Below are 47477 nucleotides of genomic sequence, written 5' to 3' on the forward strand. Positions count from 1 at the left end.
CGGAGTGTGAGCGAGATACGGCTTTATGCCGGGCGAGCGTTGGAAAAAAATGACACGGACGTCATTTTTTTCGTAACTTATCTGTAACCTTTATTCATGCCATTCGTTATGTAAGTACAAACACCCTATAGTAACAAGGAGACACAAAATGAGAAAAGTTATTTCAGTTTTAACAGTGGCTATAATGGTTATGGCAGCAGGACAGGCTTTTGCAGGCAAAGGCAGCATGGGAGGACACGGAGGCGGTCACGGTCACGGCAGTTCGTCTTCTTCAGGCGGATCATCTTCAAGTGGTTCTTCTTCAGGTGGTTCTTCTTCAGGCGGTTCTTCCTCCGGCGGAACAGGTTCCTCATCCGGAGCAGGAGCATCCGGCGGTCACGGTTCACAGGCTGGCGGGCACGGCGACGGCACAGGTTCACACCCCGCAGACGGAACAGGAATGGGCAACAAATACAACTATGACGTGAACCACCCCGCAACTGACACTACGACTGACACTACGACTGACACTACTACAGATACAACAACTGAAACAGATCCCTCATTCTCAATGTAAGAAACATTTGGCGGGGGCTTAAGCCCCCGCTATAATAGAGACATATGAAACACAACACAGCACTGACGGCTTTTTTTGAGCAGAACAGGCAGAAACTTTTTGCCTATCTGATAAGACTTTCGGGAAACACTCACGAAGCTGAGGACGTTTTTCAGGATACCTTTATCAGATATGCGCAAACCTATCCTGATCAGCAAAATCCGGCATTGTTATACACTGTGGCAAAGAACATCTTTCTGGACGGACGGCGGAAAAACAGATTTTCCGATATGCCGGAAGGATATGAACCCGCAGACGAAAAAAGCCCTGAAAGCATACTTATATGCAGACAGGCGCAGGACAGACTTAAAACAGCCATGGACAAGCTGCCGCAGGACGAACGAAGCCTGCTCGCCATGGCAGGTGCGGAAGGGCTTAAATACGAAGAGATAGCACAGGCGGCGGGACTTTCCGTTGCCAATGTGAAAGTAAAGATACACAGAGCCAGACAAAGACTGAGGGCTTTACTGGAGGTTTCAGATGGATAACAGAGATATTCTTATCAGCCAGTACATTGACGACGAACTGAGTCTTGAGGAAAAAGCGGAGTTCGTCAAAGAGATAAACAGGGACGACTTTTTCTGCACAGAAACACTCTCAATGCTGGACACGGAGATGCTTATGGCGGGAATGACGCCTCAGGCACCGCCTGTTCCTGAGATAAAGGCGGAGCGCAGACAGATTTTCACCCCCGCTTCCGTGATGTCTTTTGCGGCACTGGCGGCATCTCTGATTGTCGCTTTAAAAGTGTTTATGTTTGCCCCTATGCCGGAACAGCATAAGGGAGAATACAGATTCGTCGTGCACATGCCTGATGCCGGACACGTCGCACTGGCGGGCAGTTTCTCCGACTGGCAGAGCATAGACATGAAACCTGTGGGCAACGGATACTGGCAGGTGAGCGTACCACTTGAAAAAGGTGAATATACATACACCTATATACTTGACGGAAAGATAAAAATAGCCGATCCTGCATCACCTGCAAAACAGGTGGACGACTTCGGCGGGGAAAACTCCGTAATAACCATCGGGAGCGATATCTGAGGATATTAACGGCACTGCTTCTGACTTTTCTTGCAGGCTGCGCGGCAGTGGAATTTAAAACGGAAAATTCTGTAATGAAAGGATATTTCCGTGTTAAAGACGCGAATAGCGTAGCTTTCTATTCGTCCTCGGACGGATTTACGAAAAACGAAGCGGTGAAACAGGGAAAAATATGGACGGTAACTATACCTGAAAGCAGGGAGTTTACCTATTACCTCGAAAAAGACGGCGAAATATACCTGCCCGAATGCGAGATGAAACAGCAGGACGATTTCGGCGGCACCGTCTGCGTGTACCAGGAGGACTGAGATGAGGTTTTTTGCATTGCTGATTTTGCTGCTGACAGCCGTTCCGGCTTTGGCTGATATATACGATAATCTTGGACGGACGGCTGAAAAGAACGGCGTGGAAAAGTCACTCGCTGCGAAACTCACAGAGCGTACCAGAACTGCGGGATACGTCAGCGAAGCCGTGAGCGCCATTGAAAACGCGCTGAACGCACAGATAGGCATGTCCGCAACACGGGTCAGCGAAAAGGTTCTGGAGGGAATTGCCAAAAGGGTTCAGCAGCAGGCGGTGGCAAACGCAGCCCTGAAAGTTAAGGCCAGATACGAAACGGCATACGCTGTTGCTAAACAGGCGGGGCTGAAAGGAAAACAGGCTGAAAACACTGCGGATATCGCAGCGGATGCGCTGGCTGCGGGGGCAAACGAAGCCTCCATGGCAAAAACGGCAAAAAGGCTTGCCTCCATGCAGCAGGACAGAGAAAAATACGCCGTGGCAGTGATGGCTTTCTACAGAGACATGCTGAGATACGGCGTCAAGGAAACAAGCGCGGCGGGCATTGCCGACGAATCGCTGAATAAACTATCCGCGGAAGAGATAACAGAATACAGACATCACTTTATGAAGAACGCAGGCACAAACGCTCAGAGCATGGCGGAAACCATGCACAGCCACATTGAACACGGTAACTCCGCATCGTCCATGGGGTCGTCGGGCGGACATGGCGGAAGTGAAGGTCACGGATCCGGCGGAAGCTCCGGAGGGGGTTCCGGAGGCGGGCACGGCGGCGGCGGGCATGGCGGCAGCGGCGGGCATGGCGGCAAATCCAAATAATACATAAGGGGTACGCAGAAGCGTGCCCTTTTTTGTTTCCATTCAAAATATCTATTGCGCTAATTCTATTATAGAATATACTGACTGACTACTCAGTCAGTGGGGTGCATTTTGACCAAAAGACAAAAGATTCTGCGCGAAGCGGCAAGACTCTTTGCGGAAAAGGGGTTCATCGAAACCAGTACGCAGGAGATAGCCGAGGCGGCTGAAACCGCAACAGGAACAATCTTTTACCATTTCGCCACCAAAGAGGGGATACTCAAGGAGATATACGTCAGCCTTATCAACGAGTACCTCGAAGCCATGGCGCAGACCGCAGGATCTGCCGGAACGGGACTTGGCGCAGTTGAAAAGATTCTGCGGATGCATTTTGCCTTCGCAAGGGACTATCGCTCGGAATTTACCGTGTGTCACAGGGACATGCCGGCTCAGATAGTATTCGACGACACCCGCCGCGACACAATGCGCAGAAACACCGACAGAAGCATAGCCATCATCAGGGATGCAATAGAAAGGGGCATAGCCGACGGCTCCGTCCGCCCCGACGCGGATCCTGTGAACGATGCGAAGCTGATTAAGGCGATGCTCCTTGGAACAGCCAGAATGACCCACCTTTCAGTGACAGAGTTTGACGACGCAGAGAAAACAACATGCGATTTCTGCATGTCTGCGCTCAAAAACAGAGGTATAGAATGATACGTTTTATTTTATTCATGCTATTTGCATTTCCGGCACTGTGCTTCGCCGGAACCCTCACCCTGCGGGATGCCATCGCCACAGGGCTTCAAAACAGCTACTCCGTCATGATCCAGAAGAGCGCCGCAGACGCGGTGCATGGCAACGTGACCGCTGAGGATGCGAAGTTCGATCCCGTTGCTGGCGCTTCCGTGTCAGCGGGCGGTTCTAATACGCCCACATCATACGCCCCCTATAACATGGACTATCTTAAACAGAGGAACCTCACTGCCGCCGCCGAGCTGGAAAAACTCCACAGAAGCGGTATGACCGGAAAATTCTCCCTTGAAACATCGAAACTCGGCACTAACGATCCTTACGAGGAGCTTGACCCTCAGTACAGAACAGTTTTTTTAATGAACATAACCCAGCCGCTCCTAAAAAACTACGGCAGGGATATCAACGCCACAGGGCTGAAAAACGCCGAGCTTTCATTCAAACAGGCACAGTTTGACCTCTACGCCAGAATGACAGAAACCGCCGCGCAGATTGAAACAGCTTACTACGCCCTCGTGCGTGCACAGGACGTTCTTACGCTGTCGAAAAAATCGGAAGAACTGGCGAAAAACCTTCTGGATTCAGACAGAAAACGCTTCAACGCAGGGATAATTCCCATAACCGAGGTGCAGGAGGCGGAAACGGCACTTGCAGGAAGACGCGAACAGACGGTCAACGCTCAGTCTGCTGTGAAAACGGCTGAGATAGCCCTCGAAAACCTCATCAACGCTCCTCTTAACGGTCAGACAGAGGATATCCGACCGACATTTATAAACCCCGACGAGGATGGATTCTATAAAACCGCCCTCACTGTCAGCCCCGAAATAGAGAAGCAGCGCACAGAGCTTGAAAAAAGGGACATCACCATAAAATATCTCAAAAATCAGGAACTTCCCGAACTGGATGCAACGGCTGCCCTTGGAGTCATAGGGCTTTCCGGCAACCCGACGGCTTCGAACCATTTTGACGGCACCTATCATGATTCGCTGTCCGATATGACAGAAGGGGACGGTTTCGAATGGCAGCTCGGACTGAGTGTGTCATACCCGCTGGGAGCAAGGGGTGCAAAAGCCCGCACAGCGTCAGCAGCCGCAGAGAAGATGCGCGCGGTATACACGCTGAAAAAGCTGGAGCAGGACACCAGAGCACAGATACGCACCGCCTCGACAGCTATGAAGAGCGGGCACGACAGATACGACATTGCACAGGATTTCGTACGGCTTGCCGACGTGACCCTTACGCAGGAGATGAAAAAACTCGGCGAAGGGCTTTCGGACACCTTCCGCGTCCTGAAATTTCAGGAAGACCTCACCGATGCCAGAATACGCGCCGTAAACGCCCTTTATGACTACAGAAAGGGCGAAGCCGAACTTTACAGATCAGCCGGAACGAGCCTTGACCGTTTCGGTTTCAAAACGGGGGAATAGATGAACGCCGAAGAATACTCTAAAAAACTCGAACAGCAGGCACAGAAACCTGCAAAAAAGAAAAAGACCATTCTCTATGCCGCGTTAACCGTAATCGCGGTACTGCTTCTGATACATTACACACCTAAACTCGTGTACGCGATGCACCACGAGACCACCGACAACGCCTTCGTAAAGGGCGATATGGTGCCCGTCTCACCTCAGATAAAAGGAAAAATATCAAAAGTTTACATCGAAGACAACATGCAGGTGAAAAAGGGGGACATCCTCTTTGAGATAGAGAGTGACGACTACTCCATAGCCCTTGCCAAAAGCCGCGAAGAACTTGCAGCGGCTCAGGCGCAGATAGCCGCCATAGACGCATCCGCGGCACAGGCGCAGGAGAACATCAATCAGGCTCAGGCACTCCGCAACAAGGCGCAGTCCGAAAGAAACTTCGCCGACAAGGAACAGCAGCGCTATGCCCGCCTGGTATCAGAAAACCTCGTGTCAAAGAACTCATACGACAGCGTTAATGCGAAAGCAGACGAAACTGCGGCTCAGTCTGCCGCGGCAGACGCATCCGTTAAGATAGCGCTGGCAAACCTCGCCACCATACAGGCGAACAGGAAAGCTGCGGAATTTAAAGCCGCATCCGCAATGCAGGCTGTGAAGGCGGCGGAGCTTGACCTTGAGCGCACCGTAATCCGCGCACCCCGCAGCGGACACATAGGACAGAACAACGTTAAGGTCGGCAGATTCGTCCAGCCCGGTCAGACAGTCATTTCACTTGTGGGTTCTGAAAAGCTCTGGATTGAGGCGAACTTCAAAGAAACACAGCTAAACCATATCCGCGTGGGTCAGAAGGTTGAGATAAAGGCTGACGCATATCCGGACATGAAGATCGAGGGGCATGTGGACAGCATCCAGCCCGGCACAGGTTCGGCATTCAGCCTGCTTCCGGCGGAGAACGCAACGGGCAACTTCGTTAAAGTCGTTCAGCGCGTTCCCGTCAAAATACTCATAGACGGTGACGCGGGACTCCTTGTCCCCGGTCTGTCCGTGGAACCCAGCGTAAAAATAAAATAATATGGCACAGTCAAACAACAGGCTAATGATAACCATAACGGTTATGACCGGAGCTATCATCAGCGCACTGGATACAAGCATAGTTAACGTCGCCCTGCCCTATATGCGCGGCAATCTGGGCGCATCCGTTGAGGAGATAGCGTGGGTTTCAACCTCCTATATCCTTGCCAACGTTATAATCATGCCCATAATAGGGCTTCTGAGCGCCAGATACGGGCGGAAAAATTTCTATCTGGTCAGCGTGGTGGTGTTCACCATTACGTCCATGCTGTGCGGTATCGCGTGGGATCTTAACTCCATGATATTTTTCAGGGTTTTACAGGGTCTCGGCGGCGGTGCACTTATCCCCGTTTCACAGGCGATACTGCGTGAGAACTATCCTCCGGAGAAACAGGGGCTTGCCATGGGCATATTCGGTCTCGGCGTGGTCATGGGTCCGGCTTTCGGTCCCACACTGGGCGGGTGGCTCACAGACCATTTCGCATGGCCGTGGATATTCTTCATAAACCTCCCTGTCGGTATAATAAACATAATGCTGACAATGAAATATGTCGAAGACCCTCCCTATCTCCAGCGTAAGAAAGAGAGATGGGACATGGCGGGACTTCTCTTCATGGTTGTCGGTCTCGGTTCGCTCCAGCTTATGCTTGAGGAGGGACAGACAAAGGACTGGTTCGCATCCGATTATATCAGGATTCTGTCTGTGACCGCCGTCGTCGGGATGGCGCTGTTCATATGGCGTGAGCTCACGGCGGAAAAACCCGCGGTGGATCTGCGGCTTCTGAAAGACAGAACCTTCTGTACGGGAACCTTCCTCGGCGGGGTGCTCGGCATAAGCCTTTTCGCGTCGCTGTTCCTTTTGCCGCTGTTTTTGCAGCAGCTTCTCGGATATCCCGCGTTCGACTCAGGGCTTGCCATGATGCCGCGAAGTGTTGCCATGGCGTTCTTTATGCCAATAGTAGGAAGGCTTTATACCATACTTGGTGCGCGGGTTCTTATAGCAGCGGGGCTTGCCATAAATGCGTTCAGTTTTTGGGAGCTTTCCACCCTTTCGCTGGACGTTGGCTACTGGGACATATTCTTTCCTCAGGTGTGGCAGGGGTTCGGGTTCGGCGCGATATTCGTTGCGCTGTCAACGGTGACCCTCTCCACAATAGATAAATCGAAAATGACCGATGCTTCGGGACTCTACAACGTCGTACGTCAGGTCTTCGGTTCGGTGGGCATCGCGCTCTCCGCAACTTTTCTCACCCGCTACGAGACAGTTTACCACAGCTTTCTTGTGGAAAAGATAACCGCAGTGAACGACGCGGCTCAGAACCTTCTTTCCGGGCTTGGCGGCATGTATTTCTCCGCGGGATATGATGCGGACAGGGCTTCAATGATGAGTATGCAGGCGGTTAACGGGCTTGTGACGAAACAGGGTGCCATGATGGCGTTCAACCACGTTTTTCTGCTGGTTGCGCTGCTGTTTCTCGTCAGCCTGCCGCTGGTGCTTCTGCTTAAAGACGAGAAGAAACCTTCCGCGTCCGGTCAGGTGCACGCGGATTAATGCTGCTTTAAAAACATCTCGTAAAGGGTGAGCAGTATTTCGAAAACTATCAATATGACTATATACCACTCAACACGCAGCGAATGGCTGTTATGCAGCAGCCCAAGCTGCGTTTCGGCGGTGGTGTTTATCAGCCTCAGCTTCTTTTCCAGCGCGTCGTTACGCTCTTTAATCTCGTATTCATCCTCAAGACGGGCATAGAATTTTTCAAGCTCGGGATGTTCCCAGAGCACTTCCGGTTTCTCGTGCACCTCAACCCGCCCTATCATGTTCTGCTGCGCCATAAGGGTTGCACCGATAGTCTTTTTCAGTGCTGCAGAATTTACCTTGCCATGTGAACCGGTCATAAGTTTCTCAGCAACAGGCTCGGTTTCGCTGAAAACCTCGGACATTACAGATTCGTATCTTTCCAGCATTACGCTCTTTGCCAGTATATCCGCCATCACCAGAACGTGCTCGCGGGTGAGCGACTGTATGCGCGCCTGCTCGATGCCGACCTCGTCGGTTCCTCCGCCTACCTCAATTGAGATATCTTCACTCTTCTGCACGGCATGTGGGTTATCCATAAACGGTTTAAGTTCGCTGAAAACATCCTGCCGTTCTCGGTCGTTCAGCCCGACGGTTGCCACGACCCCGAAACGGAACACCACAACCCACTGGTTTTCGCCCAGCCGGAACGAAAGCGGCAGGTGACTGGTGCGCTCGCCCAGCTCTATTCCTTTGGTCTTTATCTTTTCGCACAGGGAGGTTGCTATCATTGTAAGGCTCATACGCGCTTCCTTGTATATCGTATCTCTGATACAATATACTGCTTTTACAGGAAAAAATTATTAAATTTTTGTCAGGCTGTTTCCCGTGTTTTATTCAGCATCTTTTCAACGGTTATAAGCAGTTCCTTGAAATCCGCACTCTTCGCCAGCACCTGAACGTTGCTGAACTGTGCTACGACAGGTTCCAGTTCTTCGGGCAGACGCGCCGTATAAACGATGACGCGCACCTTTTCCAGATACCCTTCGCCGTTGAGACTCTGTAATATTTCAAGCCCGTTCATACCCGGCATACTGTAATCAAGGATTATTATATCAGGAACAAGTATTTTCAGACTGTGCCCCATTTCAAAGGCGTTCGCCGCCGTGTTCACCGTTATCTGGGGAAAACGCTGGAAGAGCCTTTTAAGGGAGTTGAGCATATTCGGTTCGTCGTCAACAATCAGAACCTTTATGCCGCTTGTTTTAAAAACGTCGGGCACAAACCTTCCTTCCGACATGAGATAGCTCTCTATACCTGCGGCGGATATATATGTAACCCCGTCCCTGTCCTCTGCGGTCAGAATACCAAGAGAGATAAGCTCTCTCAGCTTTGCCGCCTTGATTCCTGTAACAAGTTCAACATAAGACAGCTTAAACATTGCGCCTCCCTCATTTCCCTATGTTCCAGACATCGGTGATGATGTGCACAGTATTCCTGAGTTTTACTGCATTTAAAATGCCATAGCAGCACTGCTCAATAATTATATCGTCCACATCACCTCCGTTCTCAATAGCGCCAAGTATCCGCACCATTGCCGAATATACGGCTGATATAACCCGATTTTCATCCGAAACCATTTCCGGTCTGCCAACATAAAGCAGAATTTCCAGTATCTCGAACGGAATGTTGTAAAGATCAAGAAAACTGCATGTTATGGCGGAACTGTTGTTATTAACGTATCCCATCTCTTTTTCCGACTCTTCAAAACTGCATCCGCATCCTTCGGAAAACGCCGTGGTTCCGTAATATCTGTCCGGATGATAGCTTAACAGTATCACCTTGCCCACACAGGAGAGCACCCCCAGCGTATTGGAAATGTTTTTGTTGTATTTCTGCCCGCTGTGCACAAGGCAGTGCTCCACAGCCTTGTTCAGTATAAGCCCGTGGGAAAATATCCGCTCAAGCTCCTTCTCAATGCGCGGTCCTGCACCCAGCCCCTCGGTAAGTTTATACATCAGGACTATCTCTTTCACGGTGGTCAGACCTATCATGAGTATCGCCTGCTCAAGTGTGGCGCTGCCCTTTCCGCTGTAAAATACAGAGTTGCCTATCTGAAGTATCTTCGCCGTAAGGGATGCGTCTTTTTTAAAAATGGAAGCTATACGCTCTATGGACTCACCGCTGTTAACAGCGTCGTCCAGTTCATAATATATTTTCGGGATGCTGGGCAGCTTGTCTATGCTGCTGAAGATGTAGTTAAGTTCCTTATCTTTGACCTGTTTCATAGTCGATATTATGTGCAGAACCTTTCCGGCTATGTCATAGTCCGTCCACGGTTTCTTAAAATATGCCATAGACGTTCCCTTGCCGATGGCATAGGTCATGGCATCCGGTTCCGCATAACCGCTTATGACTGCGCGGAACATATCGGGGTACCTGTCCTTGACAGCTTCAAGCAGTTGAATTCCGTTCACATCCGGCATTCTGTAATCGCAGAGAAAAAAATCAACGCTGTTCTCCGCCAGAAGAGCCATTGCCTCATGCGCGCTGCCCGCTGTCAGCACGTTGACATCGTGACTGACAAAAAGCCTTCTGAGAGAAGAAAGAACGTTAGGTTCATCGTCAACGATAAGTATAGTCCCCTGCGTCTGCATATCACACCTCTCTGAAAAGCGGGAGCCTGAAGGTGAAAACAGTTTTACCCGGCTCGCTCTCCACATCAAAAGAACCTCTGTGCCTGTGTACGACAACGTCGTAGGAAATATTAAGCCCCAGTCCAGTGCCCTCACCAACAGGCTTTGTGGTGAAGAAGGGATCAAACACCCTCTGCATGTTTTCCTGCGGAATACCGGGACCGTCATCTGTAACGGAACAGACTGCCATCCCTTCCTCAGTCCACGTTTTAACGGTAATATGCCCTTCCGAGTCCCTCTTCTGACCTTTGATCGCCTGCACGGAATTAAGAAACAGGTTAAGAAGCACCTGATTCATCTCTCCGGGGTTAAACTCGAAATCCGGAAGATCACCTAGATTAAGCTCTATGGCGGCAACAAATTTCGCCTGTGACGAAACTATGGCTGCCGTTGTCTGTACACTTGAGTTGAGACTGGTCAGTTTAAAATTTCCGCCGTCCACCCGCGCAAAGGCAAGCAGATTGTTAACTATTTCCGAGACACGTTTGAAACCGTCGGCGGATTCCACGAATATATCTTTTGTATCATTAATGATATAATTGATTTTATATTTTGATTTCAGCTCTGCTATCTTCTGTTTCATCATTTCGTCGGCAGCGTTTTCCAACGCTTCAATATAGTTCCAGACAGAGATGCTGTATGTTCTGAGCGCTTCGAAGTTCCCTGCAACAAAGCCTATCGGGTTGTTAAGCTCATGGGCTATGCCGGAAGCAAGCTGACCAAGAGCTGCCAGCTTTTCCTGACGTATCATGACGGAACGGGAGGCATAGACGTTTTCGCAGCTTCTGCTCTCCGCATCACGAAGAAGCTCCTCCATGATACATATGCTCCGCCGTCCCTTTCTCAGCTCAGCATATGCAGCGGCGACAGATTGTGCGGCGTGCATATTTTCAGGATTGACGTACTGATTAATAAGCGATTCTGCATAGGACGTGAAATCTGCAGGAGATTCCGGTCCGGATTCAAGCATACTTATAAACTTAGCCATGTCAGACATTGCTTCGCTCCTGTCTGACAATTATAGCATATCCAGCGAATTAAGCCATATCAGTAAAAGGTTTTCTGAGATTCGGAATGTTCGTGGCATTTTCCGCAGCAGATATGTTCGATGCTCTGTTTGTCCTTGGGCTCGTCGTTATCTCCGCCACAGGAGCATTGCCTTACAAAAAGGTAGTACGTAATATAAATGACCGCTGATAAAACCAATGATATCAGTATAAGAGCATCAGCATCCATTTCTGCCTCCCTTTTCTCAAGATAGATAATGATTATCATTATCAACTATGTGTTTTAATGTCAAGTTTATTTTTTTAAGATATCTCCCGAAAGCGTCCTCTTGCTATACGGACAAAACAGGAATATGATTATTCCTCCGGAAGATGCGCCAGAACAATTTGTTCTTGTTTAAGGCGGATATATCAGGTAATTTGATGATAACAAAACCGTGCGGAAGAGCTGATGAGCTATACTGAGTTTTTCGAGTTCAAAGAACATCCATTCAGAATAACACCCGATGTTGAATACTTCTTCGCCAGTCCGAACCATATGGAAGCGCTTCAGTCGCTGAAATATTTTGTGGACTCAGACGAAGGGTTTCTGGTTATGACCGGAGAACCGGGCACTGGCAAAACCATTACTATGCGCAAGTTCATGAACGAACTGCCGGACACGGTTGAATACGCTTATGTGATGTTCCCCTCCCTCGAACCGGAGGAGATGTTCCGAGCCGTACTTGAGGATTTCGGCTTCCCCATAGGTGAAAACCAGACAAAGAACGCCCTCTTCGCCGGATTCCGCGACTTTCTTACGGAAAAGAAAAGACAGGGCAAAAAGCCGCTTCTCATAATCGACGAAGCACAGAACCTCCCCGCGCGAACACTTGAGGAACTGCGCATACTGTCAAATCTGGAAACGGAGAAAGAGAAGCTGATACGCTTTGTAATTGCCGGACAGCCGGAGCTTGACTCAAAGCTGAACTCACCTTCGCTGCGGCAGTTGCGCCAGAGAATAACCCTGCATGTAAGCCTCGACTATATGAATTTCGACGATATGTCCAAATATGTGGCGTTCAGACTTTCAAAGGGCGGATTCCACGGACAGTACCCCGAAAAGAAATTCTATAAGAAACTGTATTCATATACAGGCGGCAACCCGAGACTTGTAAACCTCGCCATGGAGCGATCACTCATGGCGGCTTACGTTGACCAGAATAAAGTGCTTTCTTGCAAACACCTTGATTCCGCCGCCGCAAGTCTTAAACTGGAAAGGAAAAAAGATAATATGAACTCAAAATTCTTCCTCTACACAGGTCTCGCGCTGATAGCCGCAATTTTTATTGCGGGCGCGCTCTTCTATTACGGCACTCTCTACGGAAAACGTCAGGCGGAGATGATGCACCCGTTGAAAGCTCCCGCGGCTGTTCCTGCCGCACCGGCTACTCCAGCGGATAAACCCGTACAGACTCCCCCAGCGGAACCGGAAAAACCTGCAGAGAAGGTTCCTCCCGTTCAAATACAGACACCGCCGGCGCCGGTCCAGCAACCGCTTGTACGCGAGATGCCGGAAACCGTTCCGACAGCCTCAAAAACGGGAATAGTCAAGGCGAATATACTCAATATGCGCGAAAAACCGGACATAACATCCGCCGTTCTTGCAAAACTGCCGCTCAACACAGAGGTGCAGATTCTGCTTGAACGCGACGGCTGGCTTAATATAAGCGTCACTGTGAGCGGAACTGAGATAACAGGATGGATATACGGACGCAACGTTGAGATCGGAAGCTGATTTTTTTATTGAAAAATTCACTAAGAATTATATTATTTCAAAAAAATAAACTCTTGAAGGTGCAATATGCCTATATACGAATATTCATGTGCAAAATGCGGTAAAGTCACAGAGAAGCTGGTGAGCTTCAGCAATGCGGACGATGCTGTTGAGTGTCCTGAATGTCACGGAGAAGCGAGAAGAATAATATCCTCCTCAGCTTTCCACCTGAAAGGCGGCGGCTGGGCTTCCCAAGGATACGGCAAACAGGCTTCTGCTCCGTCCTGCCCTGCTGCGGGCGGCGGATGCTGCGGATGCCCTTCTGCGAAATAATTAACTGTACTTAAAGATGAAAATAAGGAAAAAGCCGGATCTTTTCAGGGTCTGGCTTTTTTTGCGGCAGAGGTCAGAAAATCTCCGAGAACCTTATCGGCGCGCGAAATATGGCGGCTGAGCCAGCTTCCCATGAATCTCTGCACAAGAAGCGGAAAGGAATGATCCGCACCCTTAGCGGCGTATTCATCGGTTATCTTTGAAAGCTCCATGCGGAACTCGTCATGCTGAACCGCATGACCTTCGATATCGTGAAAGCGGTATTTTATCATGACCTTTTCTTCGGAAATAAGATGCTTTTCCGCATATTCGCCAAGAAAATCAAGGGCGAAAATAACATACTGTCTGCCTTCGCCGTTTTTCATCGCATCGGAAAGTTTATTCAGTTCAAAGATGAATTTCTTTGTACCGCTATCCATGAATGTAATGTTCGTACTGAACTCTTCTCCAAATACCGCCAATTTGAGCCTCGTGAAAATAATGATTATTCTACATCAAACGGGTTGCATTTCAATACAAAAAATGTAATTTCTTATATAAAGTACATTAAGGAAAAATGATGTCCACATTTGCAAAAAACAAGAAAGCATTCTTTGATTACGAAATACTTGAAACCTTCGAAACGGGTGTCGTTCTTGCAGGCACAGAAGTCAAATCTGTCAAAGCAGGAAAGATAAGTATTAAAGAGGCTTTCGTTAAAATACTTTCAAACGAGATATGGCTTGTGAACTCTCACGTTGCCGAATATGAACAGGCAAACAGATTCAACCATAACCCCACAAGAAGCCGCAAACTGCTCATGAAGCGCAGAGATATCGACAGGCTCATCGGCAGGATAAAAGAAGCGGGGCTTACACTCGTCCCCATATCGGTCTATCAGAAAAAGCGCCTGGTAAAAGTGGAAATAGCTCTTGCCAAAGGTAAAAAAACACACGACAAACGAAACACCATCCGCGAACGCGACCTTCAGAGAGAACTCGGCAGGGATATGAAACTGAAATAATTACAGTTACTATGTTAATTTTTAAAAACGGAAGCCGTTAAGCGGCTCTTTTTTAAGAGAAACACTGCGGAATGACCCAGAGCTATGCCTGCGATATCCGCAACAACGTCCTCCGCCGATGCAAAACGAAAAGGCAGAAAGCTCTGAACAGCCTCAATAAACACTCCATATGCTATGAGACCCGCCCAAAGAGTGAACACCCTGCGGTACGCCTTATACCCGGCAACAAACAATACGGCGAACGCAGCCGCATGGTTAATTTTATCACCCCAGTCCGTGTTCATCTGCGGCACGTCAAGGGGCGTGACTGCAAGCCACGATACCACCGCCAGAAGGCTGTAAAATAATATTCCGTATCTGTTCATTTTTACAGCATACAGCATAAACGACTATACAAAAAGCGCATTATCAAATAATATCAGTTTATGAATATAGAGAGGGTTTGAAATGAAGATTCTGCTCACCGGAACTGCCGGATTTATCGGTTTTTATACAGTTAAACAGCTCATCGCCGCCGGACATGAGGTCGTCGGACTGGACAGTATAAACGATTATTATCAGGTCAGTCTTAAATATGACAGGCTGGCGCAGGACGGTATACGCAGAGAGAACGTTCAGTACGGCAGACTCATACCTTCCGAAACGCTGCAAGGTTACAGCTTTGTTCAGATGAATCTTGAAGACAGGGAAAACCTGCACAGACTCATGGCAGAGCATAAATTCGACAAGGTATGCAATCTCGCCGCACAGGCGGGCGTGCGCTACAGCATCGAAAACCCCTACGCCTACATAGACTCAAACATTGTGGGTTTCATCAACATTCTGGAAGGATGCCGCAACTTCGGCGTTCAACATCTCATATACGCATCAAGCTCCTCGGTCTACGGAAAGAACACGGCGCAGCCCTTCTCCACGCACCACGGAGCTGACCATCCAGTAAGTCTCTATGCTGCAACCAAAAAAGCGAACGAGCTTATGGCACACACCTACAGCCACCTTTATAACCTGCCCACAACGGGACTGCGGTTCTTTACAGTCTACGGTCCGTGGGGCAGACCCGACATGGCGATGTATAAATTCGCGGAATTAATGCGATCCGGAAAACCGATCGATATCTATAACTTCGGAGATATGGAAAGGGACTTCACCTATATTGACGATATAGTTGAAGGCGTGTGCAAGGTTATCTATGCAGACCAAAAGCCGAATCCGTCATGGGACAGCGGCAATCCGTCGCCGGATTCGTCCGACGTGCCGTACAAAGTATACAACATCGGCAACAACAACCCCGCAAAACTTATGGATATGATTGAAATGCTTGAAAAAGCTCTGGGAATGACTGCGCATAAGAATATGATGCCCATGCAGCCCGGCGACGTTCACAAGACCTATGCTGACGTTGACGACCTCGTCCGCGACCACGGATACAGCCCGAAAACACCATTGAGCGAAGGCGTTGAACGCTTTGCTAAATGGTACAGGGAATACTACGGGCTTTAACCCCTGTCGTAATCATCCTCTGAGCGGATGATATCATCCTCTCCGGTGTACTCGCCAACCTGCGCTTCGATAACGATGAGCGGAATTTTCCCTTCGTTTGCAAGTCTGTGCAGTTCGCCCATCTTTATATATGTAGATTCATTCGGACGCACCATAGTGGTCTTGTCACCGACGGTAACGGTAGCCGTTCCGCTTACAACAATCCAGTGTTCGCTGCGGTGCATATGCCTTTGCAGGCTGAGTTTTTTGCCGGGTTTGACCTCAATACGTTTTATCTTATAGCCGAATGTGTTTTCAAGGACGGTATAGGTTCCCCAAGGGCGGTATGCCGTCATATGGATGTTTGCAAGCTCCGGCTTATCCCGTTTTATCTTCTGAACAACGTCCTTAACCTTCTGGCTGGATCCCTTTTTACAGATAAGAAGTGCGTCGTCCGTATCGACGACGATGGTGTCCTTCACGTCAATTGTGGCAACGTATTTATTTGATATGATGAGATTATTATTATCGTCATTTATCAGCTCCGCCGAGAGTGAGTCGAAGCTGCCAACGTCGCTCCATCCGAGATCGCTTATAACCACTTTGAGACAGTCGCATTTCTCTATCACGGAATAGTCTATGCTGTCCTCAGGGATCTTCAGCATATCCTCCAGACCGATGCGGATATACTGTGAGTTTGAGGCGTTTTCAAGAGCTGCCTTGCATCCGTCGTATATCTCCGGTGAATATTTCTGAAGCTCCTCCAGAAATCTGCCCGCCTTGAAACAGAACATTCCGCTGTTCCAGTAGTAATTTCCGTCTTCAAGATAGTCCTCCGCCGTTTTTGCGTCGGGCTTCTCCTTAAAACTTATGACATTCTCGCTGTGAGCTTCAATATAGCCATATCCAGTCTCAACATGTGTGGGTTTCACACCGAAAACAACAATATTCCCCTCTTCCGCGAGTACCGCAGCACGGGCGACAGCTTTCTCATACTCTTCGTGATTTCTGATAAGATGGTCGCTGGGGGATACCAAAACCATGTCGTCCTCTTTGAGGGTCAGACAGGCGAGAGCTATAGCGGGCGCAGTGTTTCTGCCCACAGGTTCAAGCATGTATCTGGCGTCCTTTATGGTTCTCTTGTTCAGTTCGGACGCATCCATCTGATCGTGCGCAAGGAAGAAGTGGTCAACGTTCGATATGATATAAAAATCATTGCAGAACGCACTGTTACGCTCAAGGACAAGCTGGAAAAGCGATTTATTATTAATAAGTTTAGCAAACTGTTTAGGCATGAGATTGCGGCTTAAAGGCCAGAGCCTCGTGCCGGAACCACCGCATATAACAAGATTTATCATTAACTTACCTCTGTCTTGTTATTAGAAACAGAACCCTGATTCGTTTCTTTTTATATCAGCATGAACCATCATGGTACAGAGAGCTTCAAGCGTTGTCGAAGACTGCCAGCCCAGTAGTTTTTTTGCTTTCTCAGGATTACCGATAAGCAGTTCAACCTCTGCGGGTCTGTAATATTTCGGGTCAACACGCACAACGGTTTTTCCGGTCGCTGTGTCTATCCCGACCTCATCGGCTCCGGTACCTTTGAACTCTATATCGCGCTCCACAACTGCAAACGCCATCTTTACGAAATCCCTGACAGTCACGGTACGGTTGGTGGCAAGAACGAAAGTTTCCGGTTTGTCCGCCTGAAGCATCCGCCACATACCGTCGACGTAGTCCTTTGCATAGCCCCAGTCCCGCTTCGCATCAAGATTTCCGAGGCTGACACATTCAGTCTTTCCGCTGATGATCTTTGCAACGGCGTCGGTTATTTTCCTTGTGACGAACTCAAGACCGCGCAGCGGGGATTCGTGATTGAACAGGATTCCACTGCTGCCGAAAATTCCGTACGCTTCGCGGTAGTTCACAGTCATCCAGTGTGCGTACAGCTTTGCGACCGCATAAGGGCTTCTGGGATAAAAAGGTGTGCTTTCTGACTGGGGTATCTCCTGAACCAGTCCGAACATCTCTGAAGAGGATGCCTGATAAAATTTTATTTCCGGATTAACGATGCGTACCGCCTCAAGGAGGTGTAAAACTCCGATACCGGTTATCTGCGAGGTTGTTACGGGCTGTTCGAAAGAAACGCCCACAAAACTCTGCGCGGCAAGATTATATATTTCGTCCGGCTTTTCCGCAGCAACCATACGGATGTTGTTCGGCTGGTCGGTCAGGTCGTATTCCACAAGTTTCAGCGACGGATGCCTGAGTATGCCAAGCTCCTCCAGCCGCCAGAAATTCACTGAAGATGTCCTTCTGTATGTGCCGCACACCTCGTAACCCTTGTTTATCAGAAGCTCCGCGAGATATGCCCCGTCCTGCCCGGTTATGCCGGTTATAACAGCCTTTTTCATATGTCCCCACAAATAATATAAAAACTACAGGTCTTTGATTGTACGTTAAATTCTGCGCCTTTTCAACAGCTCTTTAACACATCGCCTCCACAGAACAAAAGGGATTTTCTGTTGTCTTTTCATACAGAAGTATTAGTATATCTGTTGATGAAAGTACGCTTTCAAACCAATCGAAGGTGAAAAAATGAAAATGAATTTTATCGACCTGCAGGCTCAGTACAAGAAATACAAGGATGAGATCGATACCCAGATACATCAGGTTCTGGACACATCCGCTTACATTCTCGGCCCCAAAGTGGCGGAACTGGAAAAAAACCTCGCCGAATTCACAGGCGTTAAGCACGCCATCGCGTGTAGCAGCGGAACGGATGCACTCCTCCTTGCGCTCATGGCATACGATATCAAGGCGGGCGACGAGGTTATCACGTCTCCGTTCACGTTCATAGCCACAGCGGAAATGATCGCTTTCGTCGGCGCGACACCCGTTTTTGTGGATATCGATGAAAGAACCTACAACATTGACCCCGCTAAAATTGAAGCTGCCATCACCCCCAAAACAAAAGCCATCATGCCCGTGTCCATCTTCGGACAGACACCCGACATGGACGCCATAAACGCCATCGCAAAGAAACACAACATACCCGTTATCGAAGACGGCGCACAGAGCTTCGGTGCACTTTATAAAGGCAAACGCTCTTCCGGAATGTCCGAAATAGGCTGTACGTCTTTCTTCCCCGCAAAACCTCTCGGCTGCTACGGCGACGGCGGCGCAGTCTTCACCGATTGCGACAAACTGAACGAAAAAATGCGCATACTCCTCAACCACGGACAGACTGAACGCTATGTACACAGCCACGTCGGCATCAACGGCAGGCTGGATGCAATTCAGGCGGGCGTGCTGAACGTTAAGCTGAAATATTACAAAGAAGAGATAGAGGTCAGACAGGCTGTTGCAAAACGCTACGCAGACGGACTTAAAGACGTTGTCGTGCCCTTTGTGGACAAAGACTGCGTTTCCGTGTGGGCGCAATATTGCATCAGAGTCAAAGACCGCGACGCGATGATAAAAAAATGCGGCGACGCAGGCGTTCCCACTGCGGTTTACTACCCCATCCCGCTGCACCTGCAGAACGTATTCAAATACCTCGGATATAAAGAGGGAGACTTCCCAGTTACGGAAACCGTGTCCAAAGACATCATGGCACTGCCCATGTCTGCCTTCCTGAAAGAGGAAGAACAGAAATTCGTCATAGACACTGTAAATTCATAAAACAAAGGCGGGGTCTCAAGCCCCGCCTCTTTTATTTCAGCCTTTTATCTGTTTTCTTATCTCTTCTGCTATCTCAAGTGAAGCAAGTCCGGCATACACATCCGATGCCTGCGTCTTTTCGCCCCTGCAAAGCTTAACAAAGTCCGAAAGCTCAGCCTGCAAAGCGTCATAGAGCTTAACCTCAACCGCTTCGTCCTTCGCAGTCAGCACCGCGCCCGGCATATCCTGCCCGGCAGGTCTATGCACCTTCACCTCTTTATTCAGCAGGTTACAGTCGATGAACATGTCTTCACATGCCACGTTTATCTGACGGATACGTTTCTCCGTGATACGGCTGGAAGTGATATCTGACACTCTGCCGTTTTCATGGGTTGCAAGCGCTCTGGCATACTCGATTATACCGTTCTTTCTGTGCCCGTGGGCTGTAACCCTCGCTGCGTTGCCGTTCAGTCCCAGCGCAAGGTCAATGTCGTGTATCATAAGGTCGATGACAACGTCCACGTCTGTTATACGTCCGCTGGCAACCTTATTGGAGCGGTTGAACTCTGCGCATATCACGCTTTCGCTGTTCTGCATGACAGCTTTCAGCGTTGCCACGGCAGGATTGTATCTTTCGATGAAGCCAACCTGAATGTTAAGCCCCTTCTCCTCTGCCAGCCTGACAACCTCTTTTGCAGTTTCTGCGCTGTCTGTCAGTGGTTTTTCGACGAATATGTTTTTAACGCACGCGGCAGCACGTTTTATGTAGTCGAAATGGGTGAACGTCGGAGTGACTATTACCACACCGTCAACTGTTTTCATATCAGCATCAAGATCTTCTGAAACTTTTACGCCGTACTGCGCCGAGAGTTTCGCGCATGCATCTTTATCAACGTCGTATATGAATACCAGCTCGGCATCCTTTAAAAGCATAATGTTGCGCAGGTGGTTCTGCCCCATTCTGCCTATTCCCAGAAGCCCTATTTTGATTTTATTTGCGGACATTGTTTCCCCCGTATCAGTTTACATAATTGCTTATACTACCATTTTAGCCTCAAATCACCTCTTTTGTTCCTTTATGGACATTCGTAAACTAAAATAATACCATGTTCAACAAAACTTTATATGGTATTTATACCATATAGGAATTTTGTTACTACCATTTTTGAGAGCCAAGTGATATTATTAAATAAGTTACATGTGTGTATGACTTAGTAAAAAAATAAACAATCAGGGCAATTTAAATTATGTTATCAGACAGACAAAAAATTTCTTTTTTCCTCCCGTTACTTGATATTATTTTTTTCATATTAATAGCAATTTTCAATAGTTTTTTTACTTATAATACTTTTCATTTTATAATCGGATTATTTACTTTTATTTTTTTACTGAATATTCTGAATTTTTATAGTGACAACACCCGCGGAAGAACAAAATTTTTTCTATCATGCATGACATTTATACTGTTGTATGACACAATTATAATTCTGCTTCAATATTCTTTCTTTGACCAGTCCAACATCCAAAAATTCAGACTGCTACGGGTTGATGCCGCATTTATGGTCTACTTTTTCTTTAGATTACTTATTGTTAAAAGAATGCTCAAAAACACTGTACGATATATTTATGTCATTAAAAACGAACACAGCGCAGAGCTTGAAAACCTAATTATTGAAAAAACAAACCAACTCAAAAACTGGATTTATCAGGGAGCATCAGGTGCAAAACAAATTTGCGATACTCTGAAATCTCAAAATAGCGACAATAATATTGTGCTTATCAGCAAATTGTCTCACTATAACGAAGACGACCAGAAAATTATTCTTGAGCTAAAGATATATGGTTATTTGATTCACACATATGCCAATTTTAGCGAAATTTATCTGAATAGAATACCAGTGGAAAACATAAATGATGAATGGCTAATTCTTTCCAAAGGATTTGACAATATTTTTCAGAGTAATTACACAAGGATTAAACGTGTTTCCGACATAGTCCTTGCGGTTATCGGACTTGTGCTTTCATCCCCTTTGACTATTATGGCTGCTCTTGCCATTAAGCTGGACTCAAAAGGACCTATCATCTTTTCCCAGATACGTTCAGGTAAGAATGGAAAACCGTTTACCATCTATAAACTTCGCACCATGCGTCAGGATGCTGAAAAAGACGGTGCAAAATGGGCGGCAAAAGATGATAACAGGATTACTCCTGTGGGAGACTTTTTAAGAAAAACCAGAGTGGATGAAATCCCTCAGATGTACAATGTATTGCGCGGTGACATGAGTTTTATCGGTCCTAGACCGGAAAGACCTGAATTTGATGAAGAACTGGCAAAAGAGATACCGTATTATATGCTACGCTACCTGATAAAACCAGGTCTGACAGGCTGGGCGCAGGTGAACTATGGCTACGGTGCCAGCGTTGAAGATGCGAAGATGAAGTTAAAATACGACCTTTACTATATTAAAAATTACTCGTTTTATCTTGATATGGTTATTGTACTCAGAACGATATTAATAGTGCTTTTCAGAAAAGGGAGATAAGGGCTATTTAATTTGCTGTCTTAGTAGATTGATGACCTTTTCAGTATTGTACCCATCTGAAAAATAATGAGAAATATTTTTATCATATAGCTCAGAGGCAGGTTCTTCCAGCGCACTTGCAAAAGAACCGTAGTCGTCTGCTACTGTGGCAATTTTTTTAAAATACACAGGGATATCATGACCGGGAAGTTCATAGAGAACCAATTTACGTTTGAGATGCCCGACAAGAGCTATCATGGAAGAATAGTGACCAACAAAGATACCTGCGTTTGGTATATCATGTTTTGATAAAATAAAATTGTGATACTTATATAAGGTGTTGTCTGATCTCGGATGTAACTTAACATTGACAATTCTGTCACCAGCTGTTGCTGAAAGATTGCTGAGGAAAGATTCCATGACTCTCCTGTCGATCCGTCCATCCTCTACAAGTGTCTGTGCTATGTAGCAAACTGCATCTTTTTGAAACGGCTGAGCAAGGATAACAGGAACTCTGTTCAGCTCATGATATCCTATCGTGTGCTGTGATGCCAGAGGATACCCGAATATCTCATTATGATAATGTTTCCAGTATTCACCATATACCAGAACAAAATCAGTGTTGATTTGTTCATAAAAATCCACTGAACTTTTGTATATTTCACCCTTAACAAAGGTTGCAAAAAACTTACTAAATACATCAAAACCATTTTTATGGATAGCTGTTGCTATAACCTGCGAATAAAGAAAGTATTTAATAGTTTTAAATATCTTTTTAATAAGAAAGAAGCGCTCACGTTTTAAGAACGGTATATACATTCCATGCTGTATCATACCGGTTTTGATACCCAGTGTCTTCGCCACAGCCACGAAGGCAGTGTCGCTAAGCCTTTGGGCATTTACCATAAACAAATCAGGATTAATGGATTCCAGAAATTTTCTAACCGATGAATATGCTACAGCACTGTTTTTGATTATTTTACAATTCTTTTCTTTATAAAAATCGTACCCTTCCTGACTAAATTCATCATACAAGAGAATAACTCTGACAGTTTTGTCCTCTATCAGTCCGCATACTATATCGCCAATATATTTTTTTAAATTGAGCAGATTAATGTCGTAAAAAACTATAGTCATTTTCGCCTCGTTAATGACAATGCAATGAAACGAAATAAACGCTTACTAATTTTTAAGGCAATCAAAGCCATTGCTTTATTTTTAGCATTTTTTAATAATTTGATAATATTCACAATTGAAAAAATATTTTTGTCAATGTTTGAAATTAACTTCTCAATATCGTTATTATACTCATCTGAAAACCGAGCTATTTGCAAGGCTCCGGATAAAGCTACGTTCTGAAGATAATATATGTTATAAAGGTACATATATTCACTCAAGTTATTATTAAGCATATACGTCTTTATCATATCAGCGACTTTGAACCGATCCGAAAGTTTTGAGAAATTAAAACTGTTCATAGAAGAACCAGTATGCTGAACATAGTAGAATAAAGGCATGTTTACGAAACTGACTATATCTGCATTAAGTATTAATCTGTAAACGGTTGCAGAATCTTCATTAACTTTAATATCAACAGGAAATTCGACATTATGAAAAAGATCTTTTCTGAACAACTTATTCTGCGTCATAGATGATATATTTATACTCTGCATGATATCAGCAAATGCCTCCATCTTCCCAATGGGTCTATCATAAGCAATCGGATAATGCCTTATTACCTTGCCGTTATCATCTACTTTCTGTATCTCGCAAATTACTATATCTGCATTATCATGCAAGATTTTTTCTACCATCAGTTTTATAAAATCACTATGAAAATAGTCGTCACTATCTATAAATCCAATGTAATGCCCTTTGGCAACTTTGATACCAGCATTTCTGGCTGCCCCAGGACCGGCATTTTTTTGATTAATGATTGAAAATCTTGAATCATTTCCAACAAGTTCTTTTGCAATCTCGCAAGAATTATCAATTGAACCATCGTTTACCATAATAACTTCAAAATCTTTGTATGTTTGATTTTTTAAGCTATTAATTGATAAGTGGAGCAAATTGGCGGCATTATAAAAAGGAATAATTATAGATACTGACATCTGCATAATTAATTTATCCTTTTTTCATCGTAAGACAAAGACAATACATATAAAACAATAATAGTAAACATATATTTGTTATATCCAAGCGTCATTGCTTTAAATTCAAGGAATAATGTAAATATAAACAGTGTAAATAGAAAATATCTTGTGTGTTTTTCAAAACTATACGAATTTAAACCTTGTAATAAAAATTGATAGCCTATCATGCAAGCAGTCCAAAAAAATCCGCCAAATAAGATATTTCGTAGATAACCAACATCGGTATTTTTGTAATATAAACCAGTGTATTTATCGGTAAAAAAACCATCACCAAAAATATATGTCAGATCTGGAATATTTATCTGCCACATATTGATCAAAACATCTGTAGAGTTTGTTGATAACTCACCATGATTTTGATAATTAAAATAAAATTCAAATACAAATGGAAACACTTTTAAAACAAGTTGCTCTATAAAAGTGGGAAATAACACCCAAGCCATGGTCGTAATCAAAGTAGCTAAAATAATTGCTTTAAACAAATTACCTATCTTCTTTAGGAAGGTGTCTTTTGAAAATATGTAAAAAGCAATTGCAAGCAACAATCCAACAAAGGCTGAACGACCACTAAAAAATGCACCAAGTATTAATAAAAAAAGTTTTATGCAAAAACTAACCCCTATTACTTTTCCAATTAATTCATGTTTGAAAAAAAATAAAAATGCAAGACCATAGCCAACCGCTAGTCCCCAACCAGGAGAACCTGTTAAGGCCAAGCCTCGAACACCTCCACCATATCTTTCATACATATATTCAACAACTTCTGGCTTATAAAATATGTGGACAAAATCAGCAAAATCTGAAAATACAAACGCAAATATCTGGATAAAAGACTGCAATAAAAATATTTTGATTATTAGAATCTCGACATATTCGCTGGGCTTCACGCCAATTATTGATGCATGATAAAGCATTAAACATGCAAACGAAGATATACAAACAAGCTGAATACTCTGGGAAATAAAATCAACTGCATATGAAAAATCATAGGTTTGGTGCAAAATAGGAATCAGTAAGGAGGTTGAAAATAAAAAAATAATTGCGCTAACTATTCTCGTTAAATATCTATTTTTAATTATGCTAGAAAACTCATTTAATAAGACCCCTCTACTAAAAAATGCAAGAAAAACAACAAGAAAAGGAACAATTAATGAACTATTGAGGGGGGGATATATATAAAACCCATTTACAAGAAAAAATAACAGTAGGACATCAATTACTAGCATTATACCTCTTTTATACCCTTAACAACTTCCTCATAACCAGATAATTTACAATATGTACTAACAAATACCTTTCTAAATAATCTATAAATTCTAAAAACAACACCGAAACTAAAAATTTTCTTAAATAATGTAATTTTTTGTTGGTTTTTTCTATCTTGTTCTATATGGCTATTAGATAGATCCCTCGGATGCGAAAAGCATTCTATGTAGCATAAAAATATATCATTATCTCTGAAAAATTCGCTCCATTTATCTGCAAGAGTAAGTTTACTCTCATGATATTTAACTATTTCATAAGCACTCTTGCGTGTTACTGCGTAACAACATGTTCTAAATACATATTTATACGATAGAGGATGAATCTTATATACATGTTCATGAAACGCCTTCTTACCATATATATATTTATTAGTTTTTATGCCATCTTGCCCCCCACAAATCAAAACAGTATTTTCTGGAATAGATGGTAAAATATTGAGGACTGCATTTATATCGCAATCCCTACCAAGAACATCATCTTCAAATATTAATGCGTATTGTTGTTCTGTTTTCAAAAATGTTTCTAGTGTTTTAATATGACTAAGTGTACAACCGAATTCAGCAGGAGACATTATAGTTCGGTTACGTAAAAAATAGCCAAACGTATTAGTGTAATAGTCTTTTGCAGAAACCTTTCTGCCATCAACAGCATTAATCAGATTAAAAAGGTTATAGAAAGAAGGAAACATTGATTTCAATTTTTCTCTTCTATCACTATCCTGTTCTAAAGAAACTAAATAAATACCTATATCATTCTTTTCCATTTAGCTCTTCCTTTATTGTGTTTTATACTCTCAATATATGAATATAAAGAGATTAAAGTTTTATAATAGCCTTTAGTCTTCTCAGCATACACCTTGTGTCATAAGAATACAAATTAGTAATGACTAACAAGAAAAGTGATGAAAGAAAAATTATAGAAGATTTAGTAAAAAACGAAAACCAGCTTCCTCCACCATAATAGGCGCGACCCTCTCTCACTATAAAGAAAACTGCAATTATTGATAAAACATATTTCAAAACCATAATCCAATATGCTGAAAACCTAATCTCAAGAATTTTTGAAGCTAAATAAGGAATGAACCACGCATTGGAAGATAAGTGCCCTATTGTTGTTCCAAGAACAGCGCCAAAAACTCCATATTTTTTCATCAGAATCACAGAAAAAATCAGATTCAAAGACATTTCCATAAAAGACCCGGGAACGCGTTCTTTAAACATATTTCTGGCGCTGACAACCATTGTTGAAGGGTGCACAGTTATCAAGTATACAAGATTGATTAAAAACAAAATCACTATTGGTTTGTCAAGCACATATTCCTTGCCAACCCAAAGAGAAACGAAATAATCTATCTGAAAATAAACTGTGATACAAACTGCTCCAACCAAAATGAATCCTGCACTTATGACATCACGCCAGATTCTGCGGATACTCTCTAAATCAGATTTATAGAACATTTCTCCAAGACCATATTGTAAATGATTTATCGGTATCCAGAGGAAAGTACGCAAAACAATAAAAAAAGTGTTGTAAATTGCGTATGTTGACACAGCCGCAACTGAGATGAAATAAGAGATTAGAATATAATCTGTCTGAAAAACCGCGACAACCAGCAGTTTATCAATAAATACATATTTGACAGATTTAAGCTGTTTATAATTTGGATGTTCGCTTTTCAGCTTTAGCCAAGGGTAAAGTTTTTTAACTCTGCGATTGCTCAAGTAGTACGCAAAGAAATTAGCAACGAAGACTGAAAATGCTACACTTATAAGCGAAAAACCTAATTTGAGAAATATAATAGAAATAATAACACCAAAAGGGTTCAGAACAAGAAAAAACGCGGCAATATTATAATATTTCTGGTCAGCCCGTATCAGCATAGTAGGAGCCATCATACAAAGCGATATACCGATGCTACAAGAGTAAAATATAAAAGCAACCTGAACCTGAAACCTGTGTTCAACTGCAATATCAAAAAGATTACCAATAAAAAACGAAAAAATTGTAGCTGAAATACATACAAATATACCTATGTAATTATATATGCGGTGCGCCGCTGCGATTAAGTTTACAGAACCTTCAGTGTCGTTATTAGCAAGTGTACCGTACAGCGCCACAAGTAAGGATGCGCCTAAACCTGCTTCGGCAAGGTTGATATAGGTCATCAACTGACTAAGAAGCTGATTAGCTCCAAATAGTTCATCGCCAAGACAGTTCAAATATATTGGAATAGAAAAAAATGCTACCAGAATGGTCACAAGTTTGATAAATAGGTCAAAAATTATGTTTCGCTTGGCATTGGCAGTCTTTGTCATGTTACTTTAACATCTTGATTAGAGCATACGCGAGTTTTGAACTACACATAATTGCTTTTGAATACGCCATAAAACGCAAATACCTATGTTGAGGAAAAATGACATTGCGATAATAGTCTGCATAGTAATTCTGCTGCATCAAATATTCTCTAAAACGAAAATTACCTTTTATGATATTAATCAAAAGCCTCTTTATGGCATTCCTTTTTGCAGATTGAGCAGCAACATTATCGTCCTTTTCATAATATTTATAAAGCTGCCAATATATAACAGGCAGAGTTGCCCCGGTTGTAATTGCATTGATAGAACTATCGTTTAACAAATGTCTTCTGTAAGTCATCAGAACTTTATCATTTCCATACACTTTGAGATCATCATCCAAAGTGTATATATGCAGCCAATCATTACTCCCATGCGGATTTTCCATAAAAGGGTGGGTGACCATAATCTTACGTCTGGTACATTGAGAAATCGTTGGAAAAGACAAGCCTTCAAAACAAGCTTTTTTCTTGATTTTTCCGATGTCAGAAGACCCAAAAATTAATTTATACGGATGACGAACTTGTGTTTTTTCATAGAGAAATACAAAATCAGAAAAATAGATATCAATATCATATTGACTGACAGCTTTTTCAAATTCTTCTACAAAACCCTGATTCAGAATGTCATCATCACCCAAAATCATCACATATTCAGTTTCACTGTATAGGTAACATTTATTCCAGTTACCGAACATTCCAATATTCTTTTCGTTTCTATAATATTTTATGCGGTTATCGTTCAATCTTTCAATATAATCTCTAAATTTATTATGTGACGAGCCATTGTCAACAACAATGACAGAACAACGAACTGTCTGGTTTATTGCACTATTAACAGCTTCTTCAAAATAATCGTACCTTTCATAACATGGGATAGCTATGGTTAACTTATCAGAAAATCTTGTTTCCAAGGCATTCTCCTCCGCTCAATAGACTCTGATCACTCCAAAGGTAATCCCATTTACCGAACCTGCCAATCGTGCATATACCGACAGATTCAAGATAATCCAAAACTGTTTGCCTGTCCTTTTCCATACCGTGGTAAAAAACAACATTACCGTATTCGGCACACCTGAAGTCACTTACAACAATATCTTTTCTGTCGATAACACCCATTTTTTCAAGTTTGTTAACACAAATATTAATTAGTTCCGCACTGCTGAAGCTGAGCGGTCTGTTTTTTGAGTAATAAACCTCAAGCTGCAATGAACTGCACCCATACGGTACATTGTAAGGCGATTTCATACTCGGACTATAACATCTTGCAAAAGGAATATCTTCATCATAAACATAAAACCACAGGTGTTTCGGTATATCGGAACGTTTTAACCCTATAGAAACCAGTCCAACACTTGTCCAAACCAACCTGTTGCAGGCAGAAACCACCTGATCAGGCATATTTTTAATAAGTTTGGGATATTCAGGAAGCGGCAGGCTTGAGATAACATGCTCATACGTTAAATTTAAACCGTCTGAAAAAGATACAATTTTATTTGTAACGTCTATATTTACAACTTCTTTATTTAACTCAATTGAACAATCGTCAGCCATTTTTTTTATGAAAGACTTATATCCCCCCTTCACTGGATAACGCATCTCTTTTGCATAATATGTGTTTGGGGTGTCCTCGTCAAATGCACCCTTCAGCACTTCCTTTATATCCGGTCGGTACATTCTGTTTCCAACCCATGAGGTACTGAGTTCCTTTGCTTCATAGGTCCAATATTTTCTGGTATATCTTATAGGAAAATTTTCTGCGAAGTATTCTCCATATTGTGCTTTCAGCCAATCTTCATAGTTCTTGATCTCAGAATCAAATTTATTGCTTATAAAATCACTTATAATGTTAACTTTTTCATCTGAAGGCAGTGGTGCAAGGTTATTCTGAGCCGGATGTTTCAGCCAGACACCTTTATAGTAGTTGTATGCCAGAGGATTATGTGTAAAATATTCACAAGACTCAGAAAATAGCTTGCGAACATATTCATTTTCTGTAAAGGAAAGATGTATTGCCTTATCAAAACGGAACCCTGCAACTTCAAAATCCCCGCAAAGTCCGCCCCAATCACCATCTTTTTCGAATACAACTGCTTTTTGCCCGTTCAATCCAAGGTGATATGCAGCAGAAATTCCGGCAATACCGGCACCAAGAACAGCTATCATTTCGATAAAAATCCTTTTATCTTATCAACTATATAATAAACAGCTTCTTTTTTCATACCGGGGTAGACTCCCACCCAAAAACTGTCATTCATTATCTTGTCAGTATTTTTGAGTTCACCGACAACCCTGTAGTCAACGCCGTTTATAAGGCTGTCGAACATAGGATGCCTAAGCATATTCCCCGCAAAAAGATTACGTGTCTGTATATTGTTATTTTCAAGATACTCAACAAGTTCATTGCGGGTAAAGCCTACTCCGTCTTTTAACGTCATCATGAAGCCAAACCAGCTCGGATCTGAATCTTTCGCCGCTTTCGGCAAGATGAGCTGGTCTTCAACACCATGGAGTGCTTCTTTAAGAAGTTTAAAATTTTCTTTGCGCTTCTCTATGAAATGCGGAAATTTTTCAAGCTGAGCGAGGCCCACAGCCGCCTGCATATCAGATATTTTCAGATTGAATCCGAAATGACTGTAAACGTATTTATGATCATAACCCTTCGGCAGAGTTCCGAACTGCTGGGTGAATCTTGCCTTGCATGTGTTGTCAACACCGCTGTCGCACCAGCAGTCACGACCCCAGTCTCTCATTGACAATATGATCTTTTTAAGCAGAGGGTTATCTGTGTAGACAGCCCCGCCTTCGCCCATTGTCATATGGTGCGGAGGATAGAAACTGCTTGTACCGATATCACCCCATGTTCCGGTAAATTTGCCGTCATATTTTGAGCCGAGAGCATCGCAGTTATCTTCTATCAGCCACAGGTTATGCTTATCGCAAAATTCTTTAACTTTTTTGATATCGAACGGGTTACCGAGTGAATGAGCTATCATCACTGCTTTTGTTTTAGAGCTGACAGCCTTTTCAAGCATTGACGTATCTATGTTGTAAGTATCAAGTTCCATATCGACAAAAACAGGAACTGCACCGAACTGGACGATGGGAGCGGCAGTTGTGGGAAATCCCGCTGCAACAGTAATAACTTCGTCACCTCTTTTCACAGCTCTGTCCTTTAGCAGAGGCGAGGTCAAAGCAAAAAATGCGAGCAGGTTTGCCGAACTGCCTGAATTCACAAGAAAAGCCCATTTAACGTCCAGATACTGAGCGAACTTCTGTTCAAATTCTTTGGAAAACCTGCCGTATGTGAGCCAGAATTCAAGAGAGCTGTCAACAAGATTGACCATCTCCTGTTCGTCAAAAACACGCCCCGCGTAGTTAACGCGGCTCTTGCCTGACACAAAAGATTTTTCCTGCTCCTCTTTATGGACTAATCTATAGTATTCAGCTGTTTTTTCCAATATCTCGGCTCTTAATTTATCCTTTTCATTCATTTTAATTTCTCACTGACAAGTTTTTTTATTCCGTCTTCCAATGATGTCTTTGGTTTCCAGCCCAATTCAAGTAAAGGCTGGACATTTTCGTCAATATCCATAAACTCGCCCTCACGGTAAGGAACAACTCCAAAGTTCAAAACGGTGCGTATGTCTTTATGCTTCTTAACTTCCTCGTAAATCATATCTATAAATTTTTTTAACTCAACCTGTGTTCCAGTTCCAACATCAAACTCGTTAAAACTACTCATTTGCGCATATTTCTCAAGAACAATAATATAAGCATCAACTACATCGTCTATATAAATAAAATCTCTTTTTTGTTTTCCTTCAGTCAAATTAATGCATGAAACATTACCAATCATTTGCTCAATAACCCAACTGATAAATTTTTTATTATCATCGTCTATTCCATACATATGCTCAAGTTTCAAATTTATCACACGTATTTTATCAGACATACTCTTCAGCCATTCTGTAAACTGCTTTTTAGATAAAGAATATGTATTAAGATATTTATACAGCAAAGTATCCGTATTGAAAAAAGTATCCGTATTGAAACGAACTGCTGTCTCCAATAATCTGATAGAAAACATGAGATTAGTTTCCAGAATCTGACTTAAACTCTCATTATTTCTTCCGTAGGTCGTAGCAGTATGTATAACTATGTCTATTTTACATTCTTCAAATATCTTTTCTAACGGAACTATATCAACATCATACATTTTAATCTTATTTGCAATGCTCTCAAGCCTCCACAAATCTGATTTGCTTCTTTTCAAAACAACCACGTCATGATTGAGACTTATGAGCCTTTTGAGAATATGGCTGCCCAAAAAACCTGTTGCACCAGTGAGCAGAATACTCATTTAATCGCCCAAAGCATATTTTTACAAGCAGCATCAACAATATATTTATTTAATTGTCTGTAAGTAAGAATATCATTGTTTGTATAAAACTCCTTATACCATTCAACAGTTACTTTGAATGTATTGGTGAAATTCCACACATTTTTCCATTTCAGCATGTAAGCCGCTTTTGAACAGTCAAGTTTGAGGAATTTTGCTTCGTGAGGGTTATTGTCACTCTTCTCTATCTCGTAATCCAGTTTGTCCCATGATTCTTTAATTTTCTTTACAACTTCTCCCACTGTGATATTCCCTTCATCCGTGGGTCCGAAATTCCATCCCTCCGAAAACTCTTTTTTACCTTCAAGAAGCATTTGCCCTATATTAAGATAACCGCTTAACGGCTCAAGAACATGCTGCCAAGGTCTTGTAGCATAAGGGTTTCTTATTTTTACAGTTTCGCCGCGGCTGGCAGCTATCATGATATCTGTAATAAGTCTATCCTGTGCCCAGTCACCACCCCCGATAACATTACCCGCACGGCAGCTGGCAAGGAGTGTGTTGTGCTTGTTTCCATATTCAGCCAAATTAAAATATGAATTTCTATAAGAAGATGTAAGCAGTTCTGAACAACCTTTGCTTGAGCTGTAAGGATCATAACCACCCATAGGGTCGTTCTCTCTATAGCCCCAAATCCATTCTTTGTTCTCATAGCATTTGTCGCTTGTGACATTTATAATGGCTCTGACCGAATCTGTCTGCCGACATGCCTCAAATACATTCAGGGTTCCGATTACATTTGTCTCATAAGTTTCCACAGGATTTTCGTAAGAATATCGCACAAGAGGTTGGGCCGCTAAATGGAATACAATTTCAGGTCTGAAGTCCTGCATAACTTTATTAAGCCCGTCTCTGTTCCTTATATCACCATAAACTGAAGCAATATCCGGCTTTATTAACTCAAAGTGGCTGGGATTTGTATTCGGAGCAAGCGCGTAACCGCATACCTCGGCCCCCATAGATCTAAGCCACAAAGCCAACCAAGAACCCTTAAAACCGGTGTGCCCTGTCAGAAAAACTCTTTTTCCTTTATAAACCCCTTGAAAGAGGTTTTTGCTTACCAGGTTTTCCACGGTGCCGTTCCATTATCCCAGTGCTTTTGGAGTTCTATTTTGTCTCTGAGGGTATCCATGGGTTTCCAGTATCCAGTATGCTTATATGTAAACATTTCTCCCTCTTTTGCAAGATTTTGCAATGGAGTCTGTTCAAATATCGTAGAGTCTCCATCAGCTACATAATCGAAAACTCTTTGCTCACATACAAAGAATCCGGCATTAATCCACGCGCCGTCTCCTTTCGGTTTCTCAAGGAAACTATCAACCCTGTTGCCTTCTGTAATGTTTAAAGCTCCGAAGCGACCTTCAGGTTGAGATGATGTCATTGTGATGGTTTTCCCATGTTTTTTGTGAAACGCAACAAGTTTAGAAATATCAATATTACCGACACCGTCGCCGTATGTCAGCATAAACGGCTGTCCGTCTGTATATTCCTGAATTCGTTTAATACGACCGCCTGTCATGGTGTTAAGACCTGTATCAACAAGCGTAACTTTCCATGGTTCCGCATTGTGGGTGTGAATGTGTCTCTCGTTATTATTACTGAAATCAAATGTGACATCAGAATTATGTAAAAAATAATGAGCAAAATACTCTTTTATAGTATAGCCTTTATACCCAAGACATATTATGAATTCATTATAGCCGTACGCAGAATATATTTTCATTATATGCCAAAGTATCGGCTTACCACCTATTTCTACCATGGGTTTAGGTTTGAGATCTGTCTCTTCGCTAAGCCTTGTTCCGTACCCGCCGGCAAGAATGACAACTTTCATTTAACACCTTTGCTTCTTATCTTAAAACTATCAGATATTAATGCAACAATAACTGCCGTGAAAAAACTAAGGAACGCCACAACAATACAAATCAAAGCACGTTTAGGTTTAACTTTTCCCAATTCGTCTGCAACACCTGAATTAACAATGATATCAAACCCATAATACTCCTGAGCCTGCGAAAGTACCTTATTTTGTATCAGCCCGGCAACAACCTCTGCCAATTTGTTTCTAAGTGTGATATCCGAAATTTTCTCCATCTCACTCTTATATTTATCAATACGCTCCTGAACATTTTTCATTTCAACGGTCTTATATTGTGCACTAACCGCAATAAGCAAGGTATCTACAACTTTTTTAGCAAACAACCTGTCTTTATTTTGAAAAGAGAGCATGAATAATCCTGATTTTGCATCTTCCGTAAAATTTAAACTGTCATCAAACGACTTAACAATAAAGAATTTAGGGTTTTCTTTATATTTATCAGTGACTGACAGTTCATCAAAATCATCGACAATTTTTGATTCAAATTTATTTTTAATTACAAACGAATATATAAAATCATCATCCTGTAGGATTGCATTCATTGTATTATATGGCGAAACGTTACCGCTGCTGCCAAGATTGATCCCGGCAAGACTGGCAAGACCTCCAAGGTTAGATACCATGGAAGACATTTGACCTGTATTATTCTGTGATGGGCGTAAAATTGCTTTTGACTCATAGATATTGTCCATTCTGAGAACAACAAAAACAGTGATAGCGCACACGACAAAAACGAATCCGGCTATCCAGAATTTCCTTTTCCAGATTACCAGAAAAATTTCTCTGAGATCTATCTCATCGGAGTTATTCATAGTTTCTTTCATCTCTGCTGCCATACGGACTCATTCCCTGTGGTATTTAGCGGTACGGTATTTTCAGTGCCTAGGTTGTAGCCGGGCACCATATTATTCGGGTCAGAACCGTTAAACTGTTTGACCTGCGGTTCTTTTTTTTCGCCTCCCGTGCCAAAATCGTTAACTTTTGTATAAATAATACCCTGCTGGCAATTCTCAAAGAGCTCATCGAGATTGCAATATGTAATTTCAAGTTGTTTGACGATAATATCACGTTCCCTGTTATCGCCTGTAATATTTGCATAGTATTTGATACAGCTGTTTATGCGGTTTCCGGCAAAAACATCCATAATATAATTAATATTATTAACTGTTTTATATACATTCAAAATCGGAGGGCAAGTGTTGCCGTTAAGTTTGACGTATATATTATCATAAATCCCATATTTACTCTCTTTGGCGCTGTCAGAAAAATATAAAAGAACAGAATTAATCCCTGCCTTTCTTTCCTGAAGCCCCAAATCAACGCAGCTGTCATATGTGTCACATGTCACCGGTAGGCTCTGGTTAACATTGTCACCGGAGCTTTGCTGCTGGTACGGAGTGTTGCCGTATTGCGGTGCCGCGTAGCAAACAACAGATACACCCACAAGCATCAAAAAAACAAATATTTTCATACTTCCACCCTATATATTCGTAAGAACGCCGGCAGTCACGGCTATCTGCATCATAATCTGAGTAACATCTTTTATGTTTCTCATCCATGGTATCCTGTTATAGTTATCAGGTACCATTATCGTATCTCCTGGATTCAGAGAGGATTCCTTTTTAAAGTATGAAAACTCCCATCTGTCGTTCTGAGGCGACCAGCTTATGGCATCACCGCCGACCTTCTGCGCTGTGCCGTTCACCTTCATTATAAAGATATTCTTTTTATCAGCCTGAGAAAGCAGACCGCCGGTGAGCTTTATGTAATCCTCCCAATCCATTCTGGAGTTAAATACAAATGCTCCGGGGCTGAGCACCGAACCTGAAACGACCACTGTAGAAGGCGTATTCGGAATAATCAGCTCATCACCGTTTTCAAGCTCCATATCGTTTGCGCTGCCTTTAAGAAGTCTCGGATGGCTGAGTTTCAGAACAACACGTCCATCGGCCTTCAGCTTTCTCATGGAGCTTATAAACTGGTCTTTTGTCTTGAGCATGAGTTCTGAGGAGTCCACACTCGTAGTGGTGCTTGCAGTCATAGCTTCCACGTTTGCGTTTACGAGGATTTCACGTTCGAGGTTTGTGATCATCTTATCAAGCATTTTCTGCTTTTCAATCCTTACACGAACCCTGTTGAATACGGCTCCGTTCAGATATGCTTTATCCGTAAAACCGCCTGCGCGCTCAATGACGCTGGAGAGTTTTTCACCCTTCTTGATCGGGTACTTGCCGGGAAATTTAACTTCTCCGGTAAGGGTGACGTATTCCATTTTATTGTATTCGCTTATATCCCTTACGACAACCCTGTCACCTGGGATCAGGCTGGTCACATTTATTTTATCTTTGTCTATTGAAAGATACTTCTGTTCAACGCCGCCGTTTTTAATCTCTTTCCTGACAATTTCTATTGTGTCCGGGTATGCGCTGTCTTTAAGACCGCCTGCCATGATGATAAGCTGGGCAACCGTGAGATTTTCCGCGTGCTGATATGTACCGGGTTCCACAACGGCGCCCTCTATGTTCACATATCTGACCGTATCCCTGAGAATAAGTTTGACAACGATCTTATCCCCCTGTTCAAGCTGGTACGCCGCCTTGCCGTCCGAGAGATTTTTCAGATTTAGACTGAACATCTCGCTTCCGCCGTCCGTCCTGTTTTTTCTGTATATAAGAACCGAGTATTTTTCGTTTCTTTTTTCCGTACTCACCGCTTTATCGAGAAGTTCTTTAAGGGACATTCCCTTATGAAAGATGAACTCCCCTTCGTTAAGGATGTCCCCGCTGACCTCTATATAGTTAAAAACAGCGGACTCATAAATACCGTGTACGACTATAAAACCCTGCAGAGGAGCCTTTACAGACATGGCTCTGTTGACGTCTATGTATTGTGAGGAGTAGCTCCCTTTTTCATAATTCACTATTTCAATCGAATTTTTATCGGAATTGCTGGTGAACCCGCCCGCTTCGACAATCATGTCGTATACAGTGGCATTCTTCTTTGCGGGGTAGTCTCCGGGATTGATCACCTCGCCGGAAACGTCAATCTGGATATTGTCCATCACCTGATATTTGCCGACGACAACGATCTCGTCGTAAGGATGCAGGGTAAGATTTGCTTTTGAAGACTTATCTCTGAATATATCGTTCAGACTGAACGGGACGATGATCGTCTCGCTGGAAGCGGAATCGCGTCTGAGAACATATGAATAGTCCATTTCCGTATCCGGGAGCAGATAGCCTGAGTTTTTGATTATATCGGAAATTTTCATTCCCTGTTTAAATTCGTATTCACCGGGGTACATCGTATTGCCGCTGACTTTTATAGAGTTGATATTATCCTGATTGACGCTGTAAACGGTGATCTTATCCCCGTCTTCAATGCGGACAGCGGCATCCTTTCCTTTGCTGAGGTCGATGCTTCTGACGCTGTACTTCATATCTTTCTTGTTAACTCTTGTCAGGACTATGTTGCTGCTGAGAGCGTCTGACGAAAGACCGCCAGCGAGCCTGATAACGTCATTAACGTTGTGTTCGCTGCGGATGTCGTAGTATGCCTCAGTTTTGACAGCACCTTCAACAAGAACCCTTTTCGAGGTTCTCGGTACAAAAATAACGTCATTCGGCATCAGCTTCTGAATTTTCGGTTTATATGTGCCTTTATTGACCATATCGTAATAATCTATGGTGTCTATGGTTTTACCGTTTCTGATGAGCGAGACTTTCCTTATATCTGCAAAATCCTTGACTCCACCGGCGTTCACAATCGCCTGAGTAACGTTTCCGAACACGTTCATTATATAATATCCGGGTTTTGCAACGCTTCCGGATACAAGAACCTTAACGGTTTTGGTGTTGCTTATGACAAGACTTGCAGAAACGCCCTCCATACCCGCAGCCATCTTGCTGACGACGGCTTTTGCCTGCGCGTAGCTCTGTCCGCCGAGCGGTATGCGTCCCAGAGTCTCGGAATAAACTTCGCCAGACCTGTCGAGTATCAGATCCTCAGTTTTCGCTGTTCTTCCCCAAAACTGGAGACGCACGGAGTCGCCTGACCCCAGAACATAGTCGTCGGGGATATTTACATTCTGATCGGCAATGAACTGTCCCGCAGAAGATGATGATTGATCGACATCGGAGCTGTAAAACATATCATGACCGTAAATACTATATTCTTTCAGAGGCGCCTGCATTCCGATACGCATCTGTTCACTGTTCTGCTGAAAGGGCTGCTGAAACTGCTGCGGCTGCATCTGCTGCTGGTAAGGAGAAGTATTGGCAGGCATGTTCTGCTGCTGGGCAGGACGCTGCATCTGATTCTGCTGATTATAATTATTAAGATTCCTGTCCTGATTCTGGGTCTGTGTGTTATTAAGTCGGAATTTATCTTTCTGGGAATTGATTATCTGGTTAAACAATGCCTCATCTGCACTGCCGGCTGCAAATACATATGTCGCTGCAAGAACCGACATAAGCAGAATTATAATTTTCTTCATCATCCTCACCTTGATAAAAATCGTTATGCGAGTTTATCACAACAAGCGTTACAAGTAAAATTCATATTCACATAAAAAGTTTTCTGGTCCAGAATGTCTCTGTGAAACCAAACCGCCAGGCACCGTTTTCCCTGTACATCTTCAAAACAGCAGGATTTGATGAATTTTTATATTTGAGGATAATTTCGGCATAGTCTTTTTTCTGCTCACCGAGTGACCACTCAGAATCGTTCAGTGCAAAATCAGGGTCAAACCGTTCAAGGAATGAATCCCAATAGGTTCTGCACAGATACGAACATGTTCCGAAATCGCTTTGAATGGCAGAAAGCTCGACCTTTTCTCCGGTTTTCTTCATTTCCGAATAAACGTCGTCCACTATTGTTTTTTTGGACTTGTCACTGAGAGCGTTCCATACCTTGCCGTAGTCCCTGCTTTTCAGACTGATAAAAAAAGACTCGCAGCTCTCCAACGCTTCATAGTCAGAGGCAAAAGCAAAACAGGGCACAAAAACAAGCAGAAAAATTATTATTGAATTTCGCATGAAAAAAAGCGGGAGCCCCGAAAGACTCCCCAGACTGATGACAAAGACTTATAAACACGAGATTGCTTCGCTTTGCTCGCAAAGACGAAAGGAAAAAACCGTCTCTGCGAGGAGCTTAGCGACGAAGCAGTCTCATTGATTTAATAAAATCCGAGTTTGTCAACAACCTGGGGAGCCCCGAAAGACTCCCTTTTTTATTATCTTAGTGGTGAGCTGTTGTTGAGCTGGAATCGTCAGAAGAAGCTGCTACAGCCGCTCCGACAGCTGCTGCTGCCGCAACACCTGCTGCAATTGTTCCTGCTGTGATACCGCCTACTGCCGCTCCTGCGCCTGCCGCTCCGGCGCCTGCTGCTGCACCGGCTCCTGCGCCAGCGCCGGCAGAACCTGAACCTGCTGCTCCTGCACCTGCTGCGGCTTCAGCAGCGAATACTGCTGCGGGAAGGGCAACGATCATAACCAACGTAAGTAACTTTTTCATCCTGCACCTCTCATTTATTATTTGCATACCATAAATTTCCATCTATCCTTTAAAATTACCTATGGCTATAGCATTTGTCAATACTATTTTTTGTAGTTTCTATCTACATAATCGAACAAAGGTGTAAATTCGCTGACCTGAGCACCCACATCTCTTGTCCACGGAACGAACTTCTGAGAGTATACCGTACGGGAGTCCTTTCCTGAAAAGAGTCTCAAAGGTATTGTAAACATTATCCCTTTATCAGTATACCCCCTGTTGTATTTACTGTCAAAGCCTGACGTATCTGTTTTCGTAACCCATGCGGATATTTCGACGTCGTTTATCTTTTTGGTAATTTTCACTTTTGCACCGACATCACCGGCAAGAAATCTTCCTGCATCCACATCTACATACGTTTTAATTCTGTCAAAGTGCACTCTGGTTTTTACGAACGCGGTATGATATGCGCCCCTGTCTGCCAATCCGACCATGTCTTCGCTGTCTCTTTTCTTCACATAGCTGCCGCTTACACCCAAAAGAAATCTGTTGTTGAAAAACGGAACAGCGGCTTCTGCGTTTACACCGGAATACTGCATCTCAAGTATCCCCGCCTCAATATTCGCAAAGATATCAGTATTTCTGATTCTGTCTTTATAATCAAAAAGTGCCATATCAAGGATCATGGCGTTATCGGTATAATCGGCGACATCCGACCTGACGGCATCCTGCATGTTTTCGTTTATAGTGGAAATATTGTTAACGGGATAATAAGCCAGACCGCCAACCGCTGTTAAGTTGTCAGCAATGTCGTATCCTACCCAGCCTCTTACGCCCATAGCCCCTTTAAAGAATCCGGACGGGTCGTTGATATAGAAATTCAGGTTAGGCAGAATACCATATGTGCCGCGTGACGCTTCATACTTGGGAAGCCCTTTGAGCATGGGCATATCGCGGTAATCGGTTCTGACATACATATAGCTGTACATTTCGTCAAAGGTTATTTTATTTTCGCCGTAAAGGGCGATAAGCTCCGAATCCGTTCTGAAATTATATATCTGCACACCGTTCGAGGAGACTGTCACCACATAATTTTTTACGTTCGGTTTCACGGCGTAAAGAGAATCTACAAATGCTTTCAGAGCATCGTATTCAAAGAAATATCTGCTGTTCTGGAAGTCGATATATGCGGTATCGTTTTCTATGTATATATTGTAGTGGTCAAGCCCGCTGCCGTTGAGAGCCGCCCGTATCTTCACATAATCGTCGCCGCTCTCTTTTACGTCCGCTCCGTAATAGGGCTTAGCATTAAATATAGGTATAAGCGGATTTCCTATTCTGAACGGGGTCGTGACACCGAAACCGATCTGGTTCCCACGCTGATATGATGCCGTCAGATATAAATTATCGGCAACATGGTATCTTATACCTATACTGTGTTTGGAATCTGAATGAACCAGCCCATACTGCAATGCAGGATCATTCTTTTGTTTTTCATAATCCACCGGACTATACTCATACACTATTGCATACTTATCAGATGGTCTGAAATTTATGCTAAAAAACGGATTACCGTTATTGTAATATTCCTTAAGATTTACGAAATTAACCAGCATATCTTTTTTACTATATTCACTGAAAGGTTTATCTCCAAACCTTCCAAGTCCAACTCCAAAACTGAAATCAAACGGATATACCTGTTTCGACATTACCAAATATTGAGCACTAAAATGTTTAGTTCCATGCGGGTCATTAAGACCGACTGATATTTCAGGAAGGTATTTGCTTTCTTTTCTTATTCTTAGCTTTGCAGCAACGAACTTATCTTTAAAATCACCATAATTGCCCCAATAGTCTTCGTCAGTTTCCGACATATCCGCGCCTAATATCTCCGTAAATCTGCCGCTGAGCTCCAGCCTGTCATAAAGTGAAACTCCCACGCCGTAGTTTCTGTATGGCTTGGATTGGTTAAAAAATACTCTGAACGTATTTTCGTCCATAATGCGTGCCGTCGGGGTTTCGAAAATACCCGTCAGTCCGTTTTCAGATGACGAACTGAAATACCCTTCCGGCGATTCGGCAAATGCAGCCGATAGGGAACAGATCAGCAGCAGGCAAAATAATACTTTTTTCACTAAGCTCTTCCGCCGTAATTTTTATCCACCCAACGGAGGTATTCCCCGCTTTTAATGCTATCTGTCCATGCCTGATTGTTCAGGTACCAGTCGATTGTGAGGCTCAGCCCGGCATCAAACGTTACGGACTGTTTCCATCCGAGTTCATTTTTTATCTTATCGCACTTGATGGCATAGCGTCTGTCATGCCCGGGGCGGTCTTTAACGTATGTTATCAGTTTCTTATAATGGTCTTTGTCTTTTCCTGTCTTTTCAGCCGTAAGTTCGCACATGCGGTTGACAAGATCGATATTCGTCCATTCGTTCTCGCCGCCTATGTTATAGGTTTCGCCGAGCCTGCCGCCGCATACTATCGCCCATATGCCGCTGCAATGGTCAATAACATAAAGCCAGTCGCGTATGTTCATACCGTCGCCGTAAACAGGCAGCGGCTTGTCTTCCAGCATGTTAAGCAGCATTACCGGTATCAGCTTTTCGGGAAACTGATAAGGACCGTAATTATTTGTGCAGTTGGACATTGTGATGTCCATACCGTATGTGTGGAAATAGGCGTTCACAATGTGGTCGGAAGAAGCCTTTGAAGCGGAATAAGGGCTTCTGGGGTCATAGGGTGTGGTCTCGTAGAAATATCCTTCCGCACCGAGGGAACCGAAAACCTCATCGGTGCTGACATGATGGAAGAGCACGTCGTTTCTGCCGTTCCAGACCTGTCTGCACACCTCAAGAAGGTTGAAAGTACCCACGATATTGGTCTGTATGAACTCCGCAGGACCGTGTATCGACCTGTCGACGTGGGATTCGGCAGCGAAATGCACTATGCAGTCCACATCGTATTTTACAAGGCAGTTTTTCACTGCATCGAAATCACAGATATCTATCCTTTCAAAAACGTATCTGTCGCCCTGCGCAGCCTGAACGTCAGCAAGGCTTTCAGCGTTTCCGGCATATGTCAGCTTGTCGATGTTAATGACACGCCCTTTAAATCCGCCGCTCTGAAATATAAAACGTATAAAGTTGGAGCCTATAAATCCGGCTCCGCCCGTCACTGCGATATTCCTGAATTTTCTCACTTCTCACCGTAATTTTCAAAATAGTCAGACAGGTTATCTTCCCATCTGTTAAGTTTAAAACCGTCCAGCCCCTTGATCTTGTCTTTGTTGAACGCAGACATGGCTGGTCTCTTCGCAGGAGTGGGATACTGGTCGGTAGTGATCCTTCTGAGTTCCACGTTTTTGCGGATTATCCCCTTCTCTTTACCCATCCTGTAAATAGCGGCTGCGAAATCATACCATGAAATGACGCCTTCGTCACTACAGTGATATATCCCGTATTTATTTGAACCGGAATTCATAAGCCTGATAATGTTTTCAGCGAGACACTTTGTATAAGTGGGTGATCCTTTCTGGTCGTCAACAACTCCCAGCGAATCGCGTTCATTCATCAGCCTTATCATTGTGGAAACAAAATTTCCGCCGAATCTGCCGTAAAGCCAGCTTATTCTGAATATGAAATACCTATCGGCGATATCGATAAGAGCCTTCTCTCCGGCGAGCTTCGTTCTGCCATAAGCTGAAACCGGATTTGTGGCGTCAGTCTCTTTGTAGGGTTCCGACGCTTCTCCGTCGAACACATAATCAGTTGAAAAATGTATCAGAACGGCATCAGTCTGTTTAGCCGCCATTGCAAGATTGAAAACGCCGTCACAATTGATGAGCATTGCCCTGTTCTCTTCCGATTCGGCTTTATCAACGGCTGTATATGCGCTGCAATTGATTATATAAGTGAAGTTCTTTCCGGAAACAAATGATATAACAGCCTTTTTATCCGTCACATCTGTTTCGGAACCGGTACCGGTGTATGCAATGCCGGCTTTATCGAAAGCTGCGGCAAACTCTTTACCCAGCATACCGCGACAGCCGACAAGCCATATCATCCAAATACCTCTGCATCTTTCAGAAGGGGCTGTTTCATATCCTTTTCAGATACGATAACATCCTTAACGCCCCAGTCTATCGCCAGTTCGGGGTCGTTCCACGCAATCCCTCTGTCACACTGAGGTGCATACTCGCCTCCGTGAACCTTGTAAATTATCTCCGCAGTATCGCTCAGCACAAGGAAACCGTGTGCGAAACCGATCGGGATATAAAGCATTTTCCTGTTTTCGGCGGAAAGTCTCTCAGCCACCCATTTTCCGAATGTCGAGGAACTTTTTCTGATATCCACGGTTACGTCGAGTATCTCACCCTGGATACAGCGCACAAGTTTACCCTGCGCATGTGGATGTATCTGGTAATGCAGCCCGCGCAGAACGCCTTTTACAGACTTAGAATGGTTATCCTGTATAAATTCAGCATCGATACCGTTCTGAACGAAATCCGATTTCTTATAAGTTTCAAGGAAAAATCCGCGTTCATCCGGAAACACTTTGGGCACAACCAGCACGGGTCCATCTATCGGGTATCTCTTAAATTCGAAAGGCATCAGTTGACCATCCCGGGGTCTGTCATTTTTATCAGGTATTTACCGTACTCATTCTTTATCATGGGCTCAGCAAGTCTGATAACCTGTTCTCTGTCTATCCAGCCGCTGCGAAAGGCTATCTCTTCGATGCAGGCAATCTTAATGCCCTGCCTTTTTTCTATGATATGAATGAACTCAGAAGCCTCCAGAAGGCTCTCGTGTGTTCCCGTGTCAAGCCATGCAAAGCCTCTGCCCAAAAGCTCTATCCGCAGATTGCCCCTGTTAAGGTATTCATTGTTAACGGCAGTTATCTCAAGCTCGCCACGTGCGGAAGGTTTTGTGTCTTTAGATATCTGAATGACATCATTGTCGTAAAAATAAAGTCCTGTGACCGCATAGTTGGATTTGGGTTCTTCCGGCTTCTCTTCAATGCTGGTGACATTGCCGTTTTCATCAAAGGTTGCAACACCGTATCTTTCCGGGTCGTTGACATAGTACCCGAAAACAGATGCCCCGCCCTTAGTTTCGACATCATTAACGGCTTTTTTCAGCATCTGGGATAGTCCGCGCCCGTAAAAGAGGTTATCGCCCAGCACCATACAAACGTTGTCCTTCCCTATGAAGCTGTCGCCTATTATAAATGCCTCTGCCAGCCCGTTAGGTGCATCCTGAACCGCATAGCTTATGTTGAGTCCGAACTCTTTGCCATCGCCGAAAAGCGATTCGAAACGATGTATATCCAGAGGCGTACTTATTATCAATATGTCTCTTATCCCTGCCAGCATAAGTGTTGAAAGCGGATAATAGATCATAGGTTTATCGTAAATGGGTATAAGCTGTTTACAGATGGTTTTCGTTGCCGGAAACAGTCTTGTTCCGCTTCCGCCTGCGAGTATGATTCCCTTCATAGTTTTTTCTCCCATTCAAGAGCTGTTTTGCATATATATTCAAGGTCATCATGTTCCGGTTTCCAGTCCATCAGCTCCTTTATCTTCGAACTGTCGGATATCAGAAGGGCAGGATCCCCCTCTCTTCTGGGCGCCTCTTCAACAGTGAAATCCACACCGCTGACACGTTTCATTGTCTCTATCACCTCGCGGACGGAATAACCATAGCCATAACCGCAGTTAAATATCCCTTCTTTATTGTTCCCGAGATAATCAAGAGCCTTGATGTGCGCCGATGCCAGATCGTCCACATGTATGTAGTCTCTTACACAAGTGCCGTCGGCAGTGGGATAATCCGTTCCGAAGATGCTCATTTTTTTTCTTTTTCCCAAAGCAGTTTCAGCAGAAACCTTTATAAGATGAGTGGCGTTAAGTGTTGATTGTCCGATAAGCCCGTCCTCGTTGGCTCCGGCAACGTTGAAATAGCGGAGGATAACAAAACGGAACGCTTCATTTGCAAACGCTGCGTCCCTTATAACATATTCGCTGAAATTCTTACTTCTGCCATAGGGGTTTATAGGGCTTAAAGGCATATCTTCAGTCACTCCGGCATCACCCACAAGAATTGGTTCACCATAGACGGCGGCGGTGGAGCTGAAAATAAACTTATTTGTACCTGCGGCTATGCAGCACTGAACCAGATTTGCCGTGTTGGCTGTGTTATTGAGGTAATATTTGAGCGGTTCGTGCACCGATTCAGGAACAACCAATGAAGCTGCGAAGTGCACTACGGCATCAAATCTTCCATGGTTCATAAAGTCAGCGACCTTATCCCAGTGACAAAGATCCATTTCTGCAATATCAATATTGTTGAATTTTGATTGAAGTATTTTAATAGTATCAAGAAAACCGGTGGAAAAATTGTCAAGAATAGTTATACAATTATCAGTATCCTGCGCCAGTTGTTTAACAACGTGGCTGCCGATATATCCGGCACCGCCTGTGACAAGTATCTTGTTCATTTAATCATCCTTTATTTAATATTTTAATCATTTTATCGAGTATTCTTGATGCATACGACTTTCCGCGCAGCTCATCAGGGGAATGGTATTTACCGATAGCTTTAAGATTAAGCCCGTGGTTACCTATCTCATATGCAAGTATCCATGTGCCGAAATTTATATTAAAGCATTCGCTGAACCCGTATGACTGGGGAACCCCCAGCTTTGCGAACCAGAAGCTGTTCACCTGCATAAGACCGACATCTGTGCTCTTCCCTTTATTCTTTCCGAGGAGCTGCTCCGCATCGTAGTCAGATTTAGGGAAATACGGCTTCCCTTCAATATTTACGGCTAGCCTGTTCCCGCCGCTTTCCATATCTATGATAGCCTTGATGACTATCTCCGGCACACCGTATCTGGCAGACGCTCTGGCAAGACATTCCTCGTCGTATGCAAAAGCCCGACAAGACAGCAATAATGCAAAAAACAACCCTATTAACAAATGCCTACATGAACAGCTTATTATTCTTGCGAATGTCATATATAAATGCATAAGATTTTTATACACAATAGAGGCTTATTTGTGAAGTTTGATTATGATAATTTTCTGTAAATCTTCACATGGACATTCCGGCTCTTCTGCTGTCATTATAGCATAAGATGAACCTAAGGAGTTCTACATGAAAAAAACAGTTCTGACAATGGGGCATCCCCATCCTGAAAACTCTCTTTCGAATAAGCTCATAAGCGAGTTTATGAAAAGGGTGGATAACGTTTCCGTGCGCATACTTGCGGACAACCTTAAAAACGGCGAATTTGACGTTTCAGCAGAACAAAATGCGCTGACCGATGCGGATATCATTGTGTTGCAGTTCCCTTTCTATTGGTTCAGCACACCGTCAATACTACAGAAATGGTTTGAAGACGTTCTGCTTTACGGTTTCGCATACGGAACCGGAGGTGATAAGCTGAAAGGTAAAAAGCTAGTAATATCAATGACTGTGGGCGGCTCAAAACATGAATACATAACACCGGAACACGACCATATGGAAGTTCTGCTCCAGCCTGTCAGAGCACTCTGTGAGTTCACACAGATGGAGGCGGCGGAGGATATAATTTCATACGGAATGACTTATATCCCTGGTGTTTCCGGCGATAAAAACGAAGTTGAGAAACAGGCGCTTGCTCATGCGCAGGAACTGAAGGAAAGACTTGAGCTGATGTAATATTTCTTGCAAAATCTCAGCGGTTTACTATAGTATCTGATACAGAGCTCCCCTTTGCGGGAGCTTTCGTATCTTATCTCACGGGGGCGCACGGTTTCGACGGGGAAACGTAGGTCACGGGAGCATGCCGGGGGGGTTACCCCGTTAGTAAAGCCAAAGCATATAATTGCTAACGACGAATACGCACTCGCTGCCGCTTAAGGCACGATGTCCTCAGTTAAGACTCGCCCATGGTCTGACTGAGGGCACAAACAAC

The 47477-nt window shown here is 43.8% G+C and carries 49 protein-coding genes and 1 other RNA gene; 17 read left to right on the plus strand and 33 right to left on the minus strand.

Annotated features, from left to right (window positions below; all coding sequences use genetic code 11):
• Window positions 1–148 precede the first annotated feature (148 nt).
• The 9 genes from Q7P67_RS11195 to Q7P67_RS11235 all read left to right on the plus strand — a co-directional run bounded on the left by Q7P67_RS11195 (window position 149) and on the right by Q7P67_RS11235 (window position 7537).
• Window positions 149–556 carry a hypothetical protein gene (locus Q7P67_RS11195; RefSeq protein ID WP_303852171.1) on the plus strand — a complete coding sequence of 136 codons (408 nt, stop codon included), beginning with the start codon at window positions 149–151 and terminating at the stop codon, window positions 554–556.
• 44 nt (window positions 557–600) lie between these two features.
• Window positions 601–1083: an RNA polymerase sigma factor gene (locus Q7P67_RS11200; protein ID WP_303852172.1), complete on the plus strand. Its 483-nt coding sequence runs from the start codon at window positions 601–603 to the stop codon at window positions 1081–1083.
• Window positions 1076–1639 carry a glycogen-binding domain-containing protein gene (locus tag Q7P67_RS11205; protein WP_303852174.1) on the plus strand — a complete coding sequence of 188 codons (564 nt, stop codon included), beginning with the start codon at window positions 1076–1078 and terminating at the stop codon, window positions 1637–1639. Before Q7P67_RS11200 ends, Q7P67_RS11205 begins: the two co-directional genes overlap by 8 nt.
• A gap of 74 nt (window positions 1640–1713) precedes the next feature.
• The gene (locus Q7P67_RS11210) at window positions 1714–1947 is read left to right on the plus strand and encodes a hypothetical protein (protein ID WP_303852176.1); all 234 of its coding nucleotides are present in this window, start codon (window positions 1714–1716) and stop codon (window positions 1945–1947) included.
• A 1-nt stretch (window position 1948) separates the two neighbouring features.
• Window positions 1949–2758: a hypothetical protein gene (locus tag Q7P67_RS11215; protein ID WP_303852178.1), complete on the plus strand. Its 810-nt coding sequence runs from the start codon at window positions 1949–1951 to the stop codon at window positions 2756–2758.
• A gap of 111 nt (window positions 2759–2869) precedes the next feature.
• Window positions 2870–3454, plus strand: coding sequence for a TetR/AcrR family transcriptional regulator (locus tag Q7P67_RS11220; RefSeq protein WP_303852180.1), 585 nt, complete (start codon window positions 2870–2872; stop codon window positions 3452–3454).
• On the plus strand, window positions 3451–4917 hold the full coding sequence (locus Q7P67_RS11225; RefSeq protein ID WP_303852181.1) for a TolC family protein: 1467 nt from the start codon (window positions 3451–3453) through the stop codon (window positions 4915–4917). The genes Q7P67_RS11220 and Q7P67_RS11225 overlap by 4 nt, the downstream gene beginning before the upstream one ends.
• The gene (locus Q7P67_RS11230) at window positions 4918–5985 is read left to right on the plus strand and encodes an HlyD family secretion protein (RefSeq protein ID WP_303852183.1); all 1068 of its coding nucleotides are present in this window, start codon (window positions 4918–4920) and stop codon (window positions 5983–5985) included.
• 1 nt (window position 5986) lies between these two features.
• The gene (locus Q7P67_RS11235) at window positions 5987–7537 is read left to right on the plus strand and encodes a DHA2 family efflux MFS transporter permease subunit (RefSeq protein ID WP_303852185.1); all 1551 of its coding nucleotides are present in this window, start codon (window positions 5987–5989) and stop codon (window positions 7535–7537) included.
• Here Q7P67_RS11235 and Q7P67_RS11240 read toward each other — a convergent pair.
• From Q7P67_RS11240 to Q7P67_RS11260, 5 genes are all read right to left on the minus strand, one after another.
• Window positions 7534–8307 (minus strand): RMD1 family protein, encoded by a 774-nt coding sequence (locus tag Q7P67_RS11240; protein WP_303852187.1) that lies wholly within the window; start codon window positions 8305–8307, stop codon window positions 7534–7536. The two genes, Q7P67_RS11235 and Q7P67_RS11240, sit on opposite strands and share 4 nt — an antisense overlap.
• A 71-nt stretch (window positions 8308–8378) precedes the next feature.
• Entirely contained in the window at window positions 8379–8945 is a 567-nt protein-coding gene (locus Q7P67_RS11245; RefSeq protein ID WP_303852189.1) for a response regulator, read from the minus strand.
• 10 nt (window positions 8946–8955) lie between these two features.
• Entirely contained in the window at window positions 8956–10161 is a 1206-nt protein-coding gene (locus tag Q7P67_RS11250; protein ID WP_303852191.1) for an HDOD domain-containing protein, read from the minus strand.
• A gap of 1 nt (window position 10162) precedes the next feature.
• Window positions 10163–11197, minus strand: coding sequence for a sensor histidine kinase (locus tag Q7P67_RS11255; RefSeq protein ID WP_303852192.1), 1035 nt, complete (start codon window positions 11195–11197; stop codon window positions 10163–10165).
• Window positions 11198–11247: 50 nt separating this feature from the next.
• On the minus strand, window positions 11248–11475 hold the full coding sequence (locus Q7P67_RS11260) for a hypothetical protein (RefSeq protein WP_303852194.1): 228 nt from the start codon (window positions 11473–11475) through the stop codon (window positions 11248–11250).
• A 183-nt stretch (window positions 11476–11658) separates the two neighbouring features.
• On the opposite strand from Q7P67_RS11260, the gene Q7P67_RS11265 reads away from it, so the two are divergent.
• Together Q7P67_RS11265 and Q7P67_RS11270 are read left to right on the plus strand one after the other, a co-directional pair.
• Window positions 11659–12984, plus strand: coding sequence for an AAA family ATPase (locus tag Q7P67_RS11265; protein WP_303852196.1), 1326 nt, complete (start codon window positions 11659–11661; stop codon window positions 12982–12984).
• A gap of 66 nt (window positions 12985–13050) precedes the next feature.
• Complete coding sequence (locus Q7P67_RS11270; protein ID WP_303852197.1) at window positions 13051–13296, plus strand: zinc ribbon domain-containing protein; 246 nt, start codon at window positions 13051–13053, stop codon at window positions 13294–13296.
• 44 nt (window positions 13297–13340) lie between these two features.
• Here the strand turns inward: Q7P67_RS11270 and Q7P67_RS11275 are convergent, their stop codons facing one another.
• Window positions 13341–13757: a bacteriohemerythrin gene (locus Q7P67_RS11275; RefSeq protein WP_303852198.1), complete on the minus strand. Its 417-nt coding sequence runs from the start codon at window positions 13755–13757 to the stop codon at window positions 13341–13343.
• A 98-nt stretch (window positions 13758–13855) separates the two neighbouring features.
• Between Q7P67_RS11275 and smpB the strand changes: the two genes are divergently transcribed.
• Window positions 13856–14299: an SsrA-binding protein SmpB gene (gene smpB / locus Q7P67_RS11280; protein ID WP_369696028.1), complete on the plus strand. Its 444-nt coding sequence runs from the start codon at window positions 13856–13858 to the stop codon at window positions 14297–14299.
• Window positions 14300–14313: 14 nt separating this feature from the next.
• Here the strand turns inward: smpB and Q7P67_RS11285 are convergent, their stop codons facing one another.
• Window positions 14314–14664 (minus strand): VanZ family protein, encoded by a 351-nt coding sequence (locus tag Q7P67_RS11285; RefSeq protein ID WP_303852202.1) that lies wholly within the window; start codon window positions 14662–14664, stop codon window positions 14314–14316.
• A gap of 82 nt (window positions 14665–14746) precedes the next feature.
• Between Q7P67_RS11285 and Q7P67_RS11290 the strand changes: the two genes are divergently transcribed.
• Window positions 14747–15799: an NAD-dependent epimerase gene (locus Q7P67_RS11290; protein ID WP_303852204.1), complete on the plus strand. Its 1053-nt coding sequence runs from the start codon at window positions 14747–14749 to the stop codon at window positions 15797–15799.
• Here the strand turns inward: Q7P67_RS11290 and Q7P67_RS11295 are convergent.
• Together Q7P67_RS11295 and gmd are read right to left on the minus strand one after the other, a co-directional pair.
• Entirely contained in the window at window positions 15796–17136 is a 1341-nt protein-coding gene (locus tag Q7P67_RS11295) for a mannose-1-phosphate guanylyltransferase/mannose-6-phosphate isomerase (protein ID WP_303852206.1), read from the minus strand. The genes Q7P67_RS11290 and Q7P67_RS11295 overlap by 4 nt on opposite strands.
• A gap of 21 nt (window positions 17137–17157) precedes the next feature.
• Window positions 17158–18192, minus strand: coding sequence for a GDP-mannose 4,6-dehydratase (gmd, locus tag Q7P67_RS11300; RefSeq protein ID WP_303852208.1), 1035 nt, complete (start codon window positions 18190–18192; stop codon window positions 17158–17160).
• A gap of 184 nt (window positions 18193–18376) precedes the next feature.
• Between gmd and Q7P67_RS11305 the strand changes: the two genes are divergently transcribed.
• Window positions 18377–19462: a DegT/DnrJ/EryC1/StrS aminotransferase family protein gene (locus Q7P67_RS11305; RefSeq protein ID WP_303852210.1), complete on the plus strand. Its 1086-nt coding sequence runs from the start codon at window positions 18377–18379 to the stop codon at window positions 19460–19462.
• Window positions 19463–19498: 36 nt separating this feature from the next.
• Here the strand turns inward: Q7P67_RS11305 and Q7P67_RS11310 are convergent, their stop codons facing one another.
• Window positions 19499–20446, minus strand: coding sequence for a Gfo/Idh/MocA family protein (locus tag Q7P67_RS11310; RefSeq protein ID WP_303852212.1), 948 nt, complete (start codon window positions 20444–20446; stop codon window positions 19499–19501).
• Window positions 20447–20688: 242 nt separating this feature from the next.
• Here Q7P67_RS11310 and Q7P67_RS11315 point away from each other — a divergent pair, with 242 nt between their 5' ends.
• Window positions 20689–21984 (plus strand): exopolysaccharide biosynthesis polyprenyl glycosylphosphotransferase, encoded by a 1296-nt coding sequence (locus Q7P67_RS11315; protein WP_303852214.1) that lies wholly within the window; start codon window positions 20689–20691, stop codon window positions 21982–21984.
• A 3-nt stretch (window positions 21985–21987) separates the two neighbouring features.
• Here the strand turns inward: Q7P67_RS11315 and Q7P67_RS11320 are convergent, their stop codons facing one another.
• The 23 genes from Q7P67_RS11320 to Q7P67_RS11430 all read right to left on the minus strand — a co-directional run bounded on the left by Q7P67_RS11320 (window position 21988) and on the right by Q7P67_RS11430 (window position 46470).
• Entirely contained in the window at window positions 21988–23100 is a 1113-nt protein-coding gene (locus Q7P67_RS11320; protein ID WP_303852216.1) for a hypothetical protein, read from the minus strand.
• Window positions 23097–24083: a glycosyltransferase family 2 protein gene (locus Q7P67_RS11325; protein WP_303852218.1), complete on the minus strand. Its 987-nt coding sequence runs from the start codon at window positions 24081–24083 to the stop codon at window positions 23097–23099. Before Q7P67_RS11325 ends, Q7P67_RS11320 begins: the two co-directional genes overlap by 4 nt.
• Window positions 24084–24085: 2 nt before the next feature.
• The gene (locus tag Q7P67_RS11330) at window positions 24086–25345 is read right to left on the minus strand and encodes a hypothetical protein (RefSeq protein WP_303852220.1); all 1260 of its coding nucleotides are present in this window, start codon (window positions 25343–25345) and stop codon (window positions 24086–24088) included.
• Window positions 25345–26148, minus strand: coding sequence for a glycosyltransferase family 25 protein (locus Q7P67_RS11335; protein ID WP_303852221.1), 804 nt, complete (start codon window positions 26146–26148; stop codon window positions 25345–25347). The genes Q7P67_RS11330 and Q7P67_RS11335 overlap by 1 nt, the downstream gene beginning before the upstream one ends.
• 52 nt (window positions 26149–26200) lie before the next feature.
• A complete protein-coding gene (locus Q7P67_RS11340; protein WP_303852222.1) occupies window positions 26201–27700 on the minus strand; it encodes a lipopolysaccharide biosynthesis protein in 1500 nt (499 codons plus the stop codon).
• Between the two features lies 1 nt (window position 27701).
• Window positions 27702–28652 carry a glycosyltransferase family 2 protein gene (locus tag Q7P67_RS11345; RefSeq protein ID WP_303852223.1) on the minus strand — a complete coding sequence of 317 codons (951 nt, stop codon included), beginning with the start codon at window positions 28650–28652 and terminating at the stop codon, window positions 27702–27704.
• Entirely contained in the window at window positions 28633–29904 is a 1272-nt protein-coding gene (locus tag Q7P67_RS11350; RefSeq protein ID WP_303852224.1) for an NAD(P)/FAD-dependent oxidoreductase, read from the minus strand. The genes Q7P67_RS11345 and Q7P67_RS11350 overlap by 20 nt, the downstream gene beginning before the upstream one ends.
• The gene (gene rfbH, locus Q7P67_RS11355; protein ID WP_369696027.1) at window positions 29901–31232 is read right to left on the minus strand and encodes a lipopolysaccharide biosynthesis protein RfbH; all 1332 of its coding nucleotides are present in this window, start codon (window positions 31230–31232) and stop codon (window positions 29901–29903) included. Before rfbH ends, Q7P67_RS11350 begins: the two co-directional genes overlap by 4 nt.
• The gene (locus Q7P67_RS11360; protein ID WP_303852227.1) at window positions 31229–32101 is read right to left on the minus strand and encodes an NAD(P)-dependent oxidoreductase; all 873 of its coding nucleotides are present in this window, start codon (window positions 32099–32101) and stop codon (window positions 31229–31231) included. The genes rfbH and Q7P67_RS11360 overlap by 4 nt, the downstream gene beginning before the upstream one ends.
• Window positions 32098–33213, minus strand: a complete 1116-nt coding sequence (rfbG, locus tag Q7P67_RS11365; protein WP_303852228.1) for a CDP-glucose 4,6-dehydratase — start codon at window positions 33211–33213, stop codon at window positions 32098–32100. Before rfbG ends, Q7P67_RS11360 begins: the two co-directional genes overlap by 4 nt.
• Window positions 33198–33974, minus strand: coding sequence for a glucose-1-phosphate cytidylyltransferase (gene rfbF / locus Q7P67_RS11370; RefSeq protein WP_303852229.1), 777 nt, complete (start codon window positions 33972–33974; stop codon window positions 33198–33200). The genes rfbG and rfbF overlap by 16 nt, the downstream gene beginning before the upstream one ends.
• Window positions 33971–34855, minus strand: a complete 885-nt coding sequence (locus Q7P67_RS11375) for a Wzz/FepE/Etk N-terminal domain-containing protein (RefSeq protein ID WP_303852231.1) — start codon at window positions 34853–34855, stop codon at window positions 33971–33973. The genes rfbF and Q7P67_RS11375 overlap by 4 nt, the downstream gene beginning before the upstream one ends.
• Window positions 34840–35490 carry a hypothetical protein gene (locus tag Q7P67_RS11380; RefSeq protein ID WP_303852233.1) on the minus strand — a complete coding sequence of 217 codons (651 nt, stop codon included), beginning with the start codon at window positions 35488–35490 and terminating at the stop codon, window positions 34840–34842. Before Q7P67_RS11380 ends, Q7P67_RS11375 begins: the two co-directional genes overlap by 16 nt.
• 9 nt (window positions 35491–35499) lie before the next feature.
• A complete protein-coding gene (locus tag Q7P67_RS11385; protein WP_303852235.1) occupies window positions 35500–38514 on the minus strand; it encodes an SLBB domain-containing protein in 3015 nt (1004 codons plus the stop codon).
• 67 nt (window positions 38515–38581) lie between these two features.
• Window positions 38582–39055 carry a hypothetical protein gene (locus Q7P67_RS11390; protein ID WP_303852237.1) on the minus strand — a complete coding sequence of 158 codons (474 nt, stop codon included), beginning with the start codon at window positions 39053–39055 and terminating at the stop codon, window positions 38582–38584.
• 202 nt (window positions 39056–39257) lie between these two features.
• Window positions 39258–39533, minus strand: coding sequence for a hypothetical protein (locus Q7P67_RS11395; RefSeq protein WP_303852239.1), 276 nt, complete (start codon window positions 39531–39533; stop codon window positions 39258–39260).
• An 83-nt stretch (window positions 39534–39616) separates the two neighbouring features.
• Window positions 39617–41647, minus strand: coding sequence for a YjbH domain-containing protein (locus Q7P67_RS11400; protein ID WP_303852241.1), 2031 nt, complete (start codon window positions 41645–41647; stop codon window positions 39617–39619).
• Complete coding sequence (rfbB, locus tag Q7P67_RS11405) at window positions 41647–42717, minus strand: dTDP-glucose 4,6-dehydratase (protein WP_303852243.1); 1071 nt, start codon at window positions 42715–42717, stop codon at window positions 41647–41649. The genes Q7P67_RS11400 and rfbB overlap by 1 nt, the downstream gene beginning before the upstream one ends.
• Window positions 42714–43580 carry a dTDP-4-dehydrorhamnose reductase gene (gene rfbD / locus Q7P67_RS11410; protein WP_303852244.1) on the minus strand — a complete coding sequence of 289 codons (867 nt, stop codon included), beginning with the start codon at window positions 43578–43580 and terminating at the stop codon, window positions 42714–42716. The genes rfbB and rfbD overlap by 4 nt, the downstream gene beginning before the upstream one ends.
• The gene (rfbC, locus tag Q7P67_RS11415; RefSeq protein WP_303852245.1) at window positions 43577–44128 is read right to left on the minus strand and encodes a dTDP-4-dehydrorhamnose 3,5-epimerase; all 552 of its coding nucleotides are present in this window, start codon (window positions 44126–44128) and stop codon (window positions 43577–43579) included. Before rfbC ends, rfbD begins: the two co-directional genes overlap by 4 nt.
• Window positions 44128–45015, minus strand: a complete 888-nt coding sequence (gene rfbA / locus Q7P67_RS11420; RefSeq protein WP_303852246.1) for a glucose-1-phosphate thymidylyltransferase RfbA — start codon at window positions 45013–45015, stop codon at window positions 44128–44130. Before rfbA ends, rfbC begins: the two co-directional genes overlap by 1 nt.
• Entirely contained in the window at window positions 45012–46016 is a 1005-nt protein-coding gene (galE, locus tag Q7P67_RS11425; RefSeq protein ID WP_303852248.1) for a UDP-glucose 4-epimerase GalE, read from the minus strand. The genes rfbA and galE overlap by 4 nt, the downstream gene beginning before the upstream one ends.
• Before the next feature lie 4 nt (window positions 46017–46020).
• Window positions 46021–46470 carry a lytic transglycosylase domain-containing protein gene (locus Q7P67_RS11430; RefSeq protein WP_303852250.1) on the minus strand — a complete coding sequence of 150 codons (450 nt, stop codon included), beginning with the start codon at window positions 46468–46470 and terminating at the stop codon, window positions 46021–46023.
• 205 nt (window positions 46471–46675) lie between these two features.
• Here Q7P67_RS11430 and Q7P67_RS11435 point away from each other — a divergent pair, with 205 nt between their 5' ends.
• Window positions 46676–47221, plus strand: coding sequence for an NAD(P)H-dependent oxidoreductase (locus Q7P67_RS11435; RefSeq protein WP_303852252.1), 546 nt, complete (start codon window positions 46676–46678; stop codon window positions 47219–47221).
• An 82-nt stretch (window positions 47222–47303) separates the two neighbouring features.
• Window positions 47304–47477, plus strand: a transfer-messenger RNA (tmRNA) gene (gene ssrA / locus Q7P67_RS11440); the annotation flags it as partial.

The organism is Seleniivibrio woodruffii (assembly GCF_029267515.1).
Classification (GTDB): domain Bacteria; phylum Chrysiogenota; class Deferribacteres; order Deferribacterales; family Geovibrionaceae; genus Seleniivibrio; species Seleniivibrio woodruffii_A.

Bases quoted from the DNA above. Each gene is read 5' to 3' on its own strand.
- Q7P67_RS11195 (WP_303852171.1), top strand. From the start codon at position 149: ATGAGAAAAGTTATTTCAGTTTTAACAGTGGCTATAATGGTTATGGCA.
- Q7P67_RS11200 (WP_303852172.1), top strand. From the start codon at position 601: ATGAAACACAACACAGCACTGACGGCTTTTTTTGAGCAGAACAGGCAG.
- Q7P67_RS11205 (WP_303852174.1), top strand. From the start codon at position 1,076: ATGGATAACAGAGATATTCTTATCAGCCAGTACATTGACGACGAACTG.
- Q7P67_RS11210 (WP_303852176.1), top strand. From the start codon at position 1,714: ATGAAAGGATATTTCCGTGTTAAAGACGCGAATAGCGTAGCTTTCTAT.
- Q7P67_RS11215 (WP_303852178.1), top strand. From the start codon at position 1,949: ATGAGGTTTTTTGCATTGCTGATTTTGCTGCTGACAGCCGTTCCGGCT.
- Q7P67_RS11225 (WP_303852181.1), top strand. From the start codon at position 3,451: ATGATACGTTTTATTTTATTCATGCTATTTGCATTTCCGGCACTGTGC.
- Q7P67_RS11230 (WP_303852183.1), top strand. From the start codon at position 4,918: ATGAACGCCGAAGAATACTCTAAAAAACTCGAACAGCAGGCACAGAAA.
- Q7P67_RS11235 (WP_303852185.1), top strand. From the start codon at position 5,987: ATGGCACAGTCAAACAACAGGCTAATGATAACCATAACGGTTATGACC.
- Q7P67_RS11240 (WP_303852187.1), bottom strand. From the start codon at position 8,307: ATGAGCCTTACAATGATAGCAACCTCCCTGTGCGAAAAGATAAAGACC.
- Q7P67_RS11245 (WP_303852189.1), bottom strand. From the start codon at position 8,945: ATGTTTAAGCTGTCTTATGTTGAACTTGTTACAGGAATCAAGGCGGCA.
- Q7P67_RS11250 (WP_303852191.1), bottom strand. From the start codon at position 10,161: ATGCAGACGCAGGGGACTATACTTATCGTTGACGATGAACCTAACGTT.
- Q7P67_RS11255 (WP_303852192.1), bottom strand. From the start codon at position 11,197: ATGTCTGACATGGCTAAGTTTATAAGTATGCTTGAATCCGGACCGGAA.
- Q7P67_RS11260 (WP_303852194.1), bottom strand. From the start codon at position 11,475: ATGATAATCATTATCTATCTTGAGAAAAGGGAGGCAGAAATGGATGCT.
- Q7P67_RS11265 (WP_303852196.1), top strand. From the start codon at position 11,659: ATGAGCTATACTGAGTTTTTCGAGTTCAAAGAACATCCATTCAGAATA.
- Q7P67_RS11270 (WP_303852197.1), top strand. From the start codon at position 13,051: ATGCCTATATACGAATATTCATGTGCAAAATGCGGTAAAGTCACAGAG.
- smpB (WP_369696028.1), top strand. From the start codon at position 13,856: ATGTCCACATTTGCAAAAAACAAGAAAGCATTCTTTGATTACGAAATA.
- Q7P67_RS11285 (WP_303852202.1), bottom strand. From the start codon at position 14,664: ATGAACAGATACGGAATATTATTTTACAGCCTTCTGGCGGTGGTATCG.
- Q7P67_RS11290 (WP_303852204.1), top strand. From the start codon at position 14,747: ATGAAGATTCTGCTCACCGGAACTGCCGGATTTATCGGTTTTTATACA.
- Q7P67_RS11295 (WP_303852206.1), bottom strand. From the start codon at position 17,136: ATGATAAATCTTGTTATATGCGGTGGTTCCGGCACGAGGCTCTGGCCT.
- gmd (WP_303852208.1), bottom strand. From the start codon at position 18,192: ATGAAAAAGGCTGTTATAACCGGCATAACCGGGCAGGACGGGGCATAT.
- Q7P67_RS11305 (WP_303852210.1), top strand. From the start codon at position 18,377: ATGAAAATGAATTTTATCGACCTGCAGGCTCAGTACAAGAAATACAAG.
- Q7P67_RS11310 (WP_303852212.1), bottom strand. From the start codon at position 20,446: ATGTCCGCAAATAAAATCAAAATAGGGCTTCTGGGAATAGGCAGAATG.
- Q7P67_RS11315 (WP_303852214.1), top strand. From the start codon at position 20,689: ATGTTATCAGACAGACAAAAAATTTCTTTTTTCCTCCCGTTACTTGAT.
- Q7P67_RS11320 (WP_303852216.1), bottom strand. From the start codon at position 23,100: ATGACTATAGTTTTTTACGACATTAATCTGCTCAATTTAAAAAAATAT.
- Q7P67_RS11325 (WP_303852218.1), bottom strand. From the start codon at position 24,083: ATGCAGATGTCAGTATCTATAATTATTCCTTTTTATAATGCCGCCAAT.
- Q7P67_RS11330 (WP_303852220.1), bottom strand. From the start codon at position 25,345: ATGCTAGTAATTGATGTCCTACTGTTATTTTTTCTTGTAAATGGGTTT.
- Q7P67_RS11335 (WP_303852221.1), bottom strand. From the start codon at position 26,148: ATGGAAAAGAATGATATAGGTATTTATTTAGTTTCTTTAGAACAGGAT.
- Q7P67_RS11340 (WP_303852222.1), bottom strand. From the start codon at position 27,700: ATGACAAAGACTGCCAATGCCAAGCGAAACATAATTTTTGACCTATTT.
- Q7P67_RS11350 (WP_303852224.1), bottom strand. From the start codon at position 29,904: ATGATAGCTGTTCTTGGTGCCGGTATTGCCGGAATTTCTGCTGCATAT.
- rfbH (WP_369696027.1), bottom strand. From the start codon at position 31,232: ATGAATGAAAAGGATAAATTAAGAGCCGAGATATTGGAAAAAACAGCT.
- Q7P67_RS11360 (WP_303852227.1), bottom strand. From the start codon at position 32,101: ATGAGTATTCTGCTCACTGGTGCAACAGGTTTTTTGGGCAGCCATATT.
- rfbF (WP_303852229.1), bottom strand. From the start codon at position 33,974: ATGAAAGTTGTCATTCTTGCCGGCGGGTACGGAACAAGGCTTAGCGAA.
- Q7P67_RS11375 (WP_303852231.1), bottom strand. From the start codon at position 34,855: ATGGCAGCAGAGATGAAAGAAACTATGAATAACTCCGATGAGATAGAT.
- Q7P67_RS11380 (WP_303852233.1), bottom strand. From the start codon at position 35,490: ATGAAAATATTTGTTTTTTTGATGCTTGTGGGTGTATCTGTTGTTTGC.
- Q7P67_RS11385 (WP_303852235.1), bottom strand. From the start codon at position 38,514: ATGAAGAAAATTATAATTCTGCTTATGTCGGTTCTTGCAGCGACATAT.
- Q7P67_RS11390 (WP_303852237.1), bottom strand. From the start codon at position 39,055: ATGCGAAATTCAATAATAATTTTTCTGCTTGTTTTTGTGCCCTGTTTT.
- Q7P67_RS11395 (WP_303852239.1), bottom strand. From the start codon at position 39,533: ATGAAAAAGTTACTTACGTTGGTTATGATCGTTGCCCTTCCCGCAGCA.
- rfbD (WP_303852244.1), bottom strand. From the start codon at position 43,580: ATGATATGGCTTGTCGGCTGTCGCGGTATGCTGGGTAAAGAGTTTGCC.
- rfbC (WP_303852245.1), bottom strand. From the start codon at position 44,128: ATGCCTTTCGAATTTAAGAGATACCCGATAGATGGACCCGTGCTGGTT.
- rfbA (WP_303852246.1), bottom strand. From the start codon at position 45,015: ATGAAGGGAATCATACTCGCAGGCGGAAGCGGAACAAGACTGTTTCCG.
- galE (WP_303852248.1), bottom strand. From the start codon at position 46,016: ATGAACAAGATACTTGTCACAGGCGGTGCCGGATATATCGGCAGCCAC.
- Q7P67_RS11435 (WP_303852252.1), top strand. From the start codon at position 46,676: ATGAAAAAAACAGTTCTGACAATGGGGCATCCCCATCCTGAAAACTCT.